This is a genomic window from Clostridioides sp. LIBA-7602 (genome assembly GCF_056688945.1).
In genome coordinates this window covers 3,748,643-3,806,313 of the sequence record NZ_CP196991.1, presented here as the reverse complement: position 1 = coordinate 3,806,313, position 57,671 = coordinate 3,748,643, and the positions used below count along the sequence as shown (strand labels likewise).

Genomic DNA, 57,671 nt, shown 5'->3' with positions numbered 1-57,671 from the left:
AATTACCTTCAGAAGCTAATGCAGTAGTAATAAATGTAGAGACATTAACTAGAATAGTAGAAGCTGTTGAGCAAAAAAGACCAGTTATATCTAAAAATGTAACTGTAGTTGGACAATTAAACAGTGGAAAAGAATCTATAGTATTTGAAGATGTACCTATCGGAACTACTGTTGGAGAATTAATTGAAAGAGCTGGTGGAATAAAAGGTGAATACGGAGAGATAATCTTAGGAGGACCTTTCACTGGTAAAGCTACTACTTTAGATACTCCAATAACTAAAACTAGTGGTGGTATAATAGTTACTATGCCATTTGTTAATGAAAAGAGAAAAATGGGTCTTTTAGTCTGTGCATGTGGACCTAATGAAGAAAGAATGAGAGACATAGCAGCTAAAATGGGAGTTACTGATATAGTATCAGTTCAAAAATGTAAACAAGCTCAAGAAATTAAAGGTGCATTAAAATGTGAAAATCCAGGACACTGTCCAGGACAAGCTCAAAAATGTATAGAATTTAAGAAAGCTGGAGCAGAAGTTATATTAATAGGAAACTGTACTGACTGTAGTAACACAGTAATGGGTTCTGCACCAAAATTAAAATTAGGTGTATATCATATTACTGACCATGTAATGAGAACAGTTAATCACCCATTAATAAGAAGAATAAAAGGTGATGTAAGATTAAAAATAAAATAATATAATATAAATAATAATATAATATAAAAATATATGAAAAAAACATCCTTAGAAAAGTTTGAAAAATTACTTTAAGGATGTTTTTTGTTGTAATATGACGATAAGATTATGGAATAATATAAATAATATGGAAGAAATAGACAAAAGGTAATGCATAATGTATAATGATGGAAATAGCTATTAAAATTATATTAGACAAAAATAAAGACTCAAATATGTGGCCATATTGACAAGTAAAAATTTAATGAAGTCAATCATCCAACAGGGTAAAGTTTTTGTGTTATATCAAGATACTCTATGGTATCTTTTTTAGTGTGAAAATATATTTTTGTCTTTTATTAATCAAGAATATCTTAAATAATAAGATTATATTTTAGGATATTCATAAAAAGTGCACTTAAAATACTTAAAAATAAGAATTAAAAATTACTAAAAACCTATTTATAGAAACTGTGAAGTATATCTTAAACCTGGGCACTTAAAAGATATATGGAGTTAGTAGTGCAACCTGCTATAAATATAAATAGGAGGAAAATCTTGAAAATAAAAATTAAAAAATCAAGTATAATTAGTTTAGTAATTGCTTTTAGTATAGCATTTACTGCATTTGCACCAATAATATCTTATGCTGACGAAGTAGATGGAAAAGATATAATACTCGATGGAGAGAAACCAACAGTAGGAGAAACACCAGATGGAGAGAAACCAACAGTAGGAGAAACACCAGATGGAGAGAAGCCAACAGTAGGAGAGACGCCAGATGGAGAGAAACCAACAGTAGAAGAGACACCAGATGGGGATAAACCAACAGTAGGAGAGACGCCAGATGGAGAGAAACCAACAGTAGAAGAGACGCCAGATGGGGATAAACCAACAGTAGGAGAAACACCAGATGGGGATAAACCAACAGTAGGAGAAACACCAGATGGAGAGAAGCCAACAGTAGGAGAGACGCCAGATGGAGAAAAACCAACAGTAGGAGAGACACCAGATGGGGATAAACCATCATTAGAAGAAGTACCAAATGAAATGATACCATCAGAAGAAGAAAAATTAGAAGTGGAAGAAATGAGTTTGAAGAAGAACATTGAAGATATTCTTAATCTTACTGTATCTCAAATAAATAAGATTGTATATAATTTCTGGGAAGACGAAAATGATGTAAAAACAGATGAACAGTCAGAAATTTATGAGGTACTTACTTCACGAGATGGAAATACTAGCTTTTGGTCTAATAATAAAAATTCAAAAGTAAAGAATAGTTGTTTATTAAAAGAAACAGATGGTTCAAATAGACCTTATTTTGATTTAAGATTTGATGATATTACAAAAACTTTAACTTTCGATTATGTAATAGAGGGTCTTATAGGTGCAAGCCATAAGGATGGTAAATATGTAATAGAAGGTGAAGATGGAGAACAAACTGCATTTTGTTACAATAATCATTTAAAATCTCCAAGTAATAAAAATAAGAGTCCATACTTACCAGCAGAAGATTTTAATGGTCAAGAAAATAAAAATGAAGATGCAATTAAATCTATACTATATGCAGGTTCTGAGTTTGATGGATTTGGATATAAGCAACAATTTAATTTAGGTGGAAAAGAATATGAAGGTATGATTCATTTTGCAACTCAAGATGCAATTTGGATTATGCTTGGGCAAATGAATGAGCAAGAGAGACTTAAGCTTTATCAAACTCTTATAGATTCTTATGATAGATTGATAGAGAATGCAAATACTGAAGAAGAAAAAGCTAAATATCTGAAAGACAAGGAAGCTCAAATAAATACAAAAGCTTATTTAGAAGCATTATTAGAAGCTGGTCGTAATGAGTTAAAGCCAAATGATACAGGAAAACCTAGTTTAAGTAGTGGTTTAACTGATATTAAATTTGATAAAATTCAAGATGGAACTTATGAAACAGAATCTATAGCTCTAGTAGGCTACAGTGGTGTGGTTAAGTTGAAATTACCAGATGGAGTAACTGCTTATGATGAAAACGGAAATGTAATAGGTACAGGTGAAGTAGAGATTTCAACACAACAAAAGTTTAAACTTAAGAGCATAGATAAGCCAGATGTAAAAGATAAGGTATCTGCATTATCTTATGATTATATTTTCCCAAAAGCCATTCAATATTTTAAGACAGTTTTTGATTTTGGAGAAAAAGACCACTCATCTGTATTACCAGCTAGTAAGCAAAATTTATTGAGCTATACAATAGAACAAAAAAGTGGTGAAGTAGTTGATTTCAATATAGATGTACCAACGGATGGAGACCCAGATGTAAATCCGCCAATACCACCAAATAATGATAATAATGACTCAAACGGGCATAAACCTAAGCCATCATCACCATCAGATGACACAGTGATAAATCCACCAGTACCACCATCAGATGATACAGTGATAAATCCACCAATACCACCATCAGATGATACAGTGATAAATCCACCAATACCACCATCAGGTGATACAGTGATAAATCCACCAGTACCACCATCAAGTGATATAGTAGAAAATACATCAGTACCATCAAAAAATGATACAATAGTAAACCCACCAGTGCCACCATCACATGATATAGTGGTAAAATCACCAAAAACAGGTGATGAAACGCAAATAATGCCATATATACTTATTGGTGTTATAGCAATTTGTGGATTGGTATATCAAGCTAAAAGAGTAAAAAATTAATACGGAATACTGCTTATTATTAAGTTTTAAAATATATTGTCTCAAATTGATTTAAAAATCATTTTGAGGCATTTTTTTATGTAAATATAATCTTTTTTAAAATGGATGTTAACTGTTTTATGAATAGAAAAATAATTTGAAGGTGAAAATAGTATTGAAAAAATAACATACTAAAGGTATAATTCATTTGATTTTATTTGTATAGATTTAAGTATTCATTTTAGTACTTACATGAATTTGTATTAGAAATCTGTATAATAATCACTTAAGAAATTTTAATATTAATTATTGAATAAATTGTTATTATGATATGCTAGAATAAATATGTATAAATAAGTTTTGATGATGTACTACTATAAAGGGGGGACTTTATGTTTTCGATACCAGAAGTAAAAAAAGTAGAAGAGGTAATGGATACAAAATTTACAACTATAGACGAAGACACAAGAATTGAAGATGCAATAAAAGAAATGATAAAAAGCAATACAAAAACTCTAATGGTAATAGATTCATCTGGTGAATTAAAAGGTATTATATCTATGACAGATATACATAATCTTTATGACATGCATAAGAAATATGAAGGCCAGACAGTAAAACTTATAATGAAAAAGGATGTAATATATGTCAGCGAAGGTTTAACCTTAGATGAGTGTAGAGATATAATGATATTGAAAAATATAGGAATTCTTCCTGTTCTTAGAGATAATAAAATTATTGGTGTATTAAAACAAGAACATATTAGAGATTATCTATATATGCACTTAGAAGACTATGGTTTGACTTTAAAATATATTATAGGACAAATTAAAGAAGGAATTTGTGCTATAAATAACGAAGGTGTAGTTATATTATGGAATAAGTTTATGGAGGAAAGGTATGATATAAAATCTGAAGACATAGTCGGTCGACCGATGAACGAATTTTTGGAGAATACTATCTCAGAGAAAGTATTGAATAGTAAAATCGGTATGAGTGACTTATATTTTACGGATAAAAAAGAAAATATGTATGCGTTAGTTCATGCAAATCCTATATTTTATAAGGAAGAATTTATTGGTGTTGTATGTACAGAGGTTGATGTTACAGAAGCCAAGATACTTGCTCTTGAGCTTGAAAAAGTAAATGATACTTTGAAATATTTAAAGAATGAAGTTAAAAACTTATCTAAAGGTAGCTTTGACAAAATTTTAGGTAAAAGCTATAAATTAGAAAAATCGAAAGCGATTGCAAAACAAGTAGCTAGAACTAATAGTAGTATATTTATCTGGGGTGAAAGTGGTACAGGTAAAGAAGTATTTGCAAGAGCTATTCATGATTATAGTGAGAGGAAAGGTCAGTTTATACCTGTTAACTGTAGTGCTATACCAAATGAGTTATTTGAAAGCGAATTTTTTGGGTATGAATCAGGTGCATTTACTGGAGCAAGTAAAAAAGGTAGAATAGGTATATTCGAACTTGCAAAAGATGGAACTGTATTTTTAGATGAAATTGCTGATTTACCTCTTAGTATGCAGGCTAAGTTGCTTAGAGTGTTGCAAGAAAAAGAAATAAGAAGAGTTGGTGGAGATACCACAATAAAAATAAATCCCAGAATAATATCAGCTACTAATAAAGATTTAGAGAAAATGGTAAAAGCAGAAAAGTTTAGAGAAGATTTATATTATAGATTAAATGTTGTGGAAATAAAAATACCACCACTTAGAGAGAGAAAAGAAGATATAGGATTGTTAGTGCATAGTTTTTTAGAAGAAATATGTAAACAAAATAATAAACCTGTTCTTACAATTAGTAAAGATGTAATAGACATATTTCAAAGTTACAGATGGAAAGGGAATATTAGAGAATTGAAAAATACAATTGAAAATATGGTTGTTTTATCTCAAAACTCTAGGATAGAGGTGGAAGATGTACCAAGTTATATGATGGATTCTACTAATAAGAGTATTGAAGAAGAGGAATATCCTTTGGATTTGACGAAAGCTACTCAAAAGATTGAAGTAAAAAATATAACAAAGGCTTTAAAAATGTCTAATGGAAACAAAGCTAAAGCAGCTAAGATATTAAATATACCAAGAACTACGTTGTATTATAAGATAGACCAGTATAAAATAGATGTGTCTAAAATATGACACATGACTAAATTTTGACAAAATAATAAGTGGGAGTTTGAAATGTAGCAAAATCAATGGCTATAACAATGCTATGTATGTGGGTATGTTAAAAAAAATGAAAAAGTGTTGATAAATTGACACTTTTTTTTGTTTGAGAAAATGTTTACAAGCATAAAAAATAAACTGCTTTAAATAAATATTTATATGATATTTGGCTAAAAATAGCGATAAGAGAAGAATCTATTATAGAAAAAATCTTTTTGTTAATAAGTTGGCATAGGAATTGCTTATATATAAAGTGACTTCAAATGAGAAAAAAACAATAATTTTGATGACTTATGTAGTTTAAAAATCTTAACACTTGGAGCTGTTAGTAGGGAACAGTAAAAATGTTTATTATTAAAAGTGTTAAGGTATCAATATAAATTAAAAATCAAAAGAAGGAGGCATTTTTATATGTCAATAACTTTAGAAACAGCTCAAGCTCATGCAAATGACCCAGCAGTATGCTGCTGTAGATTTGAAGAAGGAACAATAATAGCACCAGAAAATTTAGAAGATCCAGCAATATTTGGAGATTTAGAAGATTCAGGATTGCTAGTTATACCAGAAAATCATTTAACAGTAGGTCAAGTATTAGGAGCTAAATTAACAAAAACTTTAGATGCTTTATCTCCAATGACTACAGATAATGTAGAAGGGTATAAAACAGCACAAACAGATGTTGAGGAATCTACTGAAGAAGTAGTAGAAGCTCCAGTAGCACCTGTATCTACTTTGACACAGGCTACAACAGGTCAAGTAATAAAAATACACATACAAGAAGGTAAAGATATAAACTTAGAGATACCTTTAGCAATTGCTACTCAAATGGGAGTAGTACCACAAAAATAATAGTTAAAATACAACTATTTAAGTAGGTTTTAATTTACTTGATTCCTCAGTTAAGGGGTTACCTGTTGAGGAATCGAGATTTAAAATAATAAATAAGAAAATAATGTAAGGAGGTATTTTATACTATGTCAATAACTTTAGAAACAGCTCAAGCCCATGCAAATGACCCAGCAGTATGTTGTTGTAGATTTGAAGCGGGAACAATAATAGCACCAGAAAACTTAGAAGATCCAGCAATATTTGCAGACTTAGAGGATTCTGGATTATTAACAATACCAGAAAATGGATTAACTATAGGTCAAGTACTAGGAGCTAAGTTAAAAGAAACTTTAGATGCGTTATCTCCAATGACTACAGAAAACGTAGAAGGATACAAAGCAGGAGAGGCTAAAGAAGTAGTAGCAGAAGAAGCAGTAGTAGAAGAAGCTCCAGCAGCTTTAGAAGCAGTAGTGCCAGTAAGCACAGGAGTTTTAGGTGAAACAGTTAAAATACACATAGGTGAAGGTAAAAATATAAGTTTAGAAATACCTTTATCAGTAGCTGGTCAAGCAGGAGTTGCTGCTCCAGTAGCAAACGTTGCTGCTCCAGTAGCAGGTGCAGTAGAAGTAGCTCCAAAAGTTGCAGAAAAGAAACTTTTAAGAAGCTTAACTAAAAAACACTTTAAAATAGACAAAGTTGAATTTGCTGATGAAACTAAAATAGAAGGAACTACTTTATACATCAGAAATGCTGAAGAAATATGTAAAGAAGCTAATGATACTCAAGAGTTAGTTGTAGATATGAAGTTAGAAATAATAACTCCTGATAAATATGAAACTTACAGTGAAGCTGTATTAGATATACAACCAATCGCTACTAAAGAAGAAGGCGAATTAGGTTCAGGTATAACTAGAGTTATAGATGGAGCTGTAATGGTATTAACTGGTACAGATGAAAATGGAGTTCAAATAGGTGAATTCGGTTCTTCAGAAGGTGAGTTAAATACTACTATGATGTGGGGTAGACCAGGTGCTGCTGACAAAGGTGAAATATTCATCAAAGGTCAAGTAACAATAAAAGCAGGAACTAACATGGAAAGACCAGGACCTCTAGCTGCTCACCGTGCATTTGACTATGTAACTCAAGAAATAAGAGAAGCATTAAAAACAGTTGACAACTCTTTAGTAGTTGACGAAGAAGTAATAGAGCAATACAGAAGAGAAGGTAAAAAGAAAGTTGTTGTTATAAAAGAAATAATGGGACAAGGTGCAATGCATGACAACCTAATATTACCAGTTGAGCCAGTTGGTACATTAGGAGCTCAACCAAACGTTGACTTAGGAAACATGCCAGTTGTATTATCTCCACTTGAAGTATTAGATGGTGGTATCCATGCATTAACTTGTATAGGACCTGCATCAAAAGAAATGTCAAGACATTACTGGAGAGAGCCATTAGTAATAAGAGCTATGGAAGATGAAGAAATAGATTTAGTAGGTGTTGTATTTGTTGGTTCTCCACAAGTAAACGCTGAGAAATTCTATGTATCTAAGAGATTAGGTATGTTAGTTGAAGCTATGGAAGTTGATGGAGCTGTAGTAACTACTGAAGGTTTCGGAAATAACCATATAGACTTCGCATCTCACATAGAGCAAATAGGTATGAGAGGTATACCAGTAGTTGGTGTAAGTTTCTCAGCTGTTCAAGGTGCTCTAGTTGTTGGTAATAAGTACATGACTCACATGGTAGACAATAACAAGTCTAAACAAGGTATAGAGAATGAAATATTATCTAACAATACATTAGCTCCAGAAGATGCTGTTAGAATAATGGCTATGCTTAAAAATGCTATAGCTGGTGTAGAAGTTAAAGCTCCTGAAAGAAAATGGAATCCAAATGTTAAATTAAATAACATAGAGGCTATAGAAAAAGTTACAGGAGAAAAAATAGCATTAGAAGATAATGAGCAATCTTTACCAATGAGTAAGAAAAGAAGAGAAATATACGAAAAAGACGAAAACTAAGATTTAGATAATAGTATAAATTTAGATCCAAGTTTAAAACAGTGTAGAGAGGTAGAATTATAATGGATAGATTAAAATATATCTCATCAGAGACTTTTTATGAGGGTATTATAGTTGACATCAAAGGTGGTGGAGTGACTATAGACCTGAAAGGTAGACTTGGACAATTTAAAATACCTAATAGAATGCTTATAACTGACTACGAACTTAAGATAGGTCAAGAAGTTGGATTCATGCTAAGCTATCCTGAGGTATTAAGTCCAGAGCCTAATCAAGAGTATGTAGAAAATATTAGGAGAGAACAAGAAAAACAAGCAGAAATGCAATCAAAGCAAGAAGAAAAATAATAAATAATCGTTTGAAAATAGAAGGGAGAGGAAATATATGAGCCTTACAACAGTACAAGGACTTCAATCTGAAATATTCGTTCCAATAACACCTCCTCCAGTTTGGACTCCTGTAACTAAAGAATTAAAAGATATGACTATAGCTTTAGCTACAGCAGCTGGTGTTCACTTAAAATCTGACAAGAGATTTAATCTAGCAGGAGATACTACATTTAGAGCTGTACCTAATACAGCTACAGTTGATGAAATGATGGTATCACATGGTGGATATGATAATGGAGATGTAAACAAAGATATAAACTGTATGTTTCCTATAGATAGATTACATGAATTAGCTGCAGAAGGATTTATAAAAGCAGTAGCTCCTATGCACTATGCATTCATGGGTGGTGGAGGAAACCAACATGTCTTCACTGAAGAAACTGGTCCTGCTATCGCTGCTAAACTTAAGGAAGAAGGAGTAGACGGTGTAGTCATGACAGCTGGCTGAGGTACTTGCCATAGAACTGCCGTGATCGTGCAGAGAGCAATAGAGGAAGCTGGAATACCTACAATAATAATCGCAGCTCTTCCTCCAGTAGTTAGACAAAACGGAACTCCTAGAGCAGTTGCTCCATTAGTTCCAATGGGTGCTAATGCTGGTGAACCACATAACATAGAAATGCAAACACATATATTAAGAGATACATTAGAGCAATTAGTTGCAATACCATCTGCTGGTAAGATAGTTCCATTACCATACGAATATAAAGCTCACGTTTAAAATGTAATTTATATTTGAAAATATAAAACCCTTCTCCCATACAGTTGGGAGAGGGGTTTTAAGAACAAAGGTGGATATTATGGAAGAAAAAATAATGAGAAGACTTGTTATAAAACCGTTTCATATGAATGAAGTTAATTTCGGTTCAAAAACTTCTATAAAGAAAGATGTACTTACAATCAACTTATCAAGTATAGATGAAATAAAAGAAAGAGAAGATTTAATAACAGACATAAAAGTGGATATAATAAAGCCTGGAGATTATGACAGAGAAATTAACACTATTATGGACATTATACCAATATCAACCAAAGTTTTAGGCAGATTGGGAGAGGGAATTACACATACTTTAACTGGTGTATACGTAATGTTAACTGGTGCAGATGAAGATGGAAATCAAATGCATGAATTTGGTTCTTCAGAAGGTATTCTGAAAGAACAAATGGTGTTTGGTAGATATGGAACTCCATCAGTTGAAGATTATATAATTCATGTGGATATAACTCTAAAGGGAGGTTTACCTTTCGAAAGAACACTTCCACTTGCAGCATTTAGAGCGTGTGATGATTTTATACAAGAAATAAGAACGTCTTTGAAAATGGAAGACGGAAGAAATGCTACTCAAGTTCGTGAATATTTTGACAAAATTCGACCAAATGCAAAAAAGGTTGTCATAGTAAAGCAAATAGCAGGTCAAGGTGCTATGTATGACAATCAGTTATTCTCAAAGGAACCTAGTGGTTTTGAAGGAGGAACATCAATTATAGATATGGGAAATGTACCTATGATTATATCTCCTAATGAATACAGAGATGGTGCCCTTAGAGCTATGACTTAAGAGAGGTGGATATTATGGGAATAGGACCTTCAACAAAAGAAACATCTCTTCATCACTTTAGAGACCCACTTTTAGACATCGTTGAAAGTGATAAAGATGTAGACTTACTTGGAGTAATAGTAGTAGGAACTCCAGATGGAAACGAAAATAAGACTTTTGTGGGACAAAGAACGGCCGCTTGGCTGGAAGCCATGAGAGCAGATGGAGCTATAGTTTCATCAGATGGATGGGGAAACTCACATGTTGACTATGCTAATACATTTGAAGAAATAGGCAAAAGAGATATACCTGTAGTTGGAGTGACATTTAATGGTACTCAAGCTAAATTTGTTGTAAGCAATCAATATATGAATACAATAGTTGATATGAACAAATCAAAAGAAGGTATTGAGACAGAAGTTGTTGGAGAAAACAACACAAATGAAATAGATGCTAAAAAGGCTTTGGCGTTTTTAAAGCTTAAAATGAGAAAACATGGATAAAAAATTTAAGTAAGGGAATGAGTTTTGTGGGAATTTCTACATCAATGAAAAACACATCACTTCATATATTTAGAGACCCATTACTAGATTTGATAGATAATGATTCTGACATAGACTTGTTAGGAGTGGTTGTAGTTGGGACATCAGAGCACAATGAATGGAAAACATTTTTGGCAACTAGACTTGGAAGATGGATTGAATCATTGCGACCTGATGGAGTGATTATAACTTTAGATATGGCAGGAAACCAGCATATTGATTTTACAAATGCTATATCAGAGTTTGTAAAATCAGATATACCTACAGTAGGTCTTACTATTATAGGAGCAGATGGATTAGTAATTACCAATCCATATTTGGATAAAGCTACTATAATTGATTATAAAAAGACAACAGGCTACATAGAGACAGAAGTAGTTGGAGACAATCACATGGATGAAGTTGATGTTAAAAAAGCATTAGCTTTCCTAAAATTAAAAATGCGTGAGCACGCAAAATAAACCTAAGGGGGAATTTGATATGAAATTTAGCAGAAGTATACAAGCTATAGACTCTCATACAGCAGGTGAAGCAACTAGAATAGTTGTAGGTGGAATACCTAACATAAAAGGAAATTCTATGCCTGAGAAAAAAGAATATTTAGAAAAAAATCTAGATTATTTAAGAACTGCTATAATGTTAGAGCCAAGAGGACATAATGATATGTTTGGTTCTGTAATGACTCAACCTTGTTGTCCAGATGCTGACTTTGGAATAATCTTCATGGACGGTGGCGGATACCTTAACATGTGTGGCCATGGTACAATAGGAGCTATGACAGCAGCTATAGAAACAGGTGTAGTTCCAGCAGTAGAGCCTATAACTCATGTAGTTATGGAAGCTCCAGCAGGAATAATAAGAGGAGATGTTACAGTTGTAGATGGAAAAGCTAAAGAAGTATCATTCTTAAACGTACCAGCTTTCTTATATAAAGAAGGTGTTGAAGTTGACTTACCAGGTGTTGGAACAGTTAAATTTGACATATCATTTGGTGGAAGCTTCTTTGCTATAATACATGCAAGTCAATTAGGTTTAAAAATCGAACCTCAAAATGCTGGTAAATTAACTGAGCTAGCTATGAAACTTAGAGATATAATAAACGAAAAAATAGAAATACAACATCCAACTTTAGCTCATATAAAAACTGTAGACTTAGTTGAAATATATGATGAGCCAACTCATCCAGAAGCTACTTACAAAAACGTAGTTATATTTGGTCAAGGTCAAGTTGACAGATCTCCATGTGGAACTGGAACAAGTGCTAAATTAGCTACTTTACATGCTAAAGGTGAATTAAAAGTAGGAGAAAAATTCGTATATGAAAGTATATTAGGAACTTTATTCAAAGGTGAAATAGTTGAAGAAACTAAAGTTGCAGATTTCAATGCTGTAGTACCTAAAATAAGTGGTTCTGCTTATATAACTGGATTTAATCACTTTGTAATAGATGAAGAAGATCCACTTAAACATGGATTTATTCTTAAATAAGTAATAAATAACTTGGGAAATTAAAATAGAATAGTAGCCTCTTATTGGCTACTATTCTATAGCTTTTAGGCTATAAGATTCAGAATATATTAAAAAATAAAAAAATAGGAGGATGGATTATGGTAGCAATCTTAAAGGCATTATACGTAGTATTCGCAGCAATCTTTGCAGTTGTGTTTGGTAAAGACGTAGCTAAAGCAAACAAAGAGGGGAAACTAGAAGAACAAAGTACTCCAAAAGTTGCTGTAACAGGATTTATAACAGATTTCTTTGATACATTAGGAATAGGGTCATTTGCTCCAACAATAGCAATGTCAAAAGCTTTAAAATTAAATATACCAGATAAGAAAATGCCTGGTACATTAAACGTAGCACATACAATTCCAGTTGTAACAGAAGCATTCATATTTACATCAATCATACCAGTTGATGGTGTTACTCTAGTATCTATGGTTGTGGCAGCAGCTGTTGGTTCATATATAGGTGCAGGAATAATAGCTAAAATGGACGAGAGAAAAATACAACTTGTTATGGGTGTGACTCTAGCATTAACAGCAATATTAATGTTATTAGGTCATCCTTGGGTTAACGTATTACCAGGTGGAGGAAATGAATTAGGTCTTACTGGTGTTAAATTAGTAATAGGTGTAGTAGGTAACTTTATACTAGGTGCTTTAATGACAGCTGGTATAGGTCTATATGCTCCTGGTATGGCAATGGTTTATTTCTTAGGAATGTCTTCAAAAGTTGCATTCCCAATAGTTATGGGTTCTTGTGCATTATTAATGCCAGTTGCAAGTATGAAATTCATAAAAGAAGATGCATATACTAAAAAAGCATCAGTTATAATAGCTATCTGTGGTTTAATAGGGGTTTTCATAGCAGCATATATAGTAAAAACTTTACCAATGGATATATTAAAAGCATTAGTAATAGTTGTTATAGCTTACACTTCTGCTACAATGATAATGGCTGCAAATAAAAATAAAAAGACTGCTTAGTATTTATTAAATATTACAGCTAATAATAAAAATCATAAACTGCTTTAGAATATTGAATTAATATTTTAAGGCAGTTTTTTATTTATTAAATTAATATAATTATATAAAGCAATTAACATGCCAATTATGTAATATATATAATAATTTAGTAAATTAGATGTATAAATTGTTATATTTCTAAAAACTAAAGTATAATTTGAAGTTAAATATTTATATTTTATACTCAATAAACTGACTAAGTATTCATATATTAAAATAGATTAGTAAAAATATTATCATAATAAGTCTAATATAACTTGTAGATAATAAAAAGTAAGTTTATAATGACTTGATAGTTGTCTGAGTTATTTGTATAAATTTAAGTTGTTGAATTTACTTGCATATAAGTATTAAAAATGAGTTATATATGACTTAAAAAGCATTAAAAGAGTTTCATAATTAATCTAAAGCTAAAATGGGGAAATTCATCAGTGATGATATATAATCGTATAGAAATTTTATAAGTTTAAAACTGAAAGATTAAATGAAATTTATAACTAAATAAAAATTTTTAAACAGCAATCAAAGATTTGTAATAAAATACATCTCTCACAAATATATTTATTATATAAGCTGATACCAGAAATATAAGAATTAACAATTGTGGAGGGATAAAATATGATAGCTGTTAAAGATGAGAATAACGTAGTAAACTTAAGAGGGGAGTTAGACAATAAGCTAGAATTTAGTCATGAGATATTTGGAGAAAAATTTTATAGCATGAAAATAAAAATAAACAGACTAAGTGATTCTTTTGATATACTTCCAATGACTGTATCAGAAAGACTTCTTCAAGACATTGACCTCGATAAACAAAATTTAGTCAATGTTGTAGGACAATTAAGATCATATAATAAAACATTAAATAATAAAAATAGATTAGTGCTTACTGTGTTTGCCAGAGAAATAAAAAGCATAGACGAGGAAAATAAGGACCCTAATAGCATATTTCTAGATGGATATGTATGTAAGGAGCCTGTGTATAGGAAGACACCTCTAGGAAGGGAAATAACTGATTTATTAGTGGCTATAAATAGACCTTATAACAAATCTGATTATATACCATCTATAGTTTGGGGAAGAAATGCTAAATTTGCAAAGAATCTAAAGGTTGGTGATAGAATACAGCTTTGGGGTAGGGTTCAAAGTAGAGAGTATGAGAAAAAAATAGATGAAAATAATGTGATTAAAAAAATGGCATATGAAGTATCAATATCGAAAATAAAAAAACTGGATGAAAATAACAATGAATAGACTCAAAAAGTATACTGTTTTTTATGAACAAAATACTAATAATTTCGCTATAATAACATATTAAAATCCATAAAGATTGTTTAAAAAAATACTAATGAAATATCTCTTGAATAGTTGCTCGCCATTTATTATAATGTAATCTGTACATAATTTATAATTGAGGAAATGAAGAGGTGAAGCATTGTGAAAAGCATATTATATCAGATAAATAGACAGCCAGTTAAAGCTAAATATACATCTGATGAATTAGAATGTTTTTTGGATACAATTGAGTATAATGTAGGTGATAAAATATTGCTTGTTGGTCATATAGGAAACCTAGGCAAGAGATTAAGAGGTCTTGGTACTTCTGTAACTATACTGGAGAATAGTAACTATGAAGATGTCTGTTACTCTTTAGTATATAATGAAAATTGCAATGTAGTTAAAGGTAAGTTAGAGTTTTTACCATTTGATGATAATCATTTCAACAAGATAATAATAGTAGACCAATTTAATGTTATTACAGATTGTGAAAAAGCTTCATCCGAAATACAAAGAGTTTTAAAGGGCAATGGAGAGGTTATATTAGAGGATTTAAATTTAAAAAATTTAAAAGTTAAGTTAAACTATCTTAAACATAAGTTTTGTGGTTCTGTTGCAAAGATTCACTATCCACATGAAGTATTCAATATATTTTCAAGATTAAACTTTGACGGTATGATTAAAGAGTCAAATAAATTAAAATATATTTATGTGGGAAAAAGAAGATAAATGAGTTAAAATATAAATATGGATATAATATAAAAGACTAGGTTAAGCCTAGTCTTTTGTTATAAGGAGATGTTTAGATGGAAATAAATTATGAGTTGATAATAATTGTTATGCTCTTTGTAGTCCTAATGTCAATCCAATTTACTTTAAATAAGATATACTTGATTCTTAAAGAAATAAGACAAATACTTATGTTAAGAAAAAACAAGGAATGATGATTATGATAGGTCTAGAATATATAAAAACTGATATTCAAAACATAGCTGAGGCTATAGTATCAGTGCTCAATATAGATGTAACTATAGTAAATAAGGAGTTATTTAGGATTGCAGGAACAGGAATCTATGTAGATAAAATAGGTGAGAAAGTAGATAAGTATACAGCTTTTAAAAAATCACTTACAGAACAGATTACAATATTGATTGATGACCCAAAGAGTAGTGATATATGTAAGGAATGTTATAAAAATGATGCTTGTGTAGAGTTTGCAGAGGTGTGTTGCCCTATTATATGTGATGGTGATTCTCATGGTGTTATAGGTCTTATAGCCTTTACAAAAGAGCAGGCACAGATTATAGAAAATAATAAAAGTGGTCTTATAAACTTTTTAGGAAAGATGGCAGATTTAATATCTAGCAAATTAAAAGCTCAAATTAAAACATATGAACTGGAATTAGAAAAGAAAAAATTAGAAACTTTATTAAACAATATGGACAAGGCAGTTGTATCTATTGATGTAGATGGTAAAATTGATAAATATAACTCAAAATTTAAGGAGCTTTTTAATCTAAAAGATAATATAACTGGCAAAAACATATTTGCTGAATTAGACTTTATACAGAAGCCTTCTATAAATAACTTTAAGAAAGATAAATCATGTAGCTTTTTTTATAAGAGATATGGATATGATTCAAAGGGAATATATAACATCAATAAAATAGTATTAAAAAATGAATTAAAAGGATACGTTATTGACTTTATAGATAAAAGAGACGCTATAAAAAACTACAATAAGATTAATAAAGATTATAAGATAAAATTGGAAAATATAATTGGAGAAAGTACAGCTATAAGAAATTCTAAAAAAGAAGCGCTGATGGCTTCTAAATCAACTTCAACAGTACTTATTACTGGTGAAAGTGGAACGGGTAAAGAGCTCTTTGCAAGAGCCATACACAATCATAGTAATAGGGTTGATAATCCTTTTATAGCTGTAAACTGTGCAGCGATACCAGATAATTTATTGGAGAGTGAACTATTTGGATATGAAGAGGGAGCTTTTACTGGAGCTAAAAAAGGTGGGAAGCTTGGGATGTTTGAAGTAGCGCATAAAGGGAGTATCTTTTTAGATGAGATAGGAGATATGAGTTTGCACTTACAGTCAAAATTATTGAGAGTATTACAAGAAAAAGAGCTTAATAAGATTGGAAGTAAATCAAATGTTTTAATTGATGTAAGAATTATTGCTGCAACAAATAAAGATTTAGAAAAAATGGTTCAAAATGGGACATTTAGAGAAGATTTATATTATAGATTAAATGTTATACCTATAAAATTACCAAGTTTAAGAGAAAGAAAAGATGATATACCACTTATAATTAAGCATATGGTTAAAGAGTATTCAAAAAAACTAGCTAAAAATGTTATTGATATAGACAGTAGGGTTGTTGATACCTTGATTGAATATAAGTGGCCAGGCAATATAAGAGAGTTACAGAATATCATTGAATATAGTGTGAACATGTCTTCATCTCCAATAATTACAATGAATGTGATTCCTCAAAAAATAAAAAATACATCTGTAGAAGAATTAGAAGTTAAAAGTGATAAAGTAATTCCACTTGATGAACTTGAGAAAATTGAGATAATAAAAGCTTTAAATAAATACAAAGATTATAAAAAAGATAAAGAATTAACAGCTAAAGCACTTGGAATATCAAGAGCTACATTATATAGAAAAATTGAAAAATACAATATAATCTCATAGTAATATAAGAAGGTAATAAAAAGTTGTATAAAACGTAAATACAAATAAAAATATTAATTGTTTGAATTTTTTTTAATTTATAACTTTTAAGAATAGCATAATTTTTATTATGAGTATTTTGAATATATATATTTAGATAGTATATTTGAACCGTCTCAAAATGATATGAAATCTCATTTTGAGATTTTTTTTTGTCTTTTTGCGAAATTGTCGCTATTTTAGCAATTGAAAAAAATATAAAATCTCTATATAAATAAAAAAAATATATACATAGAATTAGCCATACCAATGATTGTAGCATATCAAAAATAAAAAAATAAAAAAAATAAAGAATATGGCATGTATATTGCTATAAATATAGATAAGAAATTATTTAATAGAATTATTTGAGTACTAAATCTAAACTTAATTGGGAGGTTTATATAAAATGAGAGATATAAGAAAAGAATTAGTGGAAATGTTAAAGGCAGAAGTTAAGCCAGCAGTAGGATGTACTGAGCCAGTAGCTTTAGCACTAGCATGTGCAAAGGCAAAAGAGTTATTAGGAGAAGAAGTCGTTGAAAATCGTATGTTAGTTAGTCCTAGTATCTATAAAAATGGTATGTGCGTAGGTATACCAGGTACTGAAAGATTAGGATTAAAAATAGCAGCAGCTCTAGGTATAGTAGGTGGACATTCTGAAAACGGATTAAGTGTGTTAGAGACCTTAACAAAGGAAGAAGTTAAAATAGCTGAAGATTATATAGATAATAATCCTTTATCAATAGCACCTGCAGATACAAAAGAGAAAGTGTTTATAGAGGTTGTATTAAAAGGAGCAAATCATACTTCTAAGGTTAGAATAAGAACTAAACATGACAACTTCACATACTTTGAGAAAGATGGAGAAGTATTACTAGATAATGAACCAAAAGTATCAGCTTCAAATGCTTCAGCAGAAAAAGCTGAAAGCTTAATGGATACTGTAACTATACAAGAGTTAGTAAAAAATGTAGAAGATATGGATTTTAAAGATATAGAGTTTTTACTAGATGGAGTAAAAATGAATGAAGAGATGGCTGAGTATGGATTAAAGCAAAAAACTGGTATAGGTGTTGGATATGGAATTAAAAAATCTATGGAAGAAGGTCTTTTAGGTAATGATGTTATAAACTATGCAATGATGTTAACTGCTGGAGCTTCAGATGCTAGAATGGCAGGAATAAAAATGCCTGTTATGAGTTCAAATGGAAGTGGTAACCACGGTTTAACAGCAATTCTTCCAATAGTTGCTTACAATAAAAAATTCCCACAATCTGATGAAAGACTAGCAAAAGCTTTAGCTATATCACATTTAGTAACTGGTTATATCAAAAACTATACAGGAAGATTATCTGCTGTATGTGGATGTGGAGTTGCTGCATCTACTGGAGCAACTGCTGGTATCTCTTGGCTTATGAATGGTACTGAAAAGCAAATAGAGGGAGCTATAGAAAATATGATAGCTGATTTAAGTGGAATGATATGTGATGGAGCAAAAGCTGGTTGTGCATTGAAATTATCATCTGCTGCATCTGCTGCTGTACAAAGTGCTATAATAGCTAAGCAGGATTGTTTTGTACCACCACTAAATGGTATAGTTGGTTCAAGTGTTGAGCAAAGTATACAAAATTTAGGTAGAGTAAGTGATAAAGGAATGTCTATAACAGATGAGATAATCCTAAATGTAATGAATGATATGAATAAAGTTGATTAGTATTTTAAAATATTTTTATATTATAAATACAATAAAAATAGCATAAATAAATTTGGTTAGTACCCCTAATAAAATATGATTATGTATAAATGGAAAAAACTTGTTATTGCAAGTTTTTTCTTTTTTTGTCTAAAATATATAGTATGTAATTTAGTATTAATATATCGACTACTTAAAATATAAGATACATTGTTAATAATTGTTGAATGTACTTAAAAACTCAATAATATTGGCTAATATTGAATAAGAGTATTGAAAAAATGAGCAATCTCTTATAAAATTAAGAAGGATTATTACAATTGGAGGTCTTTTTATGGATATAGAAACAAAAAAATGGGAAGTGTTGTATTCAGAAGAAAAAATTAAAGATAAATTAAAAGAATTAGGAGCAGTTATAGAAAAAGACTATAAAGATAAAAATCTTATGGTAGTTTCTCTATTAAAAGGTAGTTTTATATTTTGTGCGGACTTAGTTAGAAATATAAATTTACCTCTTAGAGTTAATTTTATGACTACATCTAGTTATGGAAATAGTGAAGAAAGTACTGGAAGGGTTAAAGTAGTTGCGGATGTTACTACTGATATAGCAGGATATGATGTATTAGTTGTAGATGATATTACTGATTCTGCATTAACTATGGATTTTGTATTAAAGCATTTAAAAGCTAAAAACCCATCTAGTTTAAAATGTTGTGTTCTTTTGGACAAACCAAGTAGAAGAAAAGTAGATTTAGTACCAGATTATTGTGGATTTGAAATAGAAGATAAATTTGTAGTTGGATATGGATTTGATTTTGGTGATTACTATAGAAATGTTCCTTATATATTCAATGTTACTGATGAAGATAGATAAGCAATTATATAATTTTGTGGATGCCTTAATATGATTTTTATTAATCGTGTTGGGGCTTTTTTCATTTAAAAAGCAATTTAAAGTAGGATTAATTTAACTTTATACAGATTAACTGGTTTTATTTTTATAATATAATAAAAAAAATTTAAATAATTGATAGGAAATGAGATTTTTAATTGTATTAGTAATTGTAAAGGCTTTTACAAAGGAGGTATTAAATTGGAGGATAAACTTATAATCAAAAATATAAAAAAGCAAAAAGAAAAAGGTATGGAAATGCTTATTGATGAGTATGGGAATTTTATAACATCTATAGTCAGAAGAACACTTGCTAATGCTAGAATTTATGAAGAAGAATGTATAGATGATGTACTTTTATCAATATGGAATAACATAGAAAAATTTGATATTGAAAAAAATTCATTTAAAAATTGGATAGGTTCTATCTCTAAATATAGAGCAATCAATTATAGGAAAAAGTACACAAACAATAATATGCATTTAGAATTGGAAGATAAAGAAATACTCTATATAGATAAAAAATTGGATAAAAAAGAAATTGAAGAAGAAGTAAATGACCTTATAAGTACATTAAGTGATAAAGATGCAGAACTCTTTAGAAAGTATTACTTAGAAGATATTTCTCTAAAAGACATAGCTATACAAAATGAAACTACTGTTGAAAACTTACATAATAGACTTTCAAGAGGTAGAAAAAAGATGAAAATTCATTTAAATAAGAAGAAAGCTTAAATATAAAATGGATAATAGCAAATATTTGAATATAAAAAATATAGAGGAAAAGGAGATTTTTTATGAAAGATAAATTTGATTTATTTAATGAGACAAATATAGATATAGAAGAATATAATGACATTGTATTGAGTAGTGAAGAGAAATCTAAGATGAAAAAGAGAATGAAATCTAAGATTCAATATAATAATAATAAGAATAATTTTAAGAGATATGCTCTAGTAGGGGGATTATCAGTAGTTATTTTAGGTACATCTGCATTTACTAATGAAACTACCTTAGCATATATGCAACATATAGGAAAACAAATAGAATACTTCTTTAATAAGGATACTGAAGAACTCAAACCTTATAAAAACATTGTAGATAGTGTTGTTACAGATAAAGGAATAAGTATAACATTAAATGAGATTATGCTTGGAGAAGGGGAATTATTACTCAACATAAGTGTTGATGATAGTAAGCTTGATAAAGATGCCTTGGGCTTAAAGAAAGAAAATGGATTCTTAGGAATTGATGATATCAAAATTAAAGTTGGAGATATGAACTTTGTTTCAGTGTCAGGGCCTTCTACATCAGAAAAAAATAAAGATGGAACTACCAATATGGTTATGACGTGTAAACTTGATAATCTAGATAAAGATGGAGATGGAAAAAGTGATGTAGAAAATTTTGATTTATTGAAAAATGTAGATTTAAATAAAGACTATGATATAAATATAAGCATAAATAAAGTTGAGTATGAGTTAAATAAGAGTATAAAGACACCAAAAGAGATAGAGATAGGAAATATGGGAGGAGTAGAAGGAGAGCACTTAAATGGGTATCTTAGTGGAAATTGGACATTTAACACTAACATAAATGGTTCAAATATAGCTAAAGATACAAGCGTTTATAATGTAGATAAGAATGTAAGGTTAAAAAATAAAAATGTTGATATAGATTTAGTATTAAAAGAAGTGAGGGTTTCTCCAACGAAGATTAAAGTAATGTATGGATTTAAAGTTAATAAGTATAATTTTGCTAAAGATGATAAACTTCCAAAAATATTAGGATTTGAACTTAAAGATGAGAGAGGAAAAAGTTTAGAGTTACTTAGTGGAGCAGGAGGCTATAGCTTAGATTATTCTAAAGGTAATTATGTTGAATCTTCTTTAGAGTATGAAGTCAAAAAAGATGTTAAAAAGATAAAAATAACTCCAATAATAGAAGATTGGAGCAAAGAAGTTAATAACATAACAACATTTAACAATCAAAGTATAGATATTGATATAAGTAAATAGATATATTCTCACATAAAAAATTGTCGATTCATATAATTAATTAGAGCAATACTCAATCTTTATAGAGTGTTGCTCTAATTTTAAAATAGGGAGGATTTATTATATGAGTAATTACAAGGACAATTCAGGTCCAAGTTTGTATCAAGATATAGGCCCAACAGGTCCAACGGGTCCTGCAGGTCCAACAGGGCCAACAGGTCCTAAAGGAACGACTGGAGCAACAGGAGCCAATGGAATAACAGGGCCAACAGGAAATACAGGAGCAACAGGAGCAAATGGAATAACAGGGCCAACAGGAAATACAGGAGCAACTGGAGCTAATGGAGCTACAGGGATAACAGGCCCAACAGGAAATATCGGAGCAACTGGAGCAAACGGAATAACAGGGCCAACAGGAAATACAGGAGCAACTGGAGCAAATGGAATAACAGGGCCAACAGGAAACAAAGGAGCCACAGGAGTAAATGGAATAACAGGTTCTACAGGTCCAACAGGAGTAACAGGAAATACAGGAGCAAATGGGATAACAGGTCCAACAGGAAATGCTGGAGCAACCGGAGCAACGGGTCCAACCGGAGCAACAGGAAATACCGGAGCAACAGGAGCAAATGGAATAACAGGTCCAACAGGAAATGCTGGAGCAACAGGAGCCAATGGAGTAACTGGAGAAACAGGAGCAACAGGAAATACAGGGGCAACAGGTCCAACAGGAAGTACAGGAGCAACGGGATTAAATGGAGTAACAGGTTCTACTGGTCCAATAGGTGCAACAGGTCCAACAGGAGCAGATGGGGAAGTAGGTCCAACAGGAGCAGTAGGAGCAACAGGTCTAGATGGAGCAATAGGCCCAACAGGAGCAGTAGGAGCAACAGGCCCAACTGGAGCCAATGGAGCAGTAGGGGCAACTGGAGTGACAGGAGCAACAGGGGCAGATGGAGCAATAGGTCCAACAGGAGCAACAGGGGCAACCGGAGCTAATGGAGCAATAGGTCCAACAGGAGCAGTAGGAGCAACAGGCCCGACAGGAGCAGATGGAGCAGTAGGTCCAACTGGGGCAACTGGAGCAACCGGAGCCAATGGAGCAGCAGGTCCAACAGGAGCAGTAGGAGCAACTGGAGCTAATGGAGCAGCAGGTGCAATAGGTCCAACAGGTCCAACAGGAGCTAATGGAGCAGCTGGGGCCACAGGAGCAACAGGAGCCACAGGGGCCAATGGAGTAGCAGGTCCAACAGGAAACACAGGAGCAACAGGAGCAGCAGGAACAGCAGGAGCAATAGGCCCAACAGGCCCAACAGGGGCCAATGGAGTGGCAGGAGCAACCGGAGCAACAGGAGCAACTGGGGCCAATGGAGCAACAGGTCCAACAGGAAACACAGGGGCAACTGGAGCATTAGCATCAAATAATGCACAATTTACAGTAACTTCTCCAAGCTTAGTGAATAATTCATTGGTGACATTTAATTCATCATTTATAAATGGAACTAATATAACTTTACCAACAAGTAGTACTATAAATCTTGCAGTTGGAGGAGTGTATAATGTATCTTTTGGTATACGTGCTACGCTTTCACTTGCAGGGTTTATGGCAATTACAACTAACTTTAATGGAACAGCTCAAAATAACTTTGTAGCAAAAGCAGTAAATACACTTACCTCATCAGATGTAAGTGTAAGTTTAAGTTTTTTAGTTGACGCTAGAGCAGCAGCAATAACTTTAAGTTTTACCTTTGGCTCAGGAACAACAGGTACTTCTCCATCTGGTTATGTATCAGTGTATAGAATACAATAATTTATATGAGAAATAAAAAACTATAAGATAGTAAAAGATATTATTATATATCAATAAGTGAAATAATAGATAAGAAAATATTTATATGCAAAAGAAATAGATAGAAGTTATAAACTTTAGAAATATGTTAAAATCTCAATCTATTAAGTATTCAAATTTTAAAATATGGATATTTAAATAGATTGAGATTTATTATGTATAAAAAACTATCCTAATATATCTGACATTTTATAAAGTCCAGATTGTTTACCAACTAAGAATTTAGCTGCGACTATAGAACCGTTTGCAAATACCTCATCAGATTGAGAATGATGACTTAATGTAAGAACTTCATTATCTCCTGCAAATATAACGTCATGGTCGCTGATTATATTACCACCTCTTATAGAGTGTATCCCAATTTCGTTTGCTTTTCTTTTACAATCTCTACCATATCTTCCATGTGTGTTTATACTTTCTGGTAATACTTCTTTAATTGCATTTGCTATCATAGTAGCAGTTCCACTAGGAGCATCTTCTTTTCTATTGTGATGTTTTTCTATGATTTCAATATCAAAGCCATCTAGCATTTTTGACGCATCTTTAACTAATTTGATTAAGATATTCACTCCAAGAGATGTATTTGATGACAATAATACAGGAATACTTTTTGATGCTTCTTCTATTCTGTTTAAATCACGCTCATCATAGCCAGTAGTGGCTAATACCACAGGTGTATTATTTTTTAGTGCATATGATAATATTGGCTCTAAAGTTGCATGATGTGAAAAATCTATTATGACATCAGCTTTTTCAGTTACATCAGTCATTGTTTTATAAAGTTTTGTATCACCATGACAACCTTTTTCATCAGCAGACCTAGCTACACCACACACTAGTTCTAATTCACTATCCTTTTTTACACATTCTGCTAATACTCTTCCCATTGTTCCATTATAACCGCTAATTATAACTTTCAACATAAATTCCTCCTATGAAATTAATAAAAATTTGTTGTATTACTATAAGTTTATTTTATCACTAATATAATCTATATAAAATAATATTAGTGATAATAGGGTTACAATTTACTGGATATTTAAAAAAGTGTACTCAAATTTAATATATATTAAATATAAGTTCATATTTCATAAAAGGCATTTAAAAATTAATATTGATATATTAAAAATACTAAAGGTATATATAGGTGAAAATTTAGAGTATTAACTTTAAATTCAACATTTAGGGCATTAAAAGTGATATTATTAAATTAGAAATATCTTAACTTAATACACGAATATGGGAGTGATAGATATGTTAAAAGAAGAAAAAACTTATCAAGAGAAAGAAGCGAAAACATTTAATGGAGTAGTGGCTTTGATAATGATTATCTTGTTTTTAATAGTTTCAATAGGCATCATGGTTTTTGGAATAATAAAACTTGATAATGGTTTTGCTGGGATAGGCTCACTTATGCTAATTTTAGGGCTTGTATTTATACTGGTAGACTTTATCCTATGTTTTGGTCTAAAAATGATTAATCCTAAAGAAGCTATAGTTCTAGTTTTGTTTGGTAACTATTATGGAACTATAAAAAAAGAAGGATATTATTGGGTAAATCCATTTTGTTCAGCAATAAATCCAACATCATCGAGAATTAATGTATCAAAATCTTCTTCTGATGAAAAAGTAGATATATCATCTAATCCAAGAGGGAAAAAAGTATCTTTAAAAACGATGACTCTTAATAATGAAAAACAGAAAGTTAATGATTTATTAGGGAATCCAATTATAATAGGAGTTGTTGTAATTTGGAAAGTTATAGATGCAACTAAGGCTGTGTTTAATGTGGATAATTATAATACATTTTTATCTATTCAGTGTGATTCTACTATTCGTAATGTTTCAAGACTTTACCCATACGATGTGTCTGAAGATGGAGATGAAAAATCTCTTCGTGGTAGTAGTCAGGAAATAGCAGATAAATTAAAAGATGAATTACAATCAAGAGTTGATATTGCAGGAATTGAAGTTTGTGAAGTGAGAATTACTCACCTTTCCTATGCACCAGAGATTGCAGCAGCGATGTTACAACGTCAACAGGCAGAGGCTATAATAGCAGCACGTAAAAAGATTGTTGAAGGGGCTGTGAGTATGGTAGAGATGGCACTAACTAATTTAAGTGAAAATAATGTTGTAACTTTAGATGAAGAACGTAAAGCAGCTATGGTAAGTAATCTATTGGTGGTTCTTTGTGGTAATAAAGATGCACAACCAGTAGTAAATAGTGGTTCGATGTATTAATCTAAGGTAAAGTTAAGATAGTTTAAAATGCTGAATAAGAATGAATAAAATACAATAAAAATAAGTAATCAGATTTAGTAAAATAAATAAACATAGTGGAAATAAGCAGTCGGATTTGATAAGGATAAACAAGAATAAAAATAAGAAACTATATTGAATAAATTAAATATTATAAAAAGAGGGTGTCTCTAATGAATTAAATTCATGTTGAGACACCCCTTTTGATTATACATTACTTATTTAATTAGTCTAAATTTCTAAGGTCATCCATAAGTTTAGTCTTGTCAGCCGTTTTTTCATCTTTCATTTTTATAACTTTAGCAGGAGAACCAGCAACAACAGCACCAGCTTCTACGTCAGTAGTTACAATAGCACCAGCTGCAACAACAGCACCTTTACCGATTCTAACACCTTCAAGAATAACTGCATTAGCTCCTATTAAAACATCATCTTCAACTATAACAGGAGTAGCAGAAGGTGGTTCTAAAACACCAGCGACAACAGCTCCAGCACCTAGATGAACATTTTTACCAAGAGTACCTCTAGCTCCAATAACAGCATTCATATCTACCATAGAACCTTCACCAATAACAGCTCCTATATTTATAACAGCTCCCATCATTACAACAGCATTTTTTTCTATAGTAACCATGTCTCTTATTATTGCACCTGGCTCAATTCTTGCATGTTCACTTAAAGTATTTTTTAGAGGAATAGCAGAATTTCTTCTATCGTATTCTACATGAGTATCTATTATATCTTTACCATGTTTATCTAATACTTCCATTATATCTTCATAGTCACCTATAAATATATAAGAACCATTGCATCCAAATACTTTAAATTTATCAGTTGATTGGAAATGTAAAGAGTTAGTATTTACATATACCTTAACAGGTGTTTTCTTTTTAACTTCTTTTATATATCTTGCTATTTCATAAGCATCGTTTAAATTTACCATTTGTTAATTCTCCTTGTATTTCATTATATTTCTTTTATTATATACTTATTTATCAATTTTAGTATATACTTACTTTTCATTATTTACATTTTATTTTACAGATTTTTTATTATATAAGCATAGTATCAAATAAATTTATCTATTGTATATATTTGAGTTATACTGTGTATCCTCATTATATTATTGTTATTATCCTAACATGCTGTCCATATTATAAAATCCTGGTTTTTGTTTAACTAAATATTTAGCAGCAGCTATAGAACCACTTGCAAAGATACCACGAGATTGGGCTTGATGGCTTATTGTAAGTACTTCATTATCTCCAGCAAACAGAGCATCATGTTCACCAACAATGTTTCCACCTCTTATAGCATGAATACCAACTTCATTTGTTTGTCTTTTCGCACTACGACCATATCTACCATAATTATTTTCAACGTTTGGTAAAACCTCTTTTATAGCGTTAGCAATCATAACAGCTGTGCCACTTGGGGCATCTACTTTTCTGTTGTGATGTTTTTCTATTATTTCTATATCAAATCCTTCTAATAATTTAGCTGCATCTTTAACCAATTTTACTAATACATTTACACCAAGAGACATATTATATGATTGGAATACAGGAATAACTTTAGCCGCTTCATGTATTTTGTTCATTTCTTCATCATTATATCCAGTAGTAGCGATTACTAAAGGTGTCTTAGTTTTTAAAACATAAGATAAGATATTATCTAAATTAGAGTGATGAGAAAAATCTATAACTACGTCAACTTTTTCAACTATAGTGCTCATATCTTCATAGATTTTAAGGTCACCTTCACAGCTATCCATACCTCTAGCTGAAACACAAACCAACTCTAATTCACTATCTTCTCTTATAGTATCGGCTAAAATCTTACCCATTTTTCCATCATAACCAGTTGCTATAACTTTTAACATAATTTCCTCCTATGATTAAGGGCTAACTTTTGACCAAACTTATTTTTTACCATGCATCAATTTTTACTATGCATTAACTTTTAGTCCAAAGTTAACTAATTCTTTCTTTAATACTTCTAAATTTGCTGGGTCCATTTCTGCTAGAGGTAATCTTAAATCTCCAACATTGAATCCTAATAAATTCATTGCAGTCTTAACTGGTATAGGATTTACTTCTATAAATAAAGCTGCGATTAGAGCATCCATACCAAGTTGTAATTTTCTAGAACCTTCTATATCGCCTTCAAAGAATTTAGCTACTAAATCGTGAGTTTCTTGAGGGCAAACATTAGCAAGTACTGATATAACTCCTTGACCTCCTAAAGACAATAAAGGAAGTATAGTATCATCGTTACCAGAGTAGATAGCAAAGTCATCTGGTACTAAGCTAGCTATTTCTGCAACCTGTCCTAGGTCTCCACTAGCTTCTTTTACAGCAACTATATTATCTATTTTAGCAAGTTCAACTATAAGGCTAGGGCTTATATTTACACAAGTTCTTCCAGGGACATTGTAAAGTATAATTGGAAGTTTGACACTGTTAGCTATTGTTTCAAAATGACGTTTAAGTCCAGCCTTATTAGCTTTATTGTAATAAGGAGTTATGATTAATAGAGCATCTACTCCTAATTTTTCAGCTTCTTGGCTTAGATTAACTGAGTGCATAGTATCATTAGAACCACTTCCAGCTATAACAGGAACTCTTTTATTAACTTTTTCTACAACATACTTAATAGTAGCAAGTTGTTCTTCATCAGTCATAGTATTAGCTTCACCAGTAGTACCACAAGATACTATAGCATCAGTACCATTAGCTATTTGGTATTCAACCAATTCGCCTAATTTGTCAAAATCAACTTTGTTATCCTTTGTAAATGGTGTAACTAGAGCAACAGCAGAACCTTTAAATATCATATAAAATCAATCCCCTCTTTTTTATTTTTGTGTTTTATATTACAGTTACTTCTAATGCTTGTTTTTGTGTTATTATTAATATTTTACAAAATTATATATTTATACAATTTTGCATATTATACTAAATCGTATGATAAAGCCATTTCAGCTATTTGAATTGCATTAGTTGCAGCACCTTTTCTTATATTATCAGCAACAACCCAAAGATTTACACCATTATCAACACTAAAGTCTCTTCTTATTCTTCCAACAAATACTTCATCTCTATTGTCAAATTCTACAGCAGTTGGATATTCATTCTTAGCAGGATTATCAACTACTACAACACCTGGAGCTTCTTCAAGTGTTTTTACCAAATCTTCTAACTCAAATGGATTGTTAAATTCAACATTTATAGATTCACTGTGACCATTTCTTACTGGAACCCTTACAGTAGTTGCAGTTATTTTTAAGTCATAGTTATCAAGTATTTTCATAGTTTCATTTACCATTTTCATTTCTTCCTTAGTATATCCATTTTCAGTAAATGAATCTATATGAGGAAGACAATTGTAAGAGATTTGATGAGGGTAGAATCCAGTAGGATTACCATTCATTCCTTGCTCTAAATCCTCAACTCCTTTAACACCAGAACCAGATACAGCTTGGTAAGTAGAGTATACTACTCTCTTAATTTTGTACTTATCATCAAGTGCTTTAAGAGGAACCATAGCTTGTATAGTAGAGCAGTTAGGATTAGCTATTATGCCTTTGTGTTCTTTTATTGCTTCTGGATTTACCTCAGGAACTACTAAAGGCACATCTGGGTCCATTCTCCAGTGACTAGAGTTATCTACTACTAAGATTCCATTTGATGCTGCTATTGGAGCATACTTTTCACTAATACTTCCTCCAGCAGAGAATAATGCTATTTGTATACCTCTATCAGTAAATGAAGTTTCCTTCAATTCTTCTACTATATATTCTTTACCACCAAATACTACTTTAGAACCAGCTGATTTAGAAGATGAGAATAAAAATAGATTTTCTATTGGAAAATTTCTTTCTTCTAATACTTTTAAAAATGTTCTACCTACCATTCCAGTAGCACCAACTATCGCTACATTTACTTTTTTCATATAAATTCACCCCAATTTTAAATTATTAAAACATTATTTTATTTGATTTTAGTTATACAAGTAAGATATGTTAATATTTTTATATATCCAAAAACTTTAATATTATATTAACAACTTTAATTATATACAAAAAACGTACAAAGGTATACTTTGTACGTCTAATTTATCACTCAAAGTAAACCCTGTAGCTCATCACTCATAATATAAGTGACAGTATTACACATGTTATGTGTAATCCCAGAAAATATAATTGCAAGAAATATTTTCTTCGGCTGTAAATCCTTTTTCCAATCATTAACGCCTGCCAGCTACTATTGGATACTCTTAGTTACAGCTACCTCTACCCTAGGTTAATAGGATATTAAAATTTGATTATTCTAATAATAATACATATTTAAGAAAAAATCAACTTATTTATATAAATATTGCTAAAATTTAAATCCAAAATTTGTCATTTCTTGTTTTAATACATTTAGATTAGTTTCTTCCATTTCAGCTAGAGGAAGTCTTAAATCTCCAACATTAAAACCTAAAATATTCATGGCAGTTTTAACTGGCACTGGATTTACTTCTATAAATAAGGCAGCAATTAAAGCATCCATATCAAGTTGTAATTTTTTTGAGCCTTCAATATCACCTTCAAAGAATTTAGTTACTAAATCATGTGTTTCTTTAGGACATATGTTAGCAAGTACAGAGATAACACCACTTCCACCTAATGATAATAGTGGTAAGATAGTATCATCGTTACCGGAGTATATAGCAAAGTCTTTAGGTACTAATTTAGCTATTTCTGCAACTTGAGCTAAATCTCCACTTGCTTCTTTAACAGCAACTATATTATCTATCTTAGCAAGTTCAGCCACAACAGATGGCTTTATATTTACTTTAGTTCTTCCAGGTACATTATATAAAATAATTGGTAACTTAACGCTATTTGCTATTGTTTCAAAGTGAAGTTTAAGACCTTTTTCATTAGTCTTATTATAGTAAGGAGTTATTATTAAAAGACCATCCACTCCTAATTTTTCAGCTTCTTGACTCATATGAACAGACAACATAGTATTGTTTGAACCAGTACCTGCTATAACAGGTATTCTTTTGTTAACTTTTTCAACTGTATATTTTATTACAGCAAAAATTTCAGATTCACTCATAGTAGTTGCCTCACCTGTTGTTCCACAAACAACTAGTGCATCTGTGTCATTCTCAATGTGGTATTCGATTAATTCACCTAATTTTTCAAAGTTGACATTATTATCCTCTGTAAATGGGGTAACTAAAGCAACAGCAGAACCTTTAAATAACATATAATCAAATCTCCTTTTTTATCTAAATTTAATTTTTTAAGTACAATAATAATTATAGTACAAATTAATTAATTTTAATAGGTATAGTTAATATCTTAACTGTTTAAATAAGATATTTATATTATATTAATATTACAAAAATTTGAAATAAATGTTTTATTCTCAAAATATGCATATTAATTTAATAAAATATACCAAAATGGAAATAAAAAATAAATTTTATGCGAATTTAATAACTAATAATTAATATATTTAGGTTATAATAAATATGTGCGTAAAATCTAATAATAAGTAATAATACGGAAAATTTAGGAGGAATAATATGGATACTTTAAAGGAACTTTTTAAAATAGGAAGTGGGCCTTCAAGTTCTCATACTATGGGGCCACAAAGAGCAGCAGAAAGATTTAAAAATGAAAACCCAGATGCAGAAAGTTTTAGAGCAATATTATATGGTAGTTTGGCAGCTACAGGAAAAGGTCACTTAACTGACTATATAATTGAAAAAACTATAGCACCTAAAAAAGTTGAAATTGTTTGGGAAGAAGATATTATAAAAGATTTTCACCCAAATGGAATGAAGTTTGAAGCTTTAGATAAAGAAGGAAATGTAACAGCTGAATGGACTGTATACTCTGTAGGTGGAGGAACTATAGCAGAAGAAGGTCAGAGAAATAGCAAAAGTAACAGTATATATCACCTAGATACTATGGATGAAATAGTAAAATGGTGTAAGGAAAATAATAAGACTTTAGTAGATTTTGTGTTGGAATGTGAACCAAAAGACATAAAAGATTATATAACAACTATAAAAGATGCTATGAGAAAATCTATTGATGATGGACTAAGCACAGATGAGATAATACCAGGTAAACTATTATTAAAAAGAAGAGCAAGTACATTTTATAATGCATACCAAAAAGATAAGAATTTCTCAACGCTTGTATACGCATATGCACTGGCAGCGTCAGAGCAAAATGCTTCTGGTAATATAATAGTTACAGCACCAACTTGTGGTTCTGCTGGTGTAATTCCAGGAATATTCTTTGCAATGCAAGATTTTTATAAGTATGATGACGAAAAAATAATCGAAGCTCTACTTGTAGCTGGGATAATAGGAAATATAATAAAAACTAATGCATCAATATCTGGAGCAGAGGTAGGGTGTCAAGGTGAGGTTGGTGCAGCTTGTTCTATGGCAGCAGCGGCAGTAGCATACTTAAAAGGTGGGACTATAGACCACATTGAATATGCAGCAGAAATAGCACTTGAGCATCATCTAGGAATGACTTGTGACCCTGTATATGGATACGTTCAAATTCCATGTATAGAAAGAAATGCAATGGCAGCTCAAAGAGCTTACGATGCAGCTAATTATGCATTATTAACTGATGGCTCACATTCTGTCTCCTTAGACCAAGTTGTTGAAACAATGAAAGAAACTGGTATAGACATGATGGATAAGTATAAAGAAACTGCTAAGGGTGGACTTGCTAAACATTTCTTCTCTTGCTAAAAAATAAAATTTTTAACTAATAATTCCCCTGTTTTGATTTATGAAACAGGGGAATTATTATTAATGGTGAATTATTTAATAATGCAAAATATTTTTATATTAAATTTAATTTTTTACTTTTAATTAGTATAGTTTGTTATATAATATTTTAATTATGAGAGATATAGAAATATTTTTTAATAAATTAGAATTTGGAGGAGATTACATGAGAGAGGCATCATATTTACAAGAGCAACTTTATAAACATAGAAAGGCATTAAACCCAATCGCAGAAATTGGAAGAAAAGAATATAAGACTTCAAAGTACATAAGAGATTATCTTGACAAATTGGGAATTAAATATGAAGTTTATTTAGAAACAGGTATAGTAGGTATAATAGAAGGTAAAAGACCTAAAAAAGATATAGCTTTTAGAGCTGATATAGATGGGCTTCATAGCGAAGAGGGTGTAAAACATTTATGTGGTCATGATGGACATGCTACTATATTACTTGGGTTAATTGAGTATTTAAATGACAATAAAGAAGAGCTAAATGATAATATAGTATTCATATTCCAACCAGCAGAAGAAGGGCCAGGGGGAGCAAAAGCTTTAATAAATGAAGGTGTGCTTAGAAAATATAATGTTGATGAAATATATGGGCTTCATATATATCCAGAGTTACCTGAAGGTTATGTTGGTACAAGAGAAGGATACTTTATGGCTCAAATAGGAGATATTGACATAGAAATAGTGTCTAAAAGTGGGCACGGTGCTATGCCACAAAATGGGATTGATGGGATAGTAGTAGCTTCAAACTTTATAAGTTCACTTCAAACTATAGTATCAAGAAATATAAGTCCAATAGACAATGCAGTGTTGACTATTGGTAGAATTGAAGGTGGGGCTAGAAGAAATATAATAGCTGAGAACATAAAGATGGAAGGTACTATGAGATGTTTCAGCCCAGAAGTGTATGAGAAAATGAAACTTAGAGTTAGAGAACTTGCTAGAGGGTTTGAAGTAGCTTATAACTGTAAGGTTAATATAAATATCATAGACGATTATATTGCTGTTAAAAATGACAAGGATTTATATCAAGAATTTGTATCAGCTGTTGGAAATGATACTGTTGTGGAATTAGAGCCACTTATGATATCAGAAGATTTTTCTTACTATCAAAAAGAAGTTCCAGGTTTATTTTTTATGTTAGGTTCAAAAAATGAGGAAAAAGGATTTGTAAATGGTCTTCATAATATAAACTTTAATTTTGATGAAAAGATATGTGTAAATGCACTGAATGTTTATGCAAAATTATTGAAATATAAAGAAGCTATAAATTAAGAAGTACTTTATAAATATTAAAAAGTAGAGATACTTAAATTTAAAAAGATGTGAATTGATAAATACCCCTTACATATTTGTATAAATTTCTTTTAATTGACAAAAATACAAATAAGAAGGGGTGATTTTTTTGAAAGAAAATATGCAAAGAGAAAAGAAGATAACTAATGGCAAGAATACTAAAATATTGACAAATGATGATATAATGAAATATGAGATAGCCTCAGAACTAGGTCTTATGGACAAAGTTGGAGAACGTGGATGGGCAGGGCTTACAGCTAAGGAAGCTGGAAGAATCGGAGGTATGCTTACATCACGCAAAAAGAGGCTGAAAAAGATTGTGGAGGGGCAGAATAAAAAGGATGAGTCAATATAGCGATTTTGCGTTTGTATACGATGAACTTATGAATGAAGTTGATTATGAAGGCTGGGTTAAATATATAGAAGATATAATAGATGATGAAGGTGTAAAAGTAAAAAATATATTGGAATTGGCATGTGGTACAGGTAATCTTACAATTCCATTAACTAAAAAAGATTATGATATAGCTGGCATAGATATATCTGATGAGATGCTTAGTGTAGCAAGAGAAAAAGCAGAAAAAGAAGGAGTAGAATTGGTTTTACTTCAACAAGATATATCAGAACTAGATTTTGAAATATCCGATTTAGATTGTGTGCTTTGTGCTTGTGATGGATTCAACTATATAACCTATGATGATGATTTGGAAAATGTATTTTCAAAGACATATGAATTATTAAAAAAAGATGGAATATTTATATTTGATATAAGCTCATTTTATAAATTAGCCAATATATTAGGAAATAATATGTATGGTGAAAATAGAGAAGATATAGCATATATGTGGCAAAATTACTTTGATGATGAAGAAAATCTAATTGAAATGGAGCTTACATTTTTTATTAAAGATGAATATGGAAAGTTTGAAAGATTTGAAGAAGTACATCAACAAAGGGCGTATACTGAAGATGAAATAGTTGATATGCTTAAAGAATCTGGGTTTAAATATATAAAATCTTATGGAGATTTTACTTTTGATGAACCTAATGAAGAAAGTCAAAGGATATTTTTTGTATGTAAAAAATAGGGTATATTTGTGTGTAAAAAAATTTTGTATATATTTATATAGAAGATAAATGTCATATAAAAATACAACAAATACAGGTTTATATATTAAAACAAATTGATGGTGTTTTATGAACTGTTACTTTTTGATAATTATAAAGTTTTATAGATTGAGAGTAAATCTAATATAGAAGAACTATTATCTAAGGTTAAAATAGGTAAGTATTTATATATTGAAATTAAAATAGAATATATTGAAATTAGATAATTAACGAAATATGGAGGAATATAAATGAGAGATTATGTACTAAGAGCAACATCAGGAAATGGTCAAGTTAGAGCATTTGTTGCAACTACTAGAAACACAGTGGAAGAAGCTAGAAGATTACATGAAACTACAAAAGTAGCAACAGCAGCACTTGGAAGAACATTAACTGCAACATCTATAATGGGACTAATGATGAAAAATGATAGTGATAAATTGACTGTAATAATAAAAGGTGGAGGCCCAATTGGAACTATTATTGCAACAGCAGATTCTAAAGGTATGGTAAAAGGGTATGTAGGAAATCCACAAGTAGAAGTTGAAGACTATCCAAATGGTAAGTTAAATGTAGCAGCAGCAGTAGGTACAGAAGGTGTTGTAAAAGTTATTAAAGACTTAGGTCTTAGAGAGCCATATAATGGCACTTATCCATTGGTAAGTGGAGAGATTGCAGAAGACTTTACTTATTACTTTGCAGTATCAGAACAAACTCCATCAGTAGTAGCTTTAGGTGTACTTACAAAAGAAGAAGAAGTAGAGTTTGCGGGAGGATTTATAGTTCAATTGATGCCAGATGCAGAAGAAGAGACGATTGCTAAATTAGAGGAAAATGTAGCTAAATTACCTTCAGTAACGAATCTGTTAAAAGAAGGAAAATCACCAGAAGATATATTAAGTATTGTTTTAGATGGTTTAGAGCCTAAGATACTTGATACTTGTGAAGTTGGATTTATGTGTGAATGTTCAAAGGAAAGAGTAAAAACTGCTTTAGTTGCAATAGGTAAAAAATCATTAGCTGAAATAATAGAAGAAGATAAAAAAGCAGAAGTTGGTTGTCAATTCTGTAATAAGAAGTACATGTATAGTGAAGAAGAGTTACTTGAAGTTTTAAAAGAAATGTAGACTATGAAAATAGTCGTATTTATATAGTAATTAAAGTATAATTTATCTAAAATAGACATGTTTAGATTAAAAATAAGCTTAATAAATTTTAAGAATTAAGAAGCTTTCTAGCTGTAATATTTGCAATGTTACGGTTAGAAGGCTTTTTTATTTTATTATAGCTCGTGTCAAAGATTGTATGAAACTATAAAATATTGTAAAATAATTTGTGTATTTCAACCTATTTGCCACAAAGGTTTATCATATATTTGAATTAATAAGAAGGAGAAAACTTTAAATATGGAAAATAAAACAAAGCACATAGGCATAAGTATATTAATATTATTAATGATATTTTTAATTGCGAAGAATTTTAATGGAAAACTTGAAATGCCTATTCCTAAGAGTAATAGCAGGAAGCTTAAGTCAGTAGCAGTATTTTATCCTCAACATCAAGATGATGAAGTCCTATGGGGTGGAAGTGCAATTGTAGATGCTATAAAACAGTGTGGTGTTAATAATGTATATGTTGTACTAGTATCAGATGGTTCTGGGGTTAACGTTTTTAAGGCTAATACTAAATTTAGAAATTTGACTAGAAAGCAAAAAGAAGAGCTTAGAAATAATGAATTTAAATCTGCTTTGAAAGAACTTGGAGTGAAACCTCAAAATGTAATTATACTTGCAGATATAGATAAAAAAGAAGGAACACATTATGAGTTAATGAAGAAGACTATATTGGATTTTGAGCATAAATTTAAGGGTGATGTTACTCATATAGCTCATCATTATAAGTATGATGACCATATAATGCATAGAAAAAATGGAGAAGTTTTAAAGAAGCTTAAACGTGAGCGTAAGATAAAAGACGACTTGTATTTTATCAAGCCGAAATATGTAAAGTATATACCAAGAAATGAAAGAGCTATCTATAAAGCAGTGGATTTTAATGACTACAATAAAGTCAAGAGTGCATGTTATGAATATAAGGTTGTAAATTCAAAACGTAAAATGTATGGAATAGGATATATTTCAGCACATAGCTATTTTGAACATCTTTTAAATGACCCTGAGCTTACATCTGTGTTAAGTGAAGATTAATTGTTAATATTAACAGATGGAGATACTCTAGCATGGAGATTAAATAATATAAAAAATAAATATGTTTAAATAACATATAAAATGCCCCTAGAATCTAAATAATTAAATTCTAAGGGCATTTTTACTACATATTTTAGCACTTAAGAAATAATTTAGACTAGCTCATTTTTATAAGTAAATACACTTAATAAATTATTCTCTATATAGTAAAATTTTCTTGCATCTTTTTTAAAAATATTTCAGCAGCAGGTGAAAAAACTTGATACTTTTTCCATACAATATTTAAGCCTGATTCAAGATTTGGCTCTAAAGGTCTAAAGCAAAGGTTGCTATTCTCAGTTGTATTGACTAATTTCTGAACCTCCCATGACTAAAGTCACAGGTTTCCTGCTTCATAGAATTTTGCATACTAAAATATGTCTTACCAATTCTCCACAGGCTATCCCCGTAGTTCCTACGGTTCTTACATAAGTTATTTATTTTAAACTCTTATTAGTCTTAATCCTTCTTTTAGTATATTTATACTTGCATTTATATCTCTATCATGAGTTTCATTACAACAAGGACAAATCCATTCTCTTATATTTAAATCCTTAATTTCCTCGTTTTTGTACCCACATTTATTACATATTTGTGAACTTGCAAAGAATTTACCTGCCTTTACAATTTGTCTACCATACCAATTAGCCTTATATTCTAATTGACGAATAAATTCTGACCATGACACATCAGAAATTAAACGAGATAGTTTACGATTTTTAGTCATATTCTTTACTTGTAAATCTTCTATGCAAATAATATCATTCTCTCGTATTAATTTAGTAGATAGTTTTTGTAGAAAATCCTTCCTTTGATTAGCTATATGTTCTTGAAGTCTTGCAACTTTTAACCTTGCTTTATTTCTATTTGAACTACCAATTGTTTTTCTCGATAATTCTCTTTGTAATTTAGCAAGTTTGTTTAATGACTTTTGAAGATACTTAGGATTTTCTATAAATTGTCCACAACTTGAGATACAAAATTCTTTAATTCCTAAATCTAAACCTATCTGATTATTAGTATTTTCAAATGCTTCAATATCTATATCAGTACAACATAATGATACATAATATTTACCACTTGGTTCTTTGGATACTGTAGCATTAAGTATTCTCCCTTGAGGTACTTGTTTATCCCTTACTTTGACCATACCAAGTTTAGGTAATTTTATATATTGACTAAAGTACATAATATTTCCATTTGTAAAGTTAGTTCTATATGAAAATCTGTTAGTTTTCTTTGATTTAAATTTAGGAAATCCTGTATTTTCTTTAAAGAATTTTTTATATGCGTTTTCTAAATCTTTTAAGGTGTTTTGTAGTGAAAATTTGTCAGGTTCTTTAAGCCACTTTAATTCTCTTTTTAAATTGGTCAAATCAGAACTGCACTGTTTATAAGTAAAAGTTTCTTTATCACTTTCATAAACTTCTATTTTTTTAGCAAGATACTTATTATATACAAATCTACAACATCCAAAAGTTTTGTTAATTAACTCTTGCTGTTTTTTATTTGGATACATTCTAAACTTATAAGCTTTTTCCACTACTATCACCTCACTTTAATTGTTTTTTATGATTATTAATATACATATCCGAGTAACTTCTATTTTTCATCACCCATTATAATATTAACAAACGTAATTATTTAAAACAATTATTTAGAAGGTTTTTATATTTATTTCTAAATAACATATTTAAGAACCGTAAGTCCTAACTTTTATCATTTTTGAGGTTGTCGTTCACATAAGTTCGCTACTACCTATGCAGTTCTCTTATGAACTTCTTACATTTTCATGCAAGCACAGACTATATCTTATCCTTCGGCATTATCCGTTAAGGTCTACCCACTTCCACTACCAATAGCTTGTAATGTACTTCCCTCAAGAGGAATAGTCGTTGAAGTTTCTCCTATTCGGAGCTTACCTGCTGATTGCCCATTTTAAAGTACTTAGGATTTAACCTTATACCATCTAACCAATTTTTTCTACTTTCGTAACTTTCACACTTAGGTTTATTTCATCCTTATGTTTTAGTTTGGTTAGCTTTAGGGGTTTCCAGCAATTCAAGTAGTATTGGATAGGTTCTATCCTATCTCTACATATAAGTTTCCCTATATGCTGACTACTTTAGCTACTAACTCACGACTAAAGTCACAAGTGTGTGTAGCTATTTTTTAATCAATAGTTATAGCATAGCCTACACCTTTTTCTACCATTATGGCTGCATTATATACAAGATTAAAAGTAGCAACAATGTTTAATTTATCAAAGTCTCTTCCAAACCATTCTGCAAATTCATTTTTTGATATTGTTTGGAGTATAGCTTGTCTTGAACAAATAAGAGGTACATCTAATAAATCTTTACGGCTAATAGTTTCTTTTGTAGCAAGTGGGCTATTTTTTTGCATAATTACTCCCCAAATATCTTTTACAGGCATGTTAATATAATCATACTTTGATATATCAGCAGGTTGAATTAAAATTCCAAAATCTAATAATCCTTTATCAAGCCTTTCAGTAACATCCTCTGAATTTCCACTATAAAGATGATAATGTATACTTGGATAATCTTCTTGTAAATTTTTTACAATATCAGCAATATATTTCATCGCATCTGTTTCCCCACTACCAATATAGACATCACCACAAATAGTTTCTTCCATTGAGTTAAACTCTGATTCTGTTTTTTCAACCATTTCAATAATTTCTTCAGCTCTTTTTCTAAGAAGCATTCCTTCGTTTGTTAGTGTTACATTGTGGTTACTTCGAATAAAAAGTTTTTTACCCAATTCTTCTTCAAGTTCTTTAAGTTGTCTGGAAATTGTAGGCTGTGTAACATGTAAAAAATTTGCAGCTCTTGTGATACTTCCTTCTCTAGATACTGTAAGGAAATATTTTAAAACTCTAAGTTCCATATGTAAATCTCCTTTTTATCAATTTTCTTTATCATATAGTTATTAGAAATGCTTGTCAAGTATATCTGAATATAAGATATAAGTATTTGCTATAGACTAAAAATAGTATTAGAATTAATTAAGAAAAGGAGGTGTTATGTTGAGTGAAATAGCAAAGGAAAATATTACTGTAATTCGTAATCTTAAAGATGCAGGTTGCGACTCTAATATGATTGATAAGTTTTTACAATTAAAAAAAGATGGAAAAATCAAAGAGCAATTACGTTTATTGTCTTGTCAAAGAACTTCATTACTTCATAAAGTACACGAAAATCAAAAAAAGATAGATTGTCTTGATTTTCTAATTTTTAATATGATGCAGAAAAAATAAATTATTTTAAATTAGTTAACTACAAATTACAAATAAGAAGGGTGATAATATGAAAAATAATATACTGATAGCATACTTTTCCTATACAGGGAATACTAGAAAAATCGCTGAACAAATCCAAAATATAATTGGTGGAAATTTATTTGAAGTTGAACCAGAACAAGGTTATTCAAATGACTATAATGAATGTGAGACAAAAGCAAATAAAGAAGTTAAAGAAGGATATAGACCTAAATTAGCTGTGGAATGTAAAAATATTGATTACTACGATATAGTTTTTATTGGTACTCCAAATTGGTTTAACACTATGGCTCCTCCTGTTGCAACATTTTTATATGAAAATAATATGTCAGGTAAGACTATAATTCCATTTTGTACCAATGGTGGTGGTGGTCTAGGTCATGTTGTTTCAGATATACGTACATTTTGTAATGATTCAAATATTTTAAATCCACTTGAAATTTATGAAAGTGGTGGTAAAAATTCAGAATCTGAAATAATAAAATGGTTGGAAAAAAATGGTTTTAGAAGCTAGTTTAAATATTTTTATACTATAGAAAAGGATGTAAATAATTATGAATGAAGTTATAGGAGCACTGCTTTCACATCGCTCTATCCGTTCTTACTTAGACAAACCTATAAGTGAAGAACTTTTAGAGCAGATTATAAAAGCAGTACAATCAGCGCCAAATTGGGTTAATATTCAGCATGTATCAGTCATTGCTATTAAAAATATAAAACGTAGAGAAAGACTTGCATTACTTTGTGGTAATCAAAAGCACATTGAAGAAGCGCCTGTGTTTCTTGTATTTTGTGCTGATTATTATAGAACATATCTTGTATGTAAGGAAAAAAATCAGTCTATAGATAAAGTTATTAAAGATATTGATAATTTAATTGTAGGGTCTCATGAAGTTGGTATTGCTTTAGGTACAGCAGTTGTAGCGGCTGAATCGCTTGGGTTAGGAACTGTAGTAATTGGAGATGTACGTTTAAATGCTTTAGAAGTAATTAAAGAGTTAAATTTACCTAAATATGTTATTCCTATCTTAGGTTTATGTATTGGATATTCTGCTCAGAATCCTGATTTAAAACCACGTTTGCCTAAAAATACAGTCTATTTTGAGGAAGTTTATAATCATGATTTACATGAGTTAATAAAAGAGTATGATGAAACCTATGCTAAATATTTAAAAGAGAGACCATACAATAATCGTATATCTAATTGGACAGAGCTTGTAACTGATTTTTACTGTTATCCTTATAACCATTATCCACAAATTTCTAAAACGCTAAGTAAACAAGGATTTGTTAATGATAAAAAATAAGATTTTAAAATAAATTTATTAAAATACAATGAATTGATTATTTTAAAATAGAATAAAAATTATAAAGGTGGATGAAAAAAATACTTATGACTAAACATAATAACCTGTTTATATTTATATTAACTTTTGGAGTATTTGCAATTTTAAATACTGAAATGGGAATTATAGGTATATTACCTATAATTGCTGATAATTTTAATGTTAGCATCTCTCAGGCAGGACTTCTTGTGAGTCTATTTGCCCTTGCTATTGCAATATCTGGACCAATTATGCCCTTATTATTCTCAGGAGTAAACCGCAAAAAGGCGATGCTATTTGTTCTTGGAATTTTTCTTTTAGCTAACATTTTATCAGTGTTTACTTCAAGTTTTACAGTCTTATTAATTGCTCGTGTAATATGTGGTTTTTTACAACCAATATACTGCTCACTTGCATTTTCAACAGCTTCTGCATCAGTAAGTGAAGAAGAAGCGCCAAAAGCTGTTGCTAGGGTAATGGTTGGAGTATCAGCAGGTATGGTAATTGGTGTACCAGTAGCCAATTTTATTGCTAACACAGTTTCATTAGGAGTGGCTATGTCATTCTTTGCTATAGTAAATGCTATAGCATTTGTAATTACATTAATATTTGTGCCATCTATGCCTGTAGAAAAAAGACTTTCTTATGGAGCTCAATTAAGTGTATTAAAAAAACCGATTGTTTGGTTTTCTATTATGGCTGTAATTTTAATAAATGGCTCAATATTTGGAGTGTATAGTTATTTTGCTGAGTATCTTAAAAGTGTAACAAATTTGCCTGAAAAGATAATTAGTGTAATGTTATTGATATATGGTATGGCAAATATTATTGGAAATCTTATAGCAGGAAAATCACTTAGCAAGAATCCTATAAGACTTATAAAATATTTTATTTTTTCAATGGTAGTAGTATACATAGTATTATTCTTATTAGGTCAGTTTAGCTTACCAATGATGTTAATTACTTTGGCATGGGGAGTATTAGCTGGTATAGATGCTAATATTAATCAATACTGGATTGCATCTGTAGCATCAGAAGCTGCTGATTTTGCTAATGGATTATATTTAACTGCATCCAATCTAGGAATAACAACTGCTACAGCTGTATGTGGATTATTTATATCGGGATTAGGGACAAAATATGTTGTATTAGGTGGATTGATGTTCTTAATATTAGGTATAGTTTCAGTTTTATTAAGAGAAAGTTTAAAGACGATATTATCAAAAAATAGTAGTGAAACTTGATTTTACACATATATGAAATGTAGTATCTTATTTATGATTTTAGAATTATAGATAAGATACTTTTTTTTGTAATTAATACAATTATATAAAGTTTTTAACTTAAGAACTTTACATAATTTAGTATCTATATAATTATGATATTTATATAAAATAGATTCAATAGTGTTTATATAAAATAAATTTATTTTCTATAAATATTAAGCCCTCCAGTATACTACCAGATAAAATTTACATGCTATAATTTGACCTGTATTTACAAGAAAAAGTAATTTAATAGAAATAGTATCTTACTTATTTATAGCTATTACTATGATTTACTCTAAAGAATCTAAATAGAAACAATGTAGGAGGTAAAATATGAATAATGAATTTATAATTCTAAAAGGGTGCAAAGAGAACAATTTAAAAAATGTATCTTTAAAAATACCTAAAAGAAAAATAACTATATTCACTGGTGTATCAGGTTCCGGAAAATCATCTATTGTATTCGAGACAATTGCAAAAGAATCCCAACGCCAGTTAAATGAAAGATTTAGCACTTTTATAAGAAGTTTTTTACATAAGTATGGAGAGGTTAAAGCTGATTGTATAGAGAATCTATCAACCCCAATTATTGTAGACCAAAGTAGACTTGGTGGCAATTCAAGGTCAACTCTAGGGACTATTACAGATGTAAACTCATTTTTAAGAACCTTATATTCAAGATTTGGAAGTGAACGTATAGGTAATGCTAACATGTTTTCTTTTAACAATGTCGATGGTATGTGTCCAGACTGCCATGGACTTGGAAAAAAGCTAATGCCTAATATGAATAATATTCTTGACACGAATAAATCACTAAATGAAGGTGCCATATTGCTTTCAGGATTTGGAGTAGGTTCTTGGCACTGGAATATATTTGCTGAATCAAGATACTTTGACCTTGATAAAAAAATCTGTGATTATTCAAAAAAAGAGTTAGAAAAATTCTTATATGGTGAAGCAGAAAAGATTAAAGGAGAAAATGCTGGTCAAACTAATATGACATATGAAGGATTGTTGATTAAGTTTAATCGTCTATATTTAAGTAAAGAAGGAGAAATCTCTGAAGCTACGAAGAAAAAAATGAGTAAACTTCTTATAGAAGACAAATGCCCTGTTTGTAATGGAAGGAGACTTCATGAAAGGGTGTACAAGTCTTTAATTAATGGCTATAACATAGCAGATTTAACTAGTATGCAAATTGATGAATTAGTTGAAATTATTAAAAATATAGATGAACCAGAAGCCCAACCTATACTTAAGGGAATAATAGAAAAATTAAATAGTATAATAGATATAGGTCTTGGGTATTTAAGTTTAGATAGAGAGACATCTTCTCTATCAGGAGGTGAATCTCAGCGTATAAAGATGGTTAAATATCTGAATAGTAATCTTGTAGATTTAATGTATATATTTGATGAACCAAGTGTAGGTCTTCATCCTAAAGATGTATATAAATTAAATAAACTTTTAAAACAATTACGTGATAAAGGAAATACAATTATAGTTGTTGAACATGACCCAGATGTCATTAAGATTGCAGACCATATTGTAGATGTAGGTCCAAAAGCTGGTAAGTATGGTGGAGAAGTTGTGTATGAAGGAAGTTATGAAAATTTACTTACAAGTGGGACAGTGACAGGAAATGCTTTAAGTAAATCTCTTACTATCAAAGAAAATGTAAGAGAAGCTAGAGGATATTTAGAAATTAAAAATTGTAATAAAAATAACTTGAAAAATATATCTATTAAAATACCTAAGGGTGTATTTACTTTAGTTACTGGAGTAGCAGGAGCAGGTAAAAGTACCTTAATTAAGGATGAATTCTTAAAGCAAAATCCTAATGCTGTGCTTATAGACCAAAGCCCTGTGTCAGCAAATTCAAGGTCAAGTTTAGCAACATACAGTGGCATTATGAACAATATAAGAAGTATATTTTCAAAAACAAATGGAGTGAATTCTTCTTTATTTAGCTCAAATTCAGAAGGAGCTTGTGATAATTGTAAAGGGTCTGGAATAGTAGAGATGAATCTTGCCTTTATGGATAGTATAAAGAGCGTTTGTAATATTTGTGAAGGGAAAAAATTTAAAAAAGAAGTTTTAGAATATAAGTTTCAAGGGAAGAATATAATAGAAGTTCTTGAAATGTCTGTATCAGATGCGATTGAATTTTTTAGTCTAAAGCAGATTAAAACAAAATTACAATGTATTGAAAAAATGGGCATAGGATACCTTACTTTAGGGCAAACTCTTGATACCTTATCTGGTGGAGAATGTCAAAGGTTAAAGCTTGCTAGCGAATTAAACAAGGAAAGTTCAGTGTATATATTGGATGAGCCTACAACAGGACTTCATATGGCTGATATTGAAAATTTTGTAACTATAATTGAAGAAATTGTAGATAATGGAAATACGGTTATAATAATTGAACATAATATAGATGTAATTAAAAGAGCTGACTGGATTATTGATATGGGTCCTGAAGGTGGAACAAAAGGTGGAAAAGTAATATTTCAAGGAACTCCAAAACAATTGAGCAATAATAGAGTATCATTAACAGCAAAGTATATAGTATAATAAATAAAATATAATTAATATATGATATATTAATAAGTATAATGGGTATATAAAATGATACTTAAACTTAACAGTAGTAAATAATATGAGAAATATTCAAATTTAATTAAATATAGTGTCAGAAATTCGTTTAAATATCAAGATTTTAACGATTCTGGCATTTTTTCTTATTTTTATAGATAATATATAAGAAAATATTCTCTAATAGTTACTTTTTTGTGCCTACTTGCAAGTTTAATATTATAACCTTAACATGTAATTTATGGAATAATTTGTTGATGTATTAAAATGAGTACTATTACTAAATTAAAATTTAAATCTTGTTAAGTAAAACTCATAAAAAGGAGTGAGATAAATGATAAATGCTATTTTGACATTATTATCTGAGAGAAGTGATTTTTTTATAAAATTATCTATAGAGCATTTGACTATTTCTATTATTTCTATAATAATCGCAATAGTTTTAGGTGGTATAATTGGTGTAATTGTAAGCGAATTTCATAGTTCATCTAAACCCATATTGGGAACTATTAATTTTCTATATACCATTCCGTCGATTTCTATGCTAGGATTTTTAATACCATTTTCTGGAATTGGAAATACTACTGCTGTTATTGCTCTTACTATCTATGCATTATTGCCTATGGTTAGAAATACATATACTGGAATTACTAATGTAGATAAAAATATTCTTGAAGCGGCTAGAGGGATGGGAAGTACAGATTTTCAGATACTATATAAAATAAAGCTTCCACTAGCTTTACCAGTTATTATGTCTGGTATTAGAAACATGGTCATTATGACAATTGCATTAGCTGGTATTGCTTCGTTTATAGGTGCTGGAGGATTAGGTGTAGCCATATATAGAGGAATCACGACAAATAATACAGTAATGACAATTACTGGAAGTATACTTATCGCTTTGTTAGCTTTAGTATTTGATTTTATTTTAGGATTAGTAGAGAGATTTTTTCAAATAAAAAGAAAAAAGAAAAATAAAAGAAAAGTTTTTGCCATTCTAGGAAGTTTTATTCTCATATTAGCTATCTTTACATCATATTTATTTAATTCTTCGAAGACTCAAACTATTCATATTGCTACAAAACCTATGACTGAACAATATATACTTGGTGAGATGTTGGATATTTTAATTGAAAAGAATACTGGTCTAAAAGTAGAAATTACACAAGGTGTAGGTGGAGGAACGTCTAATATTCAGCCAGCTATGGAAAATGGAGAATTCGATATTTATCCAGAATATACAGGGACAGGTTGGAATATGGTACTTAAGAAAAATGAATTATATACTGAAGATATGTTTAGTGAATTACAATCGGAATACAAAAATAAACTTAAAATGCAATGGACTGGTATGTATGGTTTTTCTAATAGCTATGCATTGGCAGTCAGAAAAGAAGTTGCAGAAAAATATAACTTAAAAAATATCACGGATTTAAAGGATGCATCTTCTAAATTAACATTTGGAGCAGAATATGATTTTTATGAGAGAGAGGATGGATATACTCCATTGTGTAATACATATGGATTAAACTTTAAAAACACAGTTGACTTAGATATTGGATTAAAATATCAAGCTATCAATGAGGGCAAAATTGATGTAATGCCTATATTTACAACTGATGGTCAGTACAGTGTTTCAGACGTTGTAGTTTTAAAGGATGATAAAAACTTCTATCCATCTTATCAATGTGGAAATGTTGTTCGTTCAGAAGTATTAGAGGAACATCCAGAGTTATCAAAAGTATTTAAGATGGTTGAAAATACTTTGACTGACAAGGAAATGGCTAAAATGAATTATGATGTAGAAAACAACAATTTAGAGCCTAGAGAAGTTGCACATGAGTTTTTGAGTAAAAAAGGTCTTTTATAATTGGAGGAAATATAATGACACCTATTATACAATTTAAAAATATTGAAAAACAATATGATGATAAAACTATCATAAATAATCTTAATTTAGATATAGAAAAAGGAGAATTTTTAACTGTTATTGGTTCATCTGGTTCTGGTAAAACAACACTTTTAAAAATGATTAATGGTTTGATTTTGCCAGATGGTGGGAATATCTTGATAAATCAAACAGATATTAAAAATGAGGACTTAATTAAGTTAAGAAGAAAAATAGGGTATTGCGTACAGGGAAGTGTTCTTTTTCCTCATATGACTGTTGAAGAAAACATTTCATATGTACCAAATCTTCTCAATAAAAAAAATAAATCAGAAGTGAAAAATGCTGTAGACAAGTGGATGGAGATAGTGGGATTACCGAATGATATGAAAGTCCGCTATCCATCAGAATTATCGGGTGGGCAACAACAGCGTGTAGGTATTGCAAGAGCTTTAGCTTCTTCTCCAGAAATTTTATTGATGGATGAACCTTTTGGTGCCGTCGATGAGATTACACGAAAGCAATTACAAAAAGAGATAAAAGAAATTCATAAAAAAACAGGAGTTACGATTATATTTATTACACATGATATTTATGAAGCTTTGATTTTAGGTACAAAAACTTTGGTATTAAATCATGGGGTTATTCAACAGTATGATACTCCAAAGAATATTTTAAATTCTCCTGCTAATCAATTTGTAGACCAATTATTGAATATAAGAAAATCTATAATTGAGGATGAGGATTTATAAGGAATAGATTAAAAAATAAATCTAAATTAAAAATTAAATTATTATAGTAAAAGCTATTGCCTTAGAGTTAACTTCAAGTTGTATACTTGAAGTGTAAAAAAGTTAGATTAAGGCATAGGGGGAATTAGAAATGAGTAGAGAAAAAGATTTAGGTGTAGGAGCAGTTTTTCCTATTGGTGAGGAAAATAAAGCATTTGCACAGTATTTTACAGGAGAATGTTATTTAAATATGCTTAGCACGAATGGAGTAGCAATTGGCAATGTAACATTTGCACCTTCTACAATAAATTCATGGCATATACACCATAAGGGAGGGCAAATTTTACTTGTAACTGGAGGTAGAGGATACTATCAAGAATTTGGAAAGCCAGCTCAGGAATTGCATGCAGGTGATGTAGTAAATATACCACCAGATATAAAGCACTGGCATGGAGCTGCACATGATAGTTGGTTTCAGCATTTAGCTATAGAGGTACCTGCTGAAGGTGCCTTCAATGAATGGCTAGAACCTGTATCTGATGAAGATTATAGTAAACTTAAATAAAAAGCTAATAAGTTGTAAGCTTAGTTAACAGATAGGTCTATAAATCTTTGGAAATAAGGAATGTTACAAGTATGTTTATATAAGAGTTGAAACATTAAAAGAGTTGAAATATTAAATCTTATAAATAGTGATAGATATTTAAATTAAAAAAATAAAGATGTAATGTATAGGCACTTCAAGTTGAAGTGCCTTTTATATGTAAGAAAATAAATCAAAACATTAGCAAAGAATGTGAAAAATAAACTAAAACAATATGTTATCTTTAAAATAGGAGGTGTTCTACATGGATAATAATTTAATTACTATTGAAAAAGCTTTGGATTATATAGAGATACATCTTTTAGATGAAATGTTGGATTTAGATGCCATTGCTAAAGAAACAGGTTATTCAAAGTACCATTTACATAGAATGTTTACATCAGTTGTAGGTTTTACTGTTCATAATTATATACAAAGACGTAGATTGACTGAAGCAGCAAGAATGCTTATTTTTACAGAAAGGCCAATTATTGAAATTGCTTTAATTTCAGGTTATGACACACAACGCTCTTTTTCACACAGATTTAAAAAAATGTTTAAATATAGTCCGAATTTTTTTAGAAAACATAAAGACTTTTTACCAATACAATTAAAATTTGATATTAATAATCGGAAAAAATTGCGTGTAGATATGATTTTAGACATTAAAAAAGTCGATTGTACAGAGATAAATATTGTTGGCTATTCTGGTAAAGTAAAAAGGGGATTTCATATTATTGGAAGGTGTTGGAGAAGTTTACATAAAAATAAAGAATTGATAGAGAACAGAGTAGATTTAGATTTCTTAATTGGAGTCAATGATTATAGTGACTTTAAAGAAGTTGAAAATACACCTATGTTTACATATATTGCAGGAGCACAAGTATCTTGTTTTGGTAAATTAACCAATGGAATGGAAAAATTTACACTTCCAAAAAGTAATTATATTGTCTTTACATTTATTGGAAGAAATGAAGATAGTATGCAAAATGTTGTAGAATATATCTATCAAGAATGGTTTCCTAATTCAAGTTGTCAATTAAATGAAAATAATTTATATGATTTTGTAAAATATGGAGAAAATGTTAATGATAGTGGTTTGAGCGAAATTCAGTTTTGGGTTCCAATTCTTTAAAAAAAGTAGCAATATAAAGTAGAGAAATTCATATAAAAATAGTTTTATAACTCTAATATGTTAATAAGGAATTTATAAACAGTAGAAAAAATTACTTTATTAGAAGGCTATGATAAAATAGAATTAAATAATATATATTTAATTTTATAAAGGGTGAGGTGTTCTAATACGAATGAATCCAGAAAATGAATTACTTAGAAATCTAGATAAATTACATACAACAGAATTAGGTGTGGTAAGAATTAAGAAAAACCTTTCTTTAGAGATAAATGATGTAGTGAACTGGTGTAAAACTAAAATAGAATCTTCAAGTGCTGTTATTAATAGAAAGGGAAAAAACTGGTATATAAGTGTAGATAATTGTATTATAACAGTAAATGCTTATAGCTACACAATCATTACAGCTCATAAAGAAAAGAATTGCAACATATAGAAATTAGGAGTATTTTATGCTATCTATTGTTTAGTAAATATGAATATCATGAAAACCATCAAGATGAATGGCTTTGCTGTACTTGACGGTTTTTTTGATATTGTTATATCATTCTATTTTTTTATTTCTTTAGTATATCACTCTTAGTTAAACCATTTGATTTAGCTTGAGGATTCCACTGATAATTACCCAGAAGTTTATATAGAAATCTAGGGAAATTAGGTGAAATGAAAATATTATTTTTATGAGGATTATCAAGATTTATATTGTCATTAAGTATATTTATTGATAGTTCTTTTAGTGTAATGCCTAATTTTTTCTTAGGACCTTTATCAAAAGGCACAGAAGTCAGTGAACCAAACATCTCTCCAGCACCAATTCCAACACCTTGAACCCATGTGAAATTGACCTTTTTGCACCAATGCTCTATCATTTGAATTGCCAAATGATTATGTTCGCCCTCATAGAATCCACAGTTAACAATTGCATACACTGGAATAGGTTTTTTATTTTGTGTATTTAAAAATTTTTCACATTTCTCTAGAAAATGAACCAAATGAGATGGAATGCCATCTACATAAAGAGGAAATGCAATTACCAATCTATCACAGTTAAGTATAGCATTAAAAGCATCAGGGTATTTAGAAGTATTATCTATTTTAAATGTAAAAATTTTATTGTCTTTTTTAATAAGTTTTTCTATTTCAGATAAAAAATACTGTGAATTATTTTTATTCACTTTTGGACTACCATTTATCATCGCTATATTCATATAGATTCACCTCTTATATCTTGTATATTTTCATAAAAACAAATAGAGTGTTCTTTCATATTAAAATTTATGGAATTTCCATGTACTAATTTGGTAGCAGTGTCTTTTTCAGCTTCTGTAATATGATTTCCATAAAATATAGCTTTTAAATTTATTTGTTTGCTATATCTACTTTTATGACGCATCATATTATCTTTCATTACAAAGTATGGGAGGATATAGCTAATACTTTTATCAATTATATTTTTTACAAAAGGGCTGAATCCTCCATAACAACATCTACTTATTATAATAAGTTCATCAGAGTCATTTATAAGTTTACTCATATTACTATAATAATCTTTTATAACACATTCAGTAGGAGTTTTAATCCAGCAACCAAAACAACCAATACATTTGTGAATTTCTTTTGTGTTTGGAAGCACTTTTATATTTTCATTAAGCCTAGGTGCTAGCTTATCTAATTCTTCCTCAGTTAAATCATGTATTAAAAGTCTCATAAGTTTCATCTCCTTTTATTATGTATATTTATTTTAAAAAATTATATCTTACAAATTTTTTAGTAAATCTTTACACCAATTAATTACAAAACTATAATAGTCAACTCCATAAATCATTGTGGAATACATGTATTTGTATTCTTCAATACAATGATTTTTTTCTGCATCAATTTTTTGTTTATTTAGTTTATCTGAGAGTAATTCAACCTCAGCTATAAATAGTTTTAAGTTTGTTTCAATTACTTCTTTAGGTAGATACTTATAAAAGAATATATTAACAAGATGGTCTTGCTTTGTTTTAGAAAATTTTATCGGTTTTTTTAGCCATTCAAGAAAGTATTCTTTACCTGAATCAGTTATAGAATATAGTTTTTTTAATTTGCTACCATCTATAGCTTCACGACAGTAGATATATCCCTTTGTTTCTAATCTTTTAAGTGCTGGATAGATGCTACCAAAGCTAGCATCAAAAAAGTATGATGTACTATGTGACATCCATTGCTTTAAGTCGTACCCACTTAATTCTTCTTCCATTAAGAATCCTAAAATAATGTATTCTAACATATTGCCTCCTAATATCACTTAGATATATATCGTTTCGATATAAATATTATTACAGATAATAAATATTGTGTCAATATGATTTTTAAAATAAACTTAAAAGGAATTAGGAATTAGGAATTAGGAATTAGGAATTAGGAATTAGGAATTAGGAATTAGGAATTAGGAATTAGGAATTAGGAATTAGGAATTAGGAATTAGGAATTAGGAATTAGGAATTAGGAATTAGGAATTAGGAATTAGGAATTAGGAATTAGGAATTAGGAATTAGGAATTAGGAATTAGGAATTAGGAATTAGGAATTAGAAAATATTTATGTAAATAGATTAATATAAAAGGTAATTAAACATTAGTGAAAAATTAAAGATAGTTAAATTAAAGTAATGGTCTAATATATGAAATTTATAGTGACTTTATAATTTAAATATAAACTTGGGTGCTATTGACAAAGAATAAAATTAGCAGTAGAATGATTGCATGAGCAAATAGATTATTGCGTACGCAAAAAATGGTGAATAATAAATAAGGAGAGAATATGAGAGAGCTATTAAAATGGGTTTCCATTATAAATAGATATAATACAAATTATATTGACAGGAAATTGGCGGATATTGGAATCAATAATAGCCAATATTTTTATGTGTTACACATATGTAATAATCCAGGCATTACACAAGATACTATATTTAAAAAAATCCTTGTGAATCCTAGTAATATAACAAGAGCTTTGGCAAATTTAGAAAAAGAAGGATTCATCACTAGAAAACCAAGTGTAAAGGATAAAAGAACATGGCATTTATACCCTACAGAGAAATCTTTAGAATGTTATGATGAAATATTAAAAATAACAAATGGATATGTAGAAGAATTGTTGAGTTCGTTTGAGAAAGAAGAGAAAGAGTTATTTATATCAATGTTAGAAAAGGTTGCCTTTCTAGCTATTGATATGAATGAAGAAGCAAAATTGGAGGCGAAAGAAATTGGAAGAAAACTATAAAGAACCATTGGAATATGATAAAGTTTCAAAATTATTAACTAAGTATGCAATTCCTAGTATTATAGCAATGTTAGTAAGTGCATTATATAACATTGTTGACCAAATATTTATTGGGCAAGGTGTTGGGGTATTAGGTAACGCTGCTACAAATGTTGCTTTCCCATTAACTACAATATGTACAGCAATTGCCTTGTTATTAGGTATTGGAGGAGCATCTAAATGCTCATTGGAATTAGGGGCTAAAAATTCAGAAAAGGCTACAAAAGCAGCAGGAAATTCTATTTGTTTGATGGCTATTTTTGGAATAAGTTTGTTTGTAATAGTATCAGTATTTTTGACACCACTATTAAAATTCTTTGGTTCTACATCAGAAATACTACCTTATGCACACACATACACAAAAATTACATCAATCGGATTACCATTTCTTATAATGTCCACTGGAATGAGTAAGTTGATACTTGCAGATGGAAGACCAAAAGCTTCTATGTTTTGTATGTTAGTAGGAGCAGTCATCAATACAATCTTAAATCCACTATTCATATTTGTTTTTAATATGGGGATTGCTGGCTCTGCTTTAGCAACTGTCATTGGGCAACTTATATCTTTTGGAATCAGTGTTTATTATATAAAGAATTTTCAACATATCAAATTACATAAGAAAAGTTTTAAATTAGAGAGTATAATTTATAAACATATATTTGCACTAGGTTCAAGTTCATGTTTTAATCAATTAGCAATGACTGTAACACAGATAGTTATGAACAATACATTGGCATATTATGGAGCTAGGTCAGTTTATGGAAGTGAGATTCCACTTGCTTGTGTTGGTATTATTATTAAAGTAAATATGATTTTTATATCTATAATTATAGGTATAGCACAAGGTATGCAACCTATTATAGGATACAATTATGGGGCTGAAAAGTATAATCGTGTAAAAGAAGCATATAAGTTAGCAGTAGGAAGTGCAACTGTTATAGCTAGTATTGCATTCTTATGCTTCCAAATATTCCCACGACAAATTACATCTATATTTGGTAATGGAAATGAGACTTATTTTATATTTGCAGAACATTATTTTAGAACTTTCCTATTCTTAACATTTATAAATGGTGTTCAAATAATATCATCAACTTTCTTTACATCAATTGGGAAATCAGTACTGGGACTTTTTACTTCTTTGACTCGTCAGATTTTATTCTTAATTCCATTAATAGTGATTTTACCAATGTTTATGGGAATTGATGGAGTAATGTTTGCAGGGCCAATAGCAGATGCCGCGGCAGCAATTGTATGTATATACTTTGCACTTCATGAAATGAAGTCATTGACTATAAAGCAAAATAAGGTGATTGGTAATCACAAAGAGGTTATGGAGGTATAATATACTTTCTAAGAAATATATTAAATATATTAAATTAATTTTTATTAATTAACACTAAAATAATATTCATATGTAACCTTAGGTGCATTTTCAGGAGCTACAGTTAGATTGTAGAGTGTAGATACTCTGCCTTGCTTGAGAAGGTTGTTTAAAAAACAATCAAATTTTCATAATAGCTCAAGAAAATGCACTATTTACAATATTTATTTTGTTTTGTGTACAATTTTAGAAATAATTACTCTAATCAAATCTAAGATTATGCCATAAATAAGAAAAGAAAGCATAGATGCTATGTACCAATAAATTGAAATTGACCCCATAATCGTTCTACATGGTATTTGCATACCTGAATCCATGAAAACAAGAAAACTATCAGTGCGAGAAATAATAGATAAGATAGGATTTAAGCCTATTAGAACAATACTCTTTGAGTCTTGCCCAATTTGATGCATATAAATCTCAAATAATGCTATTAAAAGAAACCAAAATGTAAAAGATTTAGCTATTTTTTTCATTAAAATACCTCGCCTAATATAAATTCTTTTAGTCTTATTTACCCAATATAATTATTTATCTCCACTCAGTTACATCGCTTAATTGTAATCTAGGTCTCATTGATGGTTCTTCATCAGGATAACCTAAAGATATTGCTGCTACTAATTGGCTGTCTGTATCTAACCACTCACATAATTCACGATATGCAAAATATACATCACAAATCCAAAGACTACCTAGACCTAATTCTACAGCCTCAAGTGACATGTTTTGAATTGCAGCTCCAATTGATTGTATATTTGCCATTTCATAAAAGCGTTCTTCAGCAGATAAGCTTTCTAAAGGTGATTTACCTAATATGTTTAAAATAAAGATTGTTACTGGAGCTTGTTCCATAATTTTAACTGTGTAATTTGCACCAGCGATATGTTGACGACTTTCTGGAAGAAGTCCATTGTCGTCAATTTCATTTTGAATACCTTTACTCATAGCTTTGAGCATAGATTCTTTTTCCTTCTCAGTGACAACAACAAAACGCCATGGTTGTCTGTTTTTAGATGAAGGTGCATTTATTCCAGCTTCAATTATTTTTTCTATAGTTTCATGTGAAATACTTTGTTTTTTATATTTTCTAATACTACGTCTTTTTGATATAGAATCACTTATCATCTTAAGTAACCTCCGTTTATTTTTTTGAAAATTCATTTGAGTTTTAGTTTCTATTTTTAATTATTTTAGCACTAATCATAAAAAAAGTCATTGATTTTAGTATTTGGTTATATTTAATATTGTATTAATGACTATATGTAAGAATCAAATATAAAAATTCAATATTGTTTTGTTTAGATATTAAAAAGAATATTTTAAAGGATTTTGCTTAAAAAATATCTACGTACACTTATGACTTTAGTTATGGGAGGTTCAGTAAATGTTATATATGAAAAGGTTGGATACTTATAAATATTTCGAATAAAATATGATAAATATGACAATTTGTATATTTACATTAGGAAATTTATATACTATAATTATTTAAAACTAAGTATGAACACTGAAATTATTTAAAGCTAAATATAAATACTGAAGAGGTGATGTAGTGAAATTAGATATGGATAGTATGATATATATACTAATTTATATGACATTATTGATATCTATCGTTGGTAGTATAATTTATTTTTGTAAAGACCTCTTAAATCATAGAATTACATATGTTTTAATAAGAAACATATTTGTAAATAGAATTATATACTCTGAAGAAAGATTGCCTAAACAGTATATCGTTTTTCAAAAGTATGATATTTGGAGGTATTGTAGTCTGTTTTAATTTGAAATGAATCTATTATAAGTCTAAAGATTAAAAATAAAAGGAGATAATAAAATGGATTTCATTTCAAGTATATTACAAGGATTACTAAGTATATTATTTAACTTTACAGGAGATTTTGGAATTTCTATTGTACTTATAACTTTAATAGTTAAGTTAGTACTAATGCCACTATCATTAAAACAAAGGTTTTCTGTAAAAAAACAGCAAGAATTAGCAGAAAAAATGGAACATATAAAAGAAAAGTATAAGAATGATACTAAAGAATTGGAAAAGCAAATACAAGTAAATTCTGTAGAAAGCATGAAGAGTATGCTTGGATGCCTTATAATTTTGGTGCAAATGCCAGTAGTATATGCGTTATATCATGTATGTCTAGATATGACAAAGGAATTTACAACAATTATAATTCCATGGATTGCTAATTTAGGTACGTTTGATAACTTATTTATACTGCCTTGTATATATACATTAATTATGTTAGCTTCAAATTTGGTGAATTATATACCGTATTTTAAGGTGAATTCTCAAGTAAAGTTTAACAAGCAAATGGCTATAGTGACTACTATAATGAGTCTTATATTGACTGTTAGAACTCCAGTAGCTATAGGTCTGTACTTTATAACAAGTGCAATTTATTCATTAATTGAAGATATTTGTTTTAGAATATATTTTAATCGAAAGAATAGAATAGTAATAAAGTAATATATTTATTATTCTAGAAATATTTTAGCCTGCTAACATGAGATATAGTTAGCAGGCTATTTTTATTAATAATACT

Annotated in this window: 53 protein-coding genes, 1 pseudogene and 2 riboswitches (1 of these 56 cut by a window edge); of the genes and pseudogenes, 41 read left to right on the top strand and 13 right to left on the bottom strand. The window is 29.8% G+C overall.

Features of this window, described 5'->3' with window-relative positions:
• The 21 genes and pseudogenes from prdC to ACTG45_RS17600 all read left to right on the top strand — a co-directional run.
• On the top strand, nt 1-695 hold the 3' portion of the coding sequence (prdC, locus tag ACTG45_RS17700) for a proline reductase-associated electron transfer protein PrdC (protein WP_021386223.1). Its footprint begins 619 nt before the window's first position; only the last 695 of its 1,314 coding nucleotides appear in the window; its start codon lies beyond the left edge, outside the window; it ends in the stop codon at nt 693-695.
• A gap of 436 nt (nt 696-1,131) precedes the next feature.
• A riboswitch (cyclic di-GMP riboswitch) is annotated at nt 1,132-1,217 on the top strand.
• Nucleotides 1,218-1,232: 15 nt separating this feature from the next.
• Nucleotides 1,233-3,395, top strand: coding sequence for a Cys-Gln thioester bond-forming surface protein (locus ACTG45_RS17695; protein ID WP_479919507.1), 2,163 nt, complete (start codon nt 1,233-1,235; stop codon nt 3,393-3,395).
• Between the two features lie 371 nt (nt 3,396-3,766).
• Complete coding sequence (gene prdR, locus ACTG45_RS17690) at nt 3,767-5,527, top strand: sigma-54 dependent transcriptional regulator PrdR (RefSeq protein WP_021386203.1); 1,761 nt, start codon at nt 3,767-3,769, stop codon at nt 5,525-5,527.
• Nucleotides 5,528-5,965: 438 nt separating this feature from the next.
• Nucleotides 5,966-6,388, top strand: a pseudogene (locus tag ACTG45_RS17685) (D-proline reductase (dithiol) proprotein PrdA); the annotation flags it as partial.
• Between the two features lie 140 nt (nt 6,389-6,528).
• Nucleotides 6,529-8,406 carry a D-proline reductase (dithiol) proprotein PrdA gene (gene prdA, locus ACTG45_RS17680; RefSeq protein WP_021386180.1) on the top strand — a complete coding sequence of 626 codons (1,878 nt, stop codon included), beginning with the start codon at nt 6,529-6,531 and terminating at the stop codon, nt 8,404-8,406.
• A gap of 62 nt (nt 8,407-8,468) precedes the next feature.
• Nucleotides 8,469-8,753: a CBO2463/CBO2479 domain-containing protein gene (locus ACTG45_RS17675; RefSeq protein ID WP_021386212.1), complete on the top strand. Its 285-nt coding sequence runs from the start codon at nt 8,469-8,471 to the stop codon at nt 8,751-8,753.
• A gap of 37 nt (nt 8,754-8,790) precedes the next feature.
• Nucleotides 8,791-9,516, top strand: a complete 726-nt coding sequence (gene prdB / locus ACTG45_RS17670) for a D-proline reductase (dithiol) protein PrdB (protein ID WP_079739805.1) — start codon at nt 8,791-8,793, stop codon at nt 9,514-9,516.
• Between the two features lie 79 nt (nt 9,517-9,595).
• On the top strand, nt 9,596-10,354 hold the full coding sequence (prdD, locus tag ACTG45_RS17665; RefSeq protein ID WP_021386244.1) for a proline reductase cluster protein PrdD: 759 nt from the start codon (nt 9,596-9,598) through the stop codon (nt 10,352-10,354).
• 14 nt (nt 10,355-10,368) lie between these two features.
• A complete protein-coding gene (locus ACTG45_RS17660) occupies nt 10,369-10,836 on the top strand; it encodes a glycine/sarcosine/betaine reductase component B subunit (RefSeq protein WP_021386220.1) in 468 nt (155 codons plus the stop codon).
• A gap of 26 nt (nt 10,837-10,862) precedes the next feature.
• Complete coding sequence (locus ACTG45_RS17655) at nt 10,863-11,336, top strand: glycine/sarcosine/betaine reductase component B subunit (RefSeq protein ID WP_021386267.1); 474 nt, start codon at nt 10,863-10,865, stop codon at nt 11,334-11,336.
• Between the two features lie 19 nt (nt 11,337-11,355).
• Complete coding sequence (locus tag ACTG45_RS17650; RefSeq protein WP_021386243.1) at nt 11,356-12,363, top strand: proline racemase; 1,008 nt, start codon at nt 11,356-11,358, stop codon at nt 12,361-12,363.
• A 119-nt stretch (nt 12,364-12,482) separates the two neighbouring features.
• The gene (locus ACTG45_RS17645) at nt 12,483-13,364 is read left to right on the top strand and encodes a TSUP family transporter (protein ID WP_021386193.1); all 882 of its coding nucleotides are present in this window, start codon (nt 12,483-12,485) and stop codon (nt 13,362-13,364) included.
• 657 nt (nt 13,365-14,021) lie between these two features.
• The gene (locus ACTG45_RS17640; protein WP_479917599.1) at nt 14,022-14,657 is read left to right on the top strand and encodes a single-stranded DNA-binding protein; all 636 of its coding nucleotides are present in this window, start codon (nt 14,022-14,024) and stop codon (nt 14,655-14,657) included.
• A gap of 183 nt (nt 14,658-14,840) precedes the next feature.
• Nucleotides 14,841-15,410 (top strand): class I SAM-dependent methyltransferase, encoded by a 570-nt coding sequence (locus ACTG45_RS17635; protein ID WP_021386272.1) that lies wholly within the window; start codon nt 14,841-14,843, stop codon nt 15,408-15,410.
• 77 nt (nt 15,411-15,487) lie between these two features.
• The gene (locus tag ACTG45_RS17630) at nt 15,488-15,625 is read left to right on the top strand and encodes a hypothetical protein (protein ID WP_021386277.1); all 138 of its coding nucleotides are present in this window, start codon (nt 15,488-15,490) and stop codon (nt 15,623-15,625) included.
• Entirely contained in the window at nt 15,622-17,397 is a 1,776-nt protein-coding gene (locus tag ACTG45_RS17625) for a sigma 54-interacting transcriptional regulator (protein WP_044213973.1), read from the top strand. Before ACTG45_RS17630 ends, ACTG45_RS17625 begins: the two co-directional genes overlap by 4 nt.
• Before the next feature lie 427 nt (nt 17,398-17,824).
• On the top strand, nt 17,825-19,132 hold the full coding sequence (locus tag ACTG45_RS17620; RefSeq protein ID WP_021386253.1) for an L-cysteine desulfidase family protein: 1,308 nt from the start codon (nt 17,825-17,827) through the stop codon (nt 19,130-19,132).
• Nucleotides 19,133-19,445: 313 nt separating this feature from the next.
• Nucleotides 19,446-19,985: a hypoxanthine phosphoribosyltransferase gene (hpt, locus tag ACTG45_RS17615; RefSeq protein WP_021386183.1), complete on the top strand. Its 540-nt coding sequence runs from the start codon at nt 19,446-19,448 to the stop codon at nt 19,983-19,985.
• Between the two features lie 219 nt (nt 19,986-20,204).
• Nucleotides 20,205-20,738, top strand: coding sequence for a sigma-70 family RNA polymerase sigma factor (locus ACTG45_RS17610; RefSeq protein ID WP_021386260.1), 534 nt, complete (start codon nt 20,205-20,207; stop codon nt 20,736-20,738).
• A gap of 62 nt (nt 20,739-20,800) precedes the next feature.
• Entirely contained in the window at nt 20,801-22,021 is a 1,221-nt protein-coding gene (locus ACTG45_RS17605) for a DUF4179 domain-containing protein (protein WP_021386173.1), read from the top strand.
• Between the two features lie 103 nt (nt 22,022-22,124).
• On the top strand, nt 22,125-23,810 hold the full coding sequence (locus tag ACTG45_RS17600; RefSeq protein WP_021386199.1) for a collagen-like domain-containing protein: 1,686 nt from the start codon (nt 22,125-22,127) through the stop codon (nt 23,808-23,810).
• A gap of 206 nt (nt 23,811-24,016) precedes the next feature.
• Here the strand turns inward: ACTG45_RS17600 and dapB (ACTG45_RS17595) are convergent, their stop codons facing one another.
• On the bottom strand, nt 24,017-24,772 hold the full coding sequence (dapB, locus tag ACTG45_RS17595) for a 4-hydroxy-tetrahydrodipicolinate reductase (RefSeq protein ID WP_021386263.1): 756 nt from the start codon (nt 24,770-24,772) through the stop codon (nt 24,017-24,019).
• Between the two features lie 331 nt (nt 24,773-25,103).
• Between dapB (ACTG45_RS17595) and ACTG45_RS17590 the strand changes: the two genes are divergently transcribed.
• Nucleotides 25,104-26,093, top strand: a complete 990-nt coding sequence (locus tag ACTG45_RS17590; protein ID WP_021386233.1) for an SPFH domain-containing protein — start codon at nt 25,104-25,106, stop codon at nt 26,091-26,093.
• Nucleotides 26,094-26,337: 244 nt separating this feature from the next.
• On the opposite strand, the gene dapD is transcribed toward ACTG45_RS17590, so the two are convergent.
• The 5 genes from dapD to dapA (ACTG45_RS17565) all read right to left on the bottom strand — a co-directional run bounded on the left by dapD (nt 26,338) and on the right by dapA (ACTG45_RS17565) (nt 31,375).
• The gene (gene dapD / locus ACTG45_RS17585) at nt 26,338-27,054 is read right to left on the bottom strand and encodes a 2,3,4,5-tetrahydropyridine-2,6-dicarboxylate N-acetyltransferase (RefSeq protein ID WP_021386275.1); all 717 of its coding nucleotides are present in this window, start codon (nt 27,052-27,054) and stop codon (nt 26,338-26,340) included.
• Nucleotides 27,055-27,243: 189 nt separating this feature from the next.
• A complete protein-coding gene (gene dapB / locus ACTG45_RS17580; protein ID WP_021386226.1) occupies nt 27,244-27,993 on the bottom strand; it encodes a 4-hydroxy-tetrahydrodipicolinate reductase in 750 nt (249 codons plus the stop codon).
• 66 nt (nt 27,994-28,059) lie between these two features.
• Complete coding sequence (gene dapA / locus ACTG45_RS17575) at nt 28,060-28,947, bottom strand: 4-hydroxy-tetrahydrodipicolinate synthase (RefSeq protein ID WP_003422063.1); 888 nt, start codon at nt 28,945-28,947, stop codon at nt 28,060-28,062.
• Between the two features lie 116 nt (nt 28,948-29,063).
• The gene (locus ACTG45_RS17570; protein ID WP_021386242.1) at nt 29,064-30,065 is read right to left on the bottom strand and encodes an aspartate-semialdehyde dehydrogenase; all 1,002 of its coding nucleotides are present in this window, start codon (nt 30,063-30,065) and stop codon (nt 29,064-29,066) included.
• A 177-nt stretch (nt 30,066-30,242) separates the two neighbouring features.
• Nucleotides 30,243-30,416, bottom strand: a riboswitch (Lysine riboswitch).
• Nucleotides 30,417-30,493: 77 nt separating this feature from the next.
• A complete protein-coding gene (gene dapA, locus ACTG45_RS17565; protein WP_479919506.1) occupies nt 30,494-31,375 on the bottom strand; it encodes a 4-hydroxy-tetrahydrodipicolinate synthase in 882 nt (293 codons plus the stop codon).
• 322 nt (nt 31,376-31,697) lie between these two features.
• Between dapA (ACTG45_RS17565) and ACTG45_RS17560 the strand changes: the two genes are divergently transcribed.
• From ACTG45_RS17560 to ACTG45_RS17535, 6 genes are all read left to right on the top strand, one after another.
• Entirely contained in the window at nt 31,698-32,891 is a 1,194-nt protein-coding gene (locus tag ACTG45_RS17560; RefSeq protein ID WP_021386175.1) for an L-serine ammonia-lyase, read from the top strand.
• 205 nt (nt 32,892-33,096) lie between these two features.
• A complete protein-coding gene (locus ACTG45_RS17555) occupies nt 33,097-34,215 on the top strand; it encodes an N-acetyldiaminopimelate deacetylase (RefSeq protein WP_021386261.1) in 1,119 nt (372 codons plus the stop codon).
• Nucleotides 34,216-34,345: 130 nt separating this feature from the next.
• Complete coding sequence (locus ACTG45_RS17550) at nt 34,346-34,591, top strand: alpha/beta-type small acid-soluble spore protein (RefSeq protein WP_021386217.1); 246 nt, start codon at nt 34,346-34,348, stop codon at nt 34,589-34,591.
• Nucleotides 34,578-35,324, top strand: coding sequence for a class I SAM-dependent DNA methyltransferase (locus tag ACTG45_RS17545; protein ID WP_021386219.1), 747 nt, complete (start codon nt 34,578-34,580; stop codon nt 35,322-35,324). The genes ACTG45_RS17550 and ACTG45_RS17545 overlap by 14 nt, the downstream gene beginning before the upstream one ends.
• Before the next feature lie 270 nt (nt 35,325-35,594).
• Nucleotides 35,595-36,470 (top strand): Hsp33 family molecular chaperone HslO, encoded by an 876-nt coding sequence (gene hslO / locus ACTG45_RS17540; RefSeq protein WP_021386186.1) that lies wholly within the window; start codon nt 35,595-35,597, stop codon nt 36,468-36,470.
• A gap of 279 nt (nt 36,471-36,749) precedes the next feature.
• The gene (locus ACTG45_RS17535; protein ID WP_021386198.1) at nt 36,750-37,550 is read left to right on the top strand and encodes a PIG-L family deacetylase; all 801 of its coding nucleotides are present in this window, start codon (nt 36,750-36,752) and stop codon (nt 37,548-37,550) included.
• Between the two features lie 481 nt (nt 37,551-38,031).
• Here ACTG45_RS17535 and tnpB read toward each other — a convergent pair whose 3' ends face one another.
• Entirely contained in the window at nt 38,032-39,141 is a 1,110-nt protein-coding gene (tnpB, locus tag ACTG45_RS17530; protein ID WP_479919505.1) for an IS200/IS605 family element RNA-guided endonuclease TnpB, read from the bottom strand.
• A gap of 620 nt (nt 39,142-39,761) precedes the next feature.
• Complete coding sequence (locus tag ACTG45_RS17525) at nt 39,762-40,502, bottom strand: LysR family transcriptional regulator (RefSeq protein WP_021386140.1); 741 nt, start codon at nt 40,500-40,502, stop codon at nt 39,762-39,764.
• Nucleotides 40,503-40,641: 139 nt separating this feature from the next.
• Between ACTG45_RS17525 and ACTG45_RS17520 the strand changes: the two genes are divergently transcribed.
• The 10 genes from ACTG45_RS17520 to ACTG45_RS17475 all read left to right on the top strand — a co-directional run bounded on the left by ACTG45_RS17520 (nt 40,642) and on the right by ACTG45_RS17475 (nt 50,851).
• Entirely contained in the window at nt 40,642-40,872 is a 231-nt protein-coding gene (locus ACTG45_RS17520; protein WP_234781150.1) for a hypothetical protein, read from the top strand.
• A gap of 49 nt (nt 40,873-40,921) precedes the next feature.
• A complete protein-coding gene (locus ACTG45_RS17515; protein WP_021386138.1) occupies nt 40,922-41,407 on the top strand; it encodes a flavodoxin in 486 nt (161 codons plus the stop codon).
• Nucleotides 41,408-41,447: 40 nt separating this feature from the next.
• Nucleotides 41,448-42,200 (top strand): NADPH-dependent oxidoreductase, encoded by a 753-nt coding sequence (locus ACTG45_RS17510; protein WP_021386149.1) that lies wholly within the window; start codon nt 41,448-41,450, stop codon nt 42,198-42,200.
• 71 nt (nt 42,201-42,271) lie between these two features.
• The gene (locus tag ACTG45_RS17505; RefSeq protein ID WP_234781149.1) at nt 42,272-43,462 is read left to right on the top strand and encodes an MFS transporter; all 1,191 of its coding nucleotides are present in this window, start codon (nt 42,272-42,274) and stop codon (nt 43,460-43,462) included.
• Nucleotides 43,463-43,819: 357 nt separating this feature from the next.
• Nucleotides 43,820-46,060: an ATP-binding cassette domain-containing protein gene (locus ACTG45_RS17500; protein ID WP_021386142.1), complete on the top strand. Its 2,241-nt coding sequence runs from the start codon at nt 43,820-43,822 to the stop codon at nt 46,058-46,060.
• A 355-nt stretch (nt 46,061-46,415) separates the two neighbouring features.
• The gene (locus ACTG45_RS17495) at nt 46,416-47,951 is read left to right on the top strand and encodes an ABC transporter permease/substrate-binding protein (protein ID WP_479919504.1); all 1,536 of its coding nucleotides are present in this window, start codon (nt 46,416-46,418) and stop codon (nt 47,949-47,951) included.
• Nucleotides 47,952-47,965: 14 nt separating this feature from the next.
• Complete coding sequence (locus ACTG45_RS17490) at nt 47,966-48,721, top strand: ATP-binding cassette domain-containing protein (RefSeq protein ID WP_479917582.1); 756 nt, start codon at nt 47,966-47,968, stop codon at nt 48,719-48,721.
• Between the two features lie 130 nt (nt 48,722-48,851).
• The gene (locus ACTG45_RS17485; protein ID WP_479917581.1) at nt 48,852-49,265 is read left to right on the top strand and encodes a cupin domain-containing protein; all 414 of its coding nucleotides are present in this window, start codon (nt 48,852-48,854) and stop codon (nt 49,263-49,265) included.
• Between the two features lie 283 nt (nt 49,266-49,548).
• Entirely contained in the window at nt 49,549-50,418 is an 870-nt protein-coding gene (locus ACTG45_RS17480) for an AraC family transcriptional regulator (protein WP_479919503.1), read from the top strand.
• Nucleotides 50,419-50,590: 172 nt separating this feature from the next.
• Nucleotides 50,591-50,851, top strand: a complete 261-nt coding sequence (locus ACTG45_RS17475) for a DUF3781 domain-containing protein (protein WP_021386137.1) — start codon at nt 50,591-50,593, stop codon at nt 50,849-50,851.
• 121 nt (nt 50,852-50,972) lie between these two features.
• On the opposite strand, the gene ACTG45_RS17470 is transcribed toward ACTG45_RS17475, so the two are convergent.
• The 3 genes from ACTG45_RS17470 to ACTG45_RS17460 are packed head-to-tail and all read right to left on the bottom strand — an operon-like array spanning nt 50,973 to nt 52,687.
• Complete coding sequence (locus ACTG45_RS17470; protein WP_479919502.1) at nt 50,973-51,623, bottom strand: flavodoxin family protein; 651 nt, start codon at nt 51,621-51,623, stop codon at nt 50,973-50,975.
• The gene (locus ACTG45_RS17465) at nt 51,620-52,123 is read right to left on the bottom strand and encodes a flavodoxin family protein (protein ID WP_479919501.1); all 504 of its coding nucleotides are present in this window, start codon (nt 52,121-52,123) and stop codon (nt 51,620-51,622) included. The genes ACTG45_RS17470 and ACTG45_RS17465 overlap by 4 nt, the downstream gene beginning before the upstream one ends.
• A 48-nt stretch (nt 52,124-52,171) precedes the next feature.
• Nucleotides 52,172-52,687 (bottom strand): PadR family transcriptional regulator, encoded by a 516-nt coding sequence (locus ACTG45_RS17460; protein ID WP_021386150.1) that lies wholly within the window; start codon nt 52,685-52,687, stop codon nt 52,172-52,174.
• 532 nt (nt 52,688-53,219) lie between these two features.
• Between ACTG45_RS17460 and ACTG45_RS17455 the strand changes: the two genes are divergently transcribed.
• Entirely contained in the window at nt 53,220-53,681 is a 462-nt protein-coding gene (locus ACTG45_RS17455) for a MarR family winged helix-turn-helix transcriptional regulator (protein ID WP_021386141.1), read from the top strand.
• Nucleotides 53,665-55,068, top strand: a complete 1,404-nt coding sequence (locus tag ACTG45_RS17450) for an MATE family efflux transporter (protein WP_021386151.1) — start codon at nt 53,665-53,667, stop codon at nt 55,066-55,068. The genes ACTG45_RS17455 and ACTG45_RS17450 overlap by 17 nt, the downstream gene beginning before the upstream one ends.
• A gap of 203 nt (nt 55,069-55,271) precedes the next feature.
• Here the strand turns inward: ACTG45_RS17450 and ACTG45_RS17445 are convergent, their stop codons facing one another.
• On the bottom strand, nt 55,272-55,583 hold the full coding sequence (locus tag ACTG45_RS17445) for a hypothetical protein (RefSeq protein WP_479917577.1): 312 nt from the start codon (nt 55,581-55,583) through the stop codon (nt 55,272-55,274).
• Between the two features lie 55 nt (nt 55,584-55,638).
• On the bottom strand, nt 55,639-56,232 hold the full coding sequence (locus tag ACTG45_RS17440) for a nitroreductase family protein (RefSeq protein WP_021386147.1): 594 nt from the start codon (nt 56,230-56,232) through the stop codon (nt 55,639-55,641).
• 712 nt (nt 56,233-56,944) lie between these two features.
• On the opposite strand from ACTG45_RS17440, the gene ACTG45_RS17435 reads away from it, so the two are divergent.
• Complete coding sequence (locus ACTG45_RS17435) at nt 56,945-57,595, top strand: YidC/Oxa1 family membrane protein insertase (RefSeq protein ID WP_479917576.1); 651 nt, start codon at nt 56,945-56,947, stop codon at nt 57,593-57,595.
• Nucleotides 57,596-57,671 lie beyond the last annotated feature (76 nt).

Bases quoted from the DNA above. Each gene is read 5' to 3' on its own strand.
- ACTG45_RS17660 (WP_021386220.1), top strand. From the start codon at position 10,369: ATGGGAATAGGACCTTCAACAAAAGAAACATCTCTTCATCACTTTAGA.
- dapA (WP_003422063.1), bottom strand. From the start codon at position 28,947: ATGATATTTAAAGGTTCTGCTGTTGCTCTAGTTACACCATTTACAAAG.
- ACTG45_RS17605 (WP_021386173.1), top strand. From the start codon at position 20,801: ATGAAAGATAAATTTGATTTATTTAATGAGACAAATATAGATATAGAA.
- hslO (WP_021386186.1), top strand. From the start codon at position 35,595: ATGAGAGATTATGTACTAAGAGCAACATCAGGAAATGGTCAAGTTAGA.
- ACTG45_RS17460 (WP_021386150.1), bottom strand. From the start codon at position 52,687: ATGTTAGAATACATTATTTTAGGATTCTTAATGGAAGAAGAATTAAGT.
- ACTG45_RS17560 (WP_021386175.1), top strand. From the start codon at position 31,698: ATGGATACTTTAAAGGAACTTTTTAAAATAGGAAGTGGGCCTTCAAGT.
- dapB (WP_021386226.1), bottom strand. From the start codon at position 27,993: ATGTTAAAAGTTATAGCAACTGGTTATGATGGAAAAATGGGTAAGATT.
- ACTG45_RS17675 (WP_021386212.1), top strand. From the start codon at position 8,469: ATGGATAGATTAAAATATATCTCATCAGAGACTTTTTATGAGGGTATT.
- ACTG45_RS17555 (WP_021386261.1), top strand. From the start codon at position 33,097: ATGAGAGAGGCATCATATTTACAAGAGCAACTTTATAAACATAGAAAG.
- ACTG45_RS17465 (WP_479919501.1), bottom strand. From the start codon at position 52,123: ATGAGACTTTTAATACATGATTTAACTGAGGAAGAATTAGATAAGCTA.
- ACTG45_RS17510 (WP_021386149.1), top strand. From the start codon at position 41,448: ATGAATGAAGTTATAGGAGCACTGCTTTCACATCGCTCTATCCGTTCT.
- ACTG45_RS17480 (WP_479919503.1), top strand. From the start codon at position 49,549: ATGGATAATAATTTAATTACTATTGAAAAAGCTTTGGATTATATAGAG.
- ACTG45_RS17570 (WP_021386242.1), bottom strand. From the start codon at position 30,065: ATGAAAAAAGTAAATGTAGCGATAGTTGGTGCTACTGGAATGGTAGGT.
- prdR (WP_021386203.1), top strand. From the start codon at position 3,767: ATGTTTTCGATACCAGAAGTAAAAAAAGTAGAAGAGGTAATGGATACA.
- ACTG45_RS17630 (WP_021386277.1), top strand. From the start codon at position 15,488: ATGGAAATAAATTATGAGTTGATAATAATTGTTATGCTCTTTGTAGTC.
- ACTG45_RS17500 (WP_021386142.1), top strand. From the start codon at position 43,820: ATGAATAATGAATTTATAATTCTAAAAGGGTGCAAAGAGAACAATTTA.
- hpt (WP_021386183.1), top strand. From the start codon at position 19,446: ATGGATATAGAAACAAAAAAATGGGAAGTGTTGTATTCAGAAGAAAAA.
- ACTG45_RS17495 (WP_479919504.1), top strand. From the start codon at position 46,416: ATGATAAATGCTATTTTGACATTATTATCTGAGAGAAGTGATTTTTTT.
- ACTG45_RS17485 (WP_479917581.1), top strand. From the start codon at position 48,852: ATGAGTAGAGAAAAAGATTTAGGTGTAGGAGCAGTTTTTCCTATTGGT.
- dapD (WP_021386275.1), bottom strand. From the start codon at position 27,054: ATGGTAAATTTAAACGATGCTTATGAAATAGCAAGATATATAAAAGAA.
- ACTG45_RS17445 (WP_479917577.1), bottom strand. From the start codon at position 55,583: ATGAAAAAAATAGCTAAATCTTTTACATTTTGGTTTCTTTTAATAGCA.
- ACTG45_RS17620 (WP_021386253.1), top strand. From the start codon at position 17,825: ATGAGAGATATAAGAAAAGAATTAGTGGAAATGTTAAAGGCAGAAGTT.
- prdA (WP_021386180.1), top strand. From the start codon at position 6,529: ATGTCAATAACTTTAGAAACAGCTCAAGCCCATGCAAATGACCCAGCA.
- ACTG45_RS17505 (WP_234781149.1), top strand. From the start codon at position 42,272: ATGAAAAAAATACTTATGACTAAACATAATAACCTGTTTATATTTATA.
- ACTG45_RS17545 (WP_021386219.1), top strand. From the start codon at position 34,578: ATGAGTCAATATAGCGATTTTGCGTTTGTATACGATGAACTTATGAAT.
- ACTG45_RS17600 (WP_021386199.1), top strand. From the start codon at position 22,125: ATGAGTAATTACAAGGACAATTCAGGTCCAAGTTTGTATCAAGATATA.
- prdD (WP_021386244.1), top strand. From the start codon at position 9,596: ATGGAAGAAAAAATAATGAGAAGACTTGTTATAAAACCGTTTCATATG.
- ACTG45_RS17515 (WP_021386138.1), top strand. From the start codon at position 40,922: ATGAAAAATAATATACTGATAGCATACTTTTCCTATACAGGGAATACT.
- ACTG45_RS17535 (WP_021386198.1), top strand. From the start codon at position 36,750: ATGGAAAATAAAACAAAGCACATAGGCATAAGTATATTAATATTATTA.
- ACTG45_RS17440 (WP_021386147.1), bottom strand. From the start codon at position 56,232: ATGATAAGTGATTCTATATCAAAAAGACGTAGTATTAGAAAATATAAA.
- ACTG45_RS17640 (WP_479917599.1), top strand. From the start codon at position 14,022: ATGATAGCTGTTAAAGATGAGAATAACGTAGTAAACTTAAGAGGGGAG.
- dapA (WP_479919506.1), bottom strand. From the start codon at position 31,375: ATGTTATTTAAAGGTTCTGCTGTTGCTTTAGTTACCCCATTTACAGAG.
- ACTG45_RS17650 (WP_021386243.1), top strand. From the start codon at position 11,356: ATGAAATTTAGCAGAAGTATACAAGCTATAGACTCTCATACAGCAGGT.
- ACTG45_RS17475 (WP_021386137.1), top strand. From the start codon at position 50,591: ATGAATCCAGAAAATGAATTACTTAGAAATCTAGATAAATTACATACA.
- ACTG45_RS17455 (WP_021386141.1), top strand. From the start codon at position 53,220: ATGAGAGAGCTATTAAAATGGGTTTCCATTATAAATAGATATAATACA.
- dapB (WP_021386263.1), bottom strand. From the start codon at position 24,772: ATGTTGAAAGTTATAATTAGCGGTTATAATGGAACAATGGGAAGAGTA.
- ACTG45_RS17525 (WP_021386140.1), bottom strand. From the start codon at position 40,502: ATGGAACTTAGAGTTTTAAAATATTTCCTTACAGTATCTAGAGAAGGA.
- ACTG45_RS17590 (WP_021386233.1), top strand. From the start codon at position 25,104: ATGTTAAAAGAAGAAAAAACTTATCAAGAGAAAGAAGCGAAAACATTT.
- ACTG45_RS17645 (WP_021386193.1), top strand. From the start codon at position 12,483: ATGGTAGCAATCTTAAAGGCATTATACGTAGTATTCGCAGCAATCTTT.
- ACTG45_RS17435 (WP_479917576.1), top strand. From the start codon at position 56,945: ATGGATTTCATTTCAAGTATATTACAAGGATTACTAAGTATATTATTT.
- ACTG45_RS17490 (WP_479917582.1), top strand. From the start codon at position 47,966: ATGACACCTATTATACAATTTAAAAATATTGAAAAACAATATGATGAT.
- ACTG45_RS17625 (WP_044213973.1), top strand. From the start codon at position 15,622: ATGATGATTATGATAGGTCTAGAATATATAAAAACTGATATTCAAAAC.
- ACTG45_RS17470 (WP_479919502.1), bottom strand. From the start codon at position 51,623: ATGAATATAGCGATGATAAATGGTAGTCCAAAAGTGAATAAAAATAAT.